This is a genomic window from Paenibacillus ilasis, from assembly GCF_043195395.1.
Taxonomy (GTDB): domain Bacteria; phylum Bacillota; class Bacilli; order Paenibacillales; family Paenibacillaceae; genus Paenibacillus_AQ; species Paenibacillus_AQ lautus.
The window spans coordinates 865,072-922,742 of record NZ_JBHDJG010000002.1; the positions used below are offsets into that span (position 1 = coordinate 865,072).

Sequence of the window (57,671 nt, forward strand, 5' to 3'; positions counted from 1 at the left end):
GATTGCCCTGCTGGGCAGTTCCGGGTCGGGCAAGTCCACGCTGCTCAACTTGATGGCAGGACTAATGAAGCCGACGGAAGGCCATATTTATATTGCCGATCAGGATATTGTCAAATACGGGGAAAACAAGCTTGCAGTCTTCCGGCGCAAGCATATCGGATTTATTTTTCAGGCCTATGAGCTGATCCCGACGCTCACGGTTCGGGAAAACGTGGAGCTTCCCCTGGTCTTTCAATCCGTTTCTCCGTCCAAGCGCCGCAAGAAAGCGATGGAGCTGCTGGAGATGACGGGGATCGGCGATAAGGCTTCATTGTACCCGTCCCAGCTGTCAGGCGGACAGCAGCAGCGCGTCAGTATTGCTCGCTCATTGATTACCGAGCCTTCCGTTATTTTTGCGGACGAGCCGACGGGCAACCTGGACACCAAGACGGAAGAGGAAATTATCCGAATCATGATGGCGCTGAACGAGTCCATGAAAACGACGTTTGTCATCGTTACCCATGAGATGGAAGTCGCTGCTCAAATGAAAAAAACGATTATGCTCCGTGACGGTTATTTGGTTCAGCCGGAGGACTATACAGCGCCAGCAGCAGGGCAACGGGGGCCAAACGCCCCCTCGTCCCTGCCTGGGGTCCCGGTTCATGCGGAGGAGGCAGGTGAGGTCAGCTGATAATTTTAGACAGCATACGGCTGGCATGGGGACAGATTAAACGCCGTAAAGTGGTGACAGCCCTGTGCATGACCGGTATTTCGATTGGATGCGCGGCTATTATCGTAGCGATCAGCATTGGCAACGGTGCCCAGAATTATTTGGAGACGGAAATTATAGGCGGCATGAAGCTTGACGAAATTACGGTGACTCCGCAGGGCTCAAGCGGGCAAGGTGAAGGCAGCGGCCCCACGGTCGGAGCTGACCGGGGATTGCTTACGGATGATAAGGTTCAGGTGATTCAGGGCTTTGATCATGTCAAATCCGTTATAGCCACCAAGCAACTCGGGTATTTTAAAGCCATTTCGTCCGACAACCTAATCAACGACGGCTTTAACGTTGTGGCCGTGGACCTGTCAAAGCTCAAAGAGCAGGGTAACAGGTTCAAGGAAGGCGGTCCGCTTGATCAGATCGGTGCTATGGTGCTCAATTACGGAGCAACAACCGGATGGAAGGATGCAGAGACGAGCGAAAGATTGATGAATATGATCAATACCGATCCCAACAATCCGAAGATATGGGAAGAATATCAGATGTATGAGAGCACCGTATCGGAAATGAACGGTAAAAATATTCAGCTGGAGCAGATGGACGCTGACAAGAAACAGCTTAGCCCGCAGCTTTATGTTGGAGGCGTGCTGGACGTGCCTACGGGGAGAGATGCCCAGTTTGCGATCTACGATCGTCAGGCCTATATTTCCTTTGATACGGCGGAATGGCTAACAAACAGTTTGAACTTGCAAAATGGGACAGCTTCGAAACAACGGGTATACGATAATCTAACCGTCAAAGTGGATGATCTGCAGAATATTAAACCGCTCGAGGATTTGATCTCAAAGCTTGCGCTTAATGCGAGCGACAATCTGGCCATGCGTGATCAGGTCGCTTCCCAATTGGATACCTTCAAAGCGATTGCTCTCGGCATCGGCGTATTTATCCTGTTATTGGCCTCGATATCGATCATCGTAGCGATGACGATGTCTACGCATCAGCGCCGTAGACAAATCGGCATCATGAAGGTCCTGGGGGCGAATATGCCGCAAATCCGCAACATGTTCATCGTAGAAGCCAGCCTGCTCGGTTTGCTTGGCGGATTGCTTGGCATCGTATTCGCATTTTTGATCATCAAGGGGCTAAATTCATTCATTATGGCTTCGGCGGGCATGTCAGGGCTGCAAATTGCGGTTACGCTGGAGACGCTGCCTATCGGCATTGCATTCGCTGTGATGACCGGAATCTTCTCAGGGATCTATCCGGCGATCAGTGCAGCTAGAACGAATGCACTTCTGGCCATCAAGCGGGATTAGGATAATGAGTTTCGGAAAGGAAGCTAAATCGGTATGATAAAAAAAATTATAAAATGGACGGTTATCGTTGCCGTGCTGGGCTTGGTGGGATATTGGGGATACGGACAGGTGAAACCGAAAGAACCCGAGATTCCCATGATGGAAGAGCCGCAGGTCATCTCATTTCCCGTAACCGAGGAAACCATCGTCTCGACCGTGCAGGTCAAGGGAACGTCCGAATATGGGCGGGAGACCAATGTCTACGCACCTTTTGAAGCGAAAGTGGAGTCATGGAACGTCGAGAACGGCCAGCAGATCAAGAAAGGCGATGCGCTTTTTAAATTGGAGCAAACGGCCATTCGCCAGCAGCTTCAGCAGAAGGAAGCCGAGCTGCAGAAGCGGAAGCTGGAGCAGGAGCTGAAGGAGTTCACGTTAAATCAGGACCTCGATAGCGCCCCGGCGTTAGCAACGGAGGCCGAGCGCCTTAAAATGCTGGCAGACCAGGAGAATGCTCGGCTGAGCAGTCAGCTGGACGAGGTTACCAACGATATTGAGCGCCAGACGCTGGCCGACTTGAATGACAGGCTGAAGAAAGCTACATACCTATCGCCTGCAACAGGCCTGTTTCTGTTCGATCCGACGCAGCAGCGGCCGCAATCCGTGACGGCGAACCAGTATATCGGCAAAATCGTCGACCTGGATTCTCTTCGATTAGTGGCATATGTCGGGGAAAACGATATATTCAGCATTAAGCCGGACATGGCGGTTGAAGTAAAGCTGCCGTCCATCAAGGATCTAAAGCTAAAGGGAAAGGTGCTGGAGGTGGCCAAATTTGCCGAGACGACGGCTCAGGAGAAGCAAACTTCCCAGACACCACAGTTTAAGGTGATCATCTCGCTGCCGAAGGAAGATCGTTTGATCGGCGGGCTGACGCTAAACGGAGATATTGTAACCAAACGGAAGGATAAGGCGGTTGTCGTTCCTAAACTTGCCGTCATGACGGACGGTGGCACCTCCTATGTCATGGTGGACAAGGGAGGCAGCCAGATTGAACGGCAGGATATTGAGACCGGCTTGCAGACGCTGGATAAAGTCGAGGTTTTGTCAGGGCTGAAAGCGGGTGACACCGTCGTTCTTCAATAAATATCATGATCGAAACACAGCGTTCCTCAAAGGCACATTGCCGAGAGGACGCTGTTGTTTTTTTGCTTGCTTTATTAACGGCGGGGCTGGGAAAGTCTGGCCGTTTTATTAAAATATAGATCTCCATCAGGAAGAAAGACCTTGGGAATTAATGGGTGTAATTTTAACAGTGAGCTAATGGTTTAGCAGCAGGAAACAAACCTATCATTTCACAAAAATATGGAATATTATCCAGCTAAAAAGATGAAAGCGCTTCATATAAAGCGCTTTCAGAAGAAAACTCGTGAATTTACGAGAAAGATGTGGTTTAATGGACAAGGAAAGAGGATTTTCGGGTTTTTTGTAGTAACCTAAATGTCAGGTTTGCGTTAACGGAATACTAGATTTTTGTAAACCGGGTAAACCGCATCATGCTAACGAAAAGGGAGATTTTGAAATGCATGTTCGTTCCTTTCAGTTGAGTGACTGTAACCCCGTAACCGAGCTGCTGCAGATTGCTTTATCGGAAGAATGCTACGAAAACACGATGGAGCCCTTCTCCAGGCAGCTTGCTTGGGACTCCGATCTGATTATGGTGGCTGAAGAAAACGGTGAAATCGTTGGTGCCTTAATCGGTACGATCGAGCGCAATCATGGTTGTTATTACCGCATTGCCATTCATCCCGACTATCGCAGAAAAGGGATTGGCAAAGCCTTGATTTCGGCAATGGAACAGCGTTTTCAATCACGAAAAGTCAGTCGGATCATGGTAGCCGGAGACGAGCACAACGCCGCAGCCATGCCATTTTATGAAGCCATGGGATACGGTGCCAGCCAAATCCTGCGGTCGTTCCAGAAGCTCAGTATCCTTGGTCAATCGTAGTCATGACATAAGCGGTACATACGAGCGACGCAAACGGCGGCTTTAAGCTTCGACAGAGATAAGAAACGACATTTTTTCGATATGAAGCATATCTTTCAGCCGTTGCAAATGGGTGGGAGATATGCTTTTCTATTAATGTACCTTTTTTGAAGGTGCCGCCTTTGGTACCCGAAGGCGAAATCGAAGTAAAGTAGGTGTAGCATGGGACAAGTGATTTCTCCGGATTCAACTGAGCATGGCGAGAACAACGGACCTCAGAATCAACCTGGCAAGAAGAACGGCTGGGCTGCCGAGCTTTGGGATTGGGTAAAGACGATTGCGATTGCATTTGTTATTATGGTGCTCCTAAATATGTTTGTGTTCAATCTTTCTATGGTTAAAGGTGAATCTATGCAGCCGACGCTGGTAGCATCGGAGCGGCTGTTTATTAATAAAGTGGTATATCGCTTTTCCGAACCGAGCCATGGCGATGTCATTGTGCTTAAGGACCCGAGTGATGGCCCGGATAAGAAGGAGTTTCTTGTAAAGCGTGTCGTGGGCGTACCTGGGGACACCATTGAGGTAAAGGACCAGAAGCTGTACGTGAACGGAGTTGCACAGCAGGAAGGGTATACCGATGTTCCGATCGAGGACCCGGGCTTTGAGCCCATAACCCTGGAAGAGGGCCGCTACTTCGTTATGGGAGATAACCGCCATCTTGGAAAGAGCAAGGACAGCCGCATGTTCGGCAGCGTGAAGGAAAGCGACATCGTCGGCAGGGCGGAATTTATATTCTGGCCGTTGTCCGAGATCAAAAAGCTGTAGCTGAAAAGACAGAACATCATCCCAGGAAAGGAGGCGCTGGAGAATGACCTACACACTCGGCTCGTACGCTCCTCCGCCTTCGGTATGGGAGGAGCTCAAGCAGGAGCTCAAGGCCGTTGCGCCGGAGCTTGGCATTGATGATATTGGCTTCGCTTCGGCGGAGCCGTTCGAATCCTTGAAGAGCATTTTGCAAAATCATCGGGATAAAGGGTATGAGTCGGGCTTTGAGGAGTCGGATCTGGATAAGCGGGTTACTCCGGCCCTTCCCGGTACGGAGCCGAAGTCCCTGATCGCCATTGCCATAACGTACCACTCCAAGATGGAGAACCCGCCCAAATCGGAGCCTGGCAAGTACAGGGGGATTATGGCGCGGTCCGCTTGGGGAAGGGATTATCATCAAGTGCTCCGGGAGGCCATGAGCCGTCTGGAGGAATACATTAAAGAACGCGTGCCGGATGCGAAGCTTGAAAGCATGGTGGACACGGGCGCGCTTGTCGACCGGGCGGTTTCGCAGCGAGCCGGAATTGGCTTTAGCGCCAAGAACTGCGCCATCATCTCTCCGAAGTTCGGTTCCTGGATATTCCTCGGCGAAATGGTAACCAATATTCCGTTTCCGCCGGATACGCCGGTAACCGAGGACTGCGGGGAGTGCACCAAGTGCATTGACGCTTGCCCAACCGGCGCGCTTGTCGGTCCCGGGCAGCTGAATGCCCAGCGCTGCGTTTCTTTTCTAACCCAGACCAAAGGGTTTCTGGACGAAGAAGCCATGCGCAAGATCGGTAACCGGCTGTACGGCTGTGATACCTGTCAAATTGTTTGTCCGAAGAACCGGGGCAAGAATTGGACTCATCAAGAGGACTTCAAGCCCGACCCTGAAAAAGCCAAGCCGCTGCTCCTGCCCATCCTGGATATGAGCAACCGCGAATTCAAGGAAACGTTTGGAGATACGTCCGCGGCTTGGCGCGGCCGAAAGCCGATTCAGCGCAATGCTGTCATCGCGCTTGGCAACTTTAAAGATAGTTCAGCTGTGCCGAAGCTAAGCGAGGTACTGCTGAAAGACCCGCGCCCGGAGCTGCGGGGAACCGCTGCATGGGCTCTGGGCCGTATTGGAGGCGAAGAAGCGTTGAACAACTTAGAGAAAAGCATGAAATCAGAAGGGGATTCCCAAGTACGAAATATGCTGCAGCAAGCCTTGAACAAACTGAAGTCTGAACCAAATGAGAATGAGTCATCTGCTGGAGCGCAAGCCGCCGCAGACGACAATAGCAACAAAGCGTCTGATTCTTCGAATGGGGGAACGAAAGCCCAGCCTGAAAGTCCTGTTATTCAGGGAGTTGAGCCGATGGCCATTCCTGAAGGAGGACCGGAAATTTTGTATTACGATGAAATTCAATCACCGATCGGACCTTTGACGGTCTGTGCAACGGAGAAGGGCCTTTGTCTGATTGAGTTTGGCAGCTTTTATGTGAAGGAAGCGGTCATCCAGCAGTGGTCGCGGACCTGGGCCGGTAATGGCGGTTATCAGCGCGATGAAGCAAGATTAGCTCCTATGACATCGCAGTTGAAACAGTACTTTTCCGGTGAGTTGAAGGAGTTTGACATAAAGCTGGATATGCGCGGAACGTCATTCCAATTGCAGGTATGGGAAGCTTTGAAATCCATTCCCTATGGAAATGTTTGTTCTTATAAGGATGTAGCGGAATCCATCGGTCGTCCGAAAGCCGTTCGGGCGGTAGGCGGTGCGAACAACAAAAACCCGGTGCCGATTGTGGTGCCGTGTCATCGGGTGATTGGTACTGACGGTACTTTGATCGGATATGCCGGCGGACCGGAGATCAAGCGCATCCTGCTGACCCTGGAAGGGGTTATGCCGGGACGGAATGGGCAATAAATGATCAAGGTGCATAATTGGGGCGGCTTGCTGCCATGTATCCGTTATTTTCATTTGCTGTGGCGAAAAGGACATGCTATGATAGGTTCGTGTATGCGCCATTAAATGGTAGATATTAGTATAGTAGAAGGTGGTCAAGTGATGGATATAGTCATTCCGATTATTACATTGATCGTGGGTCTGGTTGGCGGATTTTTCATCGGCGTATTTTATCTCCGCAAGCAATTGGAGAAGATGCAGAACGATCCGCAAATGCTGCAGAAGATGGCAAAACAAATGGGCTATAACATGAACAGCAAGCAAATGCAGCGCGCACAGCAAATGATGAAAAATCAGCCTATGCCGGGTAAAGGGCAAGGCCGTAAACGCAAATCATAATGAAAAAAGCCCGCTCCCGTCTAAATGAAATGACGGAGGGGCATTTCTATTTAAAAAGGCCGCTAACAGCGGCTATAAGTTAACCGTTTGCTTTTTCTATGGAACGAAAAGGGGGATGTACTGTGGCGGGTGTAAAGGATTATGTGAACAATAAAGTCGGCGCTAACCGAGAGCAGATCGAGTATCATGTAGAGCAAATATTGAAACTGATCGGTGAAGATCCCCAGCGTGAGGGGCTCCTTGAGACACCGGCCCGTGTGACACGGATGTATGAGGAGATCTTTGCGGGATACGAAGTGGATCCCAAGGATGTTCTCGGGGTTACCTTTGATGAGAATCATGAGGAATTGGTTATCGTGAAGGATATCGTATATTACAGCCAGTGCGAGCACCATATGGCGCCGTTTTTTGGGAAGGTCCATATCGGTTATGTTCCTAGCGGCAAAATCGCCGGCTTGAGCAAGCTGGCACGTCTGGTCGAGGCGGTTACCCGCCGTCTTCAGGTGCAGGAACGCATCACCTCGCAAATCGCGGATATTATGGTGGAGGCGCTGCAGCCAAACGGCGTGATGGTCGTTGTGGAAGGCGAGCATCTGTGCATGTGCGCGCGCGGTGTGAAGAAGCCGGGCAGCAAGACGGTCACGTCAGCTGTACGAGGTACCTTCCAAAGTGATTCGGCGCAGCGTTCGGAATTTCTGTCTTTGATTAAAGACTAAGCATGATCCAGAGGATCAAAAAAGGCTTCGCCCACGGAGGCGAAGCCTTTTTATGTGCTCAATAATGATTGTGAGCTCATATGATAATCGATAGGGGGAAGGGCTCCTCAAGAAGCGCCATCCACTTGTTTCATATATTGCACATACTGGATGAGTGCGTGTTTTTGCTCCTCAATATCCCGGATACGGCGGGACATCTCCATAAAGAAGGTTTCAATCTGATCGCGCAGCACATTGGCAGACTGTCCCTTCCAATCCTGCAGACGTGCGTACATGACCCGTGCTTCCTGTTCGTCGGCCCGAATGGCTGCCAGCAATCCTGTCAGCTCGCGTTCGGCTTGAAGCAAATCATCCAGCTCCAGCAGAATCTCTCGACTCATCTCCATCCCTCCCGGTAGCTTTTGTATTGATCTTTACCCGCTGTTGTCTGTCCGTTCAAATAAATCCGCCTTGAATTTAATGTATTGAACGATGTCGGTGGTATGCTGCAGATGCCATTGACTCATCGACATGATGGATGTATCCAGCTGCTGGACAATCGGCTGCAGACGTCTGCTGTGGCTGGAGAACATGTATTTGGAGAGACGCTGCCGGATTCCTTGGATTTCGGCATCACTTTGATGGGCGTGTGCTCTCCATTTCTCGGCTACGCTTCGCAGCTCGGCAGGGGTCACCTGAATGGTTCCGGATGAGCCTCCGACGGAGCCGCCCAGGGCTCCCAGCGAGCCGCCTAAACCTAAGCCTAAATGGCTCATCGGCCCACCCAGGCCGAACAAGAGACTGCCATGGGCAGGTATTCTGGGCGAATCAACGGCTTTGTCGGTAGCGCCGTCGTACAGAGGATTTGAGATGTAACCATCCTCGAATCGATAGCGGTCAAGCTGATGATAATTGGGGCCGCCCAGTGTATTATCAATTTTTTCCTTTATACTAAGCCCGTCATTGGCGTCTTTATAACTGGAGTCTATGTAATAGGTTGAACCGACGTGGCCATCGAAGCCGCCGAGCGCACCGCTGCCAATAATGTCGCCAGGATGGACGAAATTAGTGATTTGAGAGTCAAATTCCCCGTTCTCTGCCTTTCTTCTGGCTTCAGGGGAGAGGCTCCCGATGACCGAAGGAGCACTGAAGGTGACAGCCGACATGCCCGTATAGGCGGCAGCATATTGTGCATTGGCTCCCCCCAGGGAGTGCCCCGTGAGGGTGAAATCAACGCCCTTGTATTTCTCCTTCATTTCCAGCGCATAATCCTCGGCTTGATACAATTGGTTGGTTCCTAATATATCCGTTTTTTTATCGATTTTCCTCGATTGTTCACCGAACCAATCCGTGACATCGTTAATCCCCGTGGCTTCTTTGACTTTGTCTACATGGTCCGCCCAAGGTGGCCGAAATTCCGGAATCTTTCTTTTGATCTCTTCAATGCCAATATCCGCATCGGCTAAATAATCGGGGAGGGCATGGGATAAGTCTTCGCCTGCCTCGGTGCCCCGGTAAGCGATAACGGCCTGATTCGTTTCCTTGTTGTAGAAAGTTACCGCATCAAAACCTGATATGCTGTTGCTCTTATAGTCCTCAAGGACCTCCCATCCAGGCAAGTCCTCAACGGTATCTTCTTTTTTCAGATCGAGATAAGCCGCTTCTGACATCAATCGGTATGTCTCGTCATCCACTTGCGGTGAACTCAAATATACTCCCTCCTTAACATTCAGCAGGATCAGAACCTGTAGCTACAGCCAAAAGGCAGCACAACCCATCACTCACCCTTAATCGCTTTTCTGAGCTCCGGGTTCATCACGAAGTTGGATGTCTCGCCTGTGTTGAAATCAACGGATATTTTAAAGGTTTGTTCAGGATGATCTACGACAAACCCTTCGAGGTTGACTTTGTCCGCTACGATAGAAGGCATCATCTCTTCCTTGGTAATTTCTACATCCAAGTTGTATTTCTCTTTAAAATGCTGAACGGCTGTGGTTTTAGCCTTCGTTATGACCTCGTCCGAGCTGTCGTCTGTAGTGGCTTGGTTATTGTTCACTGGCTGGCATCCTCCAACTATTAAAATGATAAGCACAAAAGTAAAAATAAAAACACGTGATTGGAACTTACTCTTCACACTGACCCATCCCTTCAGTGGTGATGTTCTGCTCTTACAGGCGCGCTGAATCTTGCAGTCTTACATGGAGCCATCATTTCTCTTCGTTTCGCCTTAGGCAATGCAGAGACTGCTTATCAAGCTTACTGTCATATCATAATCCAGCATATGGGAGCGTTCAACCGAATAAATAACCAGATATGTGGTAAAAAAGACCTAACAATAGGCTCGGGTTACTCCTTAGCTTGAATAATCTTGTCCAATTCGGGGCTCATGACCAAGTGCCCGGTTCATTGATAAACCCTCCTTAAACTCCATAAGGGAAGTAAGGAGGGCTATAGACATCATACCCAATATTAACCAATATGAAGCAGCCCAGCAAGGCTTTGAATTAAAAAGGCTTCCATTTCAGCTTACTGGCATGCTTGAAGCGCTCTGCAACCTCCGGCCAGTAGACCACGTTCCACCAATCCTTGATGTAGTCCTTGCGTTTACTTTGATGTTTAAGGTAGTAGGCATGTTCCCATACGTCCAGAGCCAGGAGAGGGACGACATCCCACTGGGAGAGATTCTGATGTTTCTCAGCCTGCAAAATTTCAAGTCGATGGCTGCGTGGACTCCAGACAAGGATCGCCCAGCCGCCCCCTTCCACTTTGTCTGCCGCCTCGCTAAAGTGCTTTTTAAAGCGATCGAAGCTTCCGAAATCCTTCTTGATCTGTTGGGCCAGCTCACCGCCAGGCTCGCCACCGCCCCTCGGGTTCATAATGTTCCAGAAGATCGTGTGCAGATAGTGGCCGGCACCATGAAAAGCCAGCTCGCGTTCCCAATGCTTCACCAGCTCGAAATCGCCGCTTTTTCGGGCCTCCTCCAATTTCTTCTCCGCCTTGTTCAGACCATCGACATAGCTTTGGTGATGGACGTCGTGATGAATCCGCATGGTTTTCTCGTCAATATGAGGCTCCAGTGCATTATAAGCGTAAGGCAGTGGAGGAAGGCGGTGCCCGCCAATCGGTACGGCCTTGCCGCTGTCTCCCATACCTTGAATGGACAATTCAGCCTCAGGGGGAGATGGGGGAGGGGAGGCGGCCTCGTGAAGCGTCATCGATTGCATCGGCATCTCTACATCCATGAATCTTTCCAGTGCTCCGGCGGAGTTGAGGGTCTCGAGCGTATTCAGGAAGTATTCGGACTCTCGAATCACATGATGCACGACCGTGCCGGCGAGCGGCACTTTCCGAATGGCCTCGCTATTCTCCTTCAATCCGTGGAGCTGGCGGATGAACTCTCTGGACTGCTCGCAGGAAGCGCGCAGCAGCTGCTCGACTTGGGTCAGTACTTGAGGCGAAGGAGGTCCGTCATAACGGAGAATGTGGCGCAAAAGTTCGTCTGCTGCTTTTTCCGTATCAGCGAACACCACCGCCCACTGATCCAGCATTTTGACATAGACCGGCTCCAGATCCGGCGCAATGGCTTTGATGAGTTCAGTATGCTTCCTTTCCTGATGTTTCCAATAGCGAATCTCTTCGAGTAATCGTACCGGGAGCTTCGCTCCGTAAATAAATAACATGTCCGTTCCCTCCAGTATCAGGTTCACTAAACACACTATATTCATATGGCGGCCTGTATTATGAGGGGGAAATAAAAATAACCCCGCTGCATCAAAGCAGCGGGGGAGATGGATCGTATGATGAATGGCTATTTTAATAGTGAGTGCATTTGTTAAAAATATTAGGATTCATCCGGAGTTTCCAGTTTGCCTAGAAAGGTGGATACTCTGCGCAGATATTCTTTAGGGTGCTCACGGAAGATGAGCTCATGATGCGCCTCCTCTACAATCCAGGAATCCGAATCCGTATGGGTTTGATTGGAAGCAATCTTCTCGGCGATCGGGTAAGGTGCCTTATCGTCTTTCGTTCCGTGGATGAACAAGGTCGGGAACGGATAATCGTGCTTCTTCACCTCATTGTAAGGGATCTGATCCAGACTTGTGCCGTTAAGCACCGGGAAGAGCAGCTCCAGAATCTCCAGGGAAGGATGGCGCGGGAGATTAATCTGGTTGTGAATATTGTGATAAAGCGTGTCCGGCTCCAATAAAAAGGCGCTGTCCAGAATCATGGCATCCACATCCTTGGTCTCAAGCCCTGCCTGCAGTGCGGTGCCAGCCCCCATGGAGAAGCCCCAGACGACAATTTGCTTCGCGCCGCGCTGCTTCACATGTTCAATGGCTCCAAGAAGCTGGCGTTTCTCCTCTTTGCCACCGGTCGCCACTTCCTTGCTGGTCTGGGAGGCAAAGCCGTAATCAAACATGAGCACATTAAAATTCATGTTGTGCGCGTAGTGGGCGATATCGTACATCGGTACCCAGGTTTCCTCCCGGTTGGCGCCGTAACCATGGCTGAGCACGATGGTTTTCGAAGAATTTTCGGCCGGTATATACCATCCATTTATATTTCGTTTGCCGTCAATGGAGTGGAACGTGACATTCTCGTAATTCATATCTTTAGCAAGCTTGGGATTGGAATAGAGCGGAGCAACCGTCGGATTCGACAAAACCCAAGCAATATAGGCATGAAGCGCAATAAAACAGAAAACGAGAAAAAAAACGACAGATAATAACAACGCTAATATAATATGCTTTAAACGAACCAAGCCGGTCGACAGCTCGGCCGGCGTGTCATTTAATTGGGAGAGTGGGGCGTTACTACCAGTCGTTGTGCTCATAAGTGGCCCCTCCTTACCATATAGTCTGGATATGTTTCGTTAACATGAAAGAGTTGAAATTATAATAATCGTATGCCCGGAAGCCTATAAAGTCAATGCAAATCCATAGATTGTAAGACAACTGTAAAGTCCCTGTCTCCATGGTTTACTTTTGAGAAGAATTCTCATATAATTCTTGTAACCAGGTTTCATAGAATGAAACAGGAAGGAGCTGGTCGGGATGGAAGACCGTAAATTAACGGTGCGTGCTGTAGAGCGGGCACTTGATATATTGATGTGTTTTACGAAAGACAGTGAACTTGCCCTCACAGAGATTTCTACCCTTATCGGATTACATAAAAGCACCGTCCATCGACTGCTAACAACGCTGGAAGACAAAGGATTCGTTGTGCGTAACAAAGAGACGGAGAAATATCGGCTCGGCTTGAAAATATGGGAGCTGTCCATGCATCTGTCCCAAAGCGACGACCCGGCGATTCGCCTTCTGCCCGCGATGGAAGCCTTACGGGATCGCCTTGGGGAAACGGTGAGTTTGTATTTAAGAGACGGTTCGGATCGTCTTCGGATTCAAGCGGTTCAGAGCAATCAGGGCATTCGGCGGGTCGCCCAGGTCGGAGTACGACTGCCGCTGTCCGTGGGCGCCTCCAGCAAGGTTCTGGTGGCCTTTGCGCCACCGGCCGATCAGGAGGAGCTGCTGAATGCGCCGGATTGGCCGGAATCTGTCGACCGCATCGTTTACCGGCAGCAGCTGGCCGAAATATTGGAGAAGGGATACGCGATCAGCATCGAAGAGCGCGAGCCTGGGGCTGCTGCGGTATCGGTACCGATCTTCGACCGGAATGGTCAAGTGGCGGCAGCACTGTCGATGTCAGGGCCAGTCACCCGCCTGTCAGCGGAAACGCTCCGCGAACATGCGCCCATCCTGATGGAGGCGGCACGGGAAATGGGAATGATGATATAATATTCATTCTATTGCCGGAGTGCGGACAGCATCACTATAAGTTATTGAATGACCGGGCGACTCCATGTGATACAGCTTTTTAGAATCAAAAAGGACCGTTCCCTACAATCTTGGCGATTGGGGAAACGGTCCTTTTGTCGTAGCGGCTCATCTATATAATAGGTAAGCATCATTTAGGTCAGCTTCATATTCTTTTCCTCTATTTTCTGATTGAGGATCTCATGAAAGGTGAGGGGTTTATCCTTCGATTCCTCTCTTTTGGGCGCAGCCACCGGCTGCGGCCGCTGGTATTGATAATGGAACGAAGCCATCGTATGTATTTTGATCATAGGTACCTTCCTCCTAGATATAGATTTCCGTTAATGTTTTTTACCAATTAACCTCCGTGGCACCATTCGAAACGGAATATCCAATATTCAGGAGGGAAGTACCAGATCATAACAAAAATCCCCATCATCACTAGTGGATGATGGGGATTTGTTCCTAAGGCTAAAGCGCCTGTAAGGAAGACCTTATTGGTTCGATGCGATCATTTGACGCAGTACCGTTTGGAGGATACCTCCATTATGGTAGTAGTCCACGTCCACCATGCTGTCGAGACGGGCGATGGCTTGGAACTCGAATTGGGTTCCGTCTTCGCGCGTAGCGACAACCGTCAATTCCTGGCCTGGCTTCACGTCGTTGCTGAGGCCTAGAATATCGAATGTCTCGCGGCCGTTCAGACCAAGGCTCTTCCAGCCATGACCTTCCTGGAATTGGAGCGGAAGAACGCCCATGCCCACAAGGTTGGAGCGGTGAATACGCTCGAAGCTTTCAGCCAGTACAGCTTTGACGCCGAGGAGATACGTACCTTTTGCCGCCCAGTCACGGGAGCTTCCTGTGCCGTATTCTTTACCTGCGATAACGACGAGGTTCTGTCCGCCTGCTTGATAATTCATTGAAGCATCATAGATGGACATCACTTCTTCCGTTGGCAGGTAAGTGGTTACGCCGCCTTCCGTACCTGGAGCTACCTGGTTACGGATCCGGATGTTAGCGAAGGTACCGCGCATCATGACTTCGTGGTTACCACGGCGGGAGCCGTAGGAGTTGAAGTCTTTGCGTTCCACGTTGCGGTCGCTCAGATATTTGCCGGCTGGGCTGTTCGTTGCAATGTTACCCGCTGGGGAGATGTGGTCCGTTGTAACGGAATCGCCCAAGAGAGCAAGCACGCGCGCTTCCTTGATGTCCTGGATGTCGTTCAGGCCGTTGGCGAGGCTTTCAAAGAATGGCGGGTTCTGGATGTAAGTGGATTGATCGTCCCACTCGTACAGCTCGCCTTCAGGAACAGGAATCTTGTTCCAACGCTCATTGGCGGTAAACACATTCTCGTACTTCTCACGGAAAGCATCAGGGCTAACGGCTTGACCGATTGCTTCGCGGATTTCCGCGCTCGTTGGCCAGATGTCTTTCAAATATACAGGCTCATTGTTCGGATCGTAGCCGATCGGCTCGTTCTGCAGGTCGATGTTGACTGTGCCTGCCAGGGCGTAAGCTACAACCAGCGGCGGCGAAGCCAGGTAGTTGGCTTTGACTTGAGCATGCACGCGGCCTTCGAAGTTACGGTTACCCGACAATACGGCAGCGACCGTCATGTCGTTGTCGGCAATCGCTTCGCTCACTTCATCCGGCAATGGACCGGAGTTACCGATACAAGTTGCACAGCCATAGCCTGCAACATAGAAGCCGAGAGCTTCAAGGTAGTGCAAGAGACCGGACTTCTCGAGGTAGTCGGTTACGACAAGGGAACCTGGAGTCAAGCTGCTCTTCACATAGCCGGGCTTTGTCAGGCCGCGTTCAACGGCTTTCTTTGCCAGGAGACCTGCGCCGAGCATAACGCTTGGGTTTGACGTGTTCGTACAGCTGGTGATGGCTGCGATAACAACAGCACCCGTTCCCATCTCACTGGTAGAGCCGTCTTTATGATTAACTTTAACGGTTTCTGCAATTTTCTCATCGCTGAGGCCGTATCCACCTTTGTCGATTGGCGTGCGGATGATATCGTTAAAGTTTTGTTTCATGTTGGTAAGCTCGATACGGTCCTGCGGACGCTTCGGACCAGCCAAGCTCGGTACAACCGAAGCGAGATCCAATTCGATCACATCGGAGAACTCAGGGTCCGGCGTATCTGCCGTACGGAACATGTTTTGCGCTTTATAGTAGCTCTCCACGAGTTCAACCTGCTCATCGGTGCGGCCCGTGTTGCGGAGATAAGCCAGCGTTTCACTATCAACCGGGAAGAAGCCGATGGTAGCGCCGTATTCCGGAGCCATGTTGGCCACCGTGGCGCGGTCAGCCAGGCTGATGTTAGCCAGGCCAGGTCCGTAGAATTCTACGAATTTGCCTACAACGCCTTTCTTGCGGAGAAGCTCGGTTACCGTGAGGGCAAGGTCAGTCGCAGTAGCGCCTTCTGCCAGGCTGCCTGTCAGCTTGAAGCCGATAACTTCAGGCGTTACAAAATACAGCGGTTGGCCAAGCATGCCGGCTTCCGCCTCGATACCGCCTACGCCCCAGCCCACAACGCCAAGACCGTTGATCATGGTTGTATGGGAGTCCGTACCTACGAGGGAATCAGGGAAAACAAGCGTTTCGCCGTCAACCGTCTTCGTAGCTGCTACGGAAGCAAGGTATTCCAGGTTAACCTGGTGAACGATACCCGTTCCCGGAGGAACTGCGCGGAAGTTGTTGAATGCCGTTTGAGCCCAGCGGAGGAAGCGGTAACGTTCTTCGTTTCGCTCAAATTCAAGCTTCATATTTGTTTCCAGAGCTTGGTCGGTACCAAAAGCGTCAACCATGACGGAGTGGTCAATAACGAGGTCAACCGGAACGAGAGGGTTGATCTGTTTAGGATCGCCGCCGGATTTTTTAACGGTGTCACGCATAGCTGCAAGGTCTACGACAACCGGAACGCCGGTGAAGTCCTGCAATACGATACGGGCAGGAATGAACGGAATTTCCTTGTTGTTGTCGCGTCCTTCATTCCACTTGGACAAGAGTTTTACATGATCTTCGGTAATTGCGCGTCCGTCGAACTGACGCACAGCTGCTTCCAGCAGTACCCGAATGGAGAAAGGAAGCTTGGATACACTGCCGTATCCTTGCTCTTCGAGCGCCTGCAGGCTGAAATAACGGTAACTTTTACCGCCCACCTCTAGGTTGCGGGAGATGGAGAATTGATCCTTTGCTGGCATTGATGAACCTCCTTAAGTCATTTCATAAATCGAATAAAAACAGTTTGAGTTAAATCCTGTGGTTTCACTAGATGAAACCTAATTTCATAAATTAACTACCTTAAGTATACCGTTTTCAACTCGCTGCGTAAAGCATTTTTTATAGAAGAAAAGTATTTCAAAAAGGTGAAAACAAGCCCGTTTTTTATCCGAATGCAGTCGCTGTAATCCCGGTGTTTCTGTATTCTCTTGACCGAAGTTCATAGCCTGAACATTTTCTTCATATAGTTGTGATAGGGAACAGCGTGAAAGGCAAGGTTAGAGGAGGAGAGTAGATGAACAGTCTGAAGCAAGCAGAGAAGCCTTGGAAGCAAGCTCTATATATTTACGTCAATCAATATAACCAAAATCGCGTGGACTATTCTTCAGGCCTGAAAGAGCAGATTGTAGCGGATCTGAATTTCCTGGTAGAGAGAGGAGAAAGGCAGTTTCGGCTGCAGTCGTGGTATGCGCAGCGGGAGGTTACGCCGCTAAAGAGCGAGACTCGTGCCCGCCTCCTGCGTATTCTGAGGGAAACGGAGGATGATGTGATCGCGGACGTGCGGCTCCACAGCGTATTTTATTATGAAAAAAGAGGGATGACGCACCGGGAAGATACGGTTTTTAGGGAGCGACTGACGCTGATCCGGGACGGGGATGCGTGGTTGATCGTTGGCATCGAACGTCTGCAGGATGAACGCCATCCCCTGCAAAGAACCGATGTTCCGGCAGCAGGCTCGGATGGGGCCGGAAGAGAGCCGTCCATTCCCTTTATGAACGGCCGCGTATACGCCGCCGGCAGCAGCCCGCGGTCCGGCCGTTACGAGCGTGAAGCCGCAGCTGCTTATGCCGACCGTTGGTGGGATTCCGGGAATCCGGAGTTTGAGGAATTTGACGTGGATTGCACGAATTATATCTCCCAGTGCCTCTTTGCAGGCAAAGCTCCAATCCACTATACTGGTAAAAGAGAAACGGGATGGTGGTACAAGGGATACGTAAACAAACGGGAATGGTGGAGCTACAGCTGGGCGGTATCGAACAGCTTTGCGCATTATTTGAACGCCAGTACCTCGGGGCTGCGGGCCGAGCAGGTGGAGCGTCCCGAGCAGCTGATGCTGGGGGATGTCATCGTGTACGACTGGGACGGTGACGGCGCGTTTCAGCACAGCACCATCGTCACGGCGTTTGACGCGGGCGGCATGCCGCTGGTTAATGCGCATACGGTGTCCAGCCGTCATCGCTATTGGGACTACCGGGATTCCTACGCTTGGAACGATAACACCGAATATCGGTTTTATCATATCCCCGATTATTTTTAAGATGACAGCATGTCATGCTGCAATACGGACAAGAGAGAGGTTAACATGGGACAGGATAAATTAACGGTAGGTTTAGTATACGGGGGGAAATCCGGCGAGCATGAGGTGTCATTATCCACGGCATTCGCGGTCATGAACGCTTTTGATTTTGATAAATATGAGATTGTTCCGTTTTATATTTCCAAGCAGGGTACATGGAGAATCGGCAGCAAGCTGTCGGCTCCTTTTGCCCAGTTGGAAGAATTGAAGCTGGCTGAAGGGGATGGCACGCAAACAGCGCTGAACGCCGTGTTCAGCAGATTGTATGCCCAAGAGACGCAGACGGTGGATATTATGTTCCCGCTGCTTCACGGGACGTTCGGGGAGGACGGAACGATTCAGGGACTGTTCGAAATGGCGGACATTCCTTATGTGGGAACCGGTGTGCTTGCGTCGGCAGCGGGGATGGATAAAGTCGTGATGAAGAAGCTCTTCGCCCAGGCGGGATTACCGCAATGCGAGTACTGTTATTTCAATCGTACCCAGTGGGAGCGGAGCCAGCATGAAGTGCTGAAGGATATCGAGGACAAACTCGGATTCCCGAGCTTCGTCAAGCCGGCTAACCTGGGTTCAAGCGTTGGGATATCCAAGGCTAAGGATCGGGAGCAGCTTAAGGCGGCGATTGAATCCGCGCTTCGGTTCGATGACAAGATCATCGTTGAAGAGTTCGTGGATGCGCGCGAAGTGGAGGTCAGCGTGCTTGGCAATGATGAGCCGATGGCATCCGTTCCGGGTGAAATTGTCTCTTCCAGTGAATACTACGACTATGCGGCTAAATATACGGATGGACAGTCACAAATGCAAATTCCGGCCGAAATCGAACCGGATACGGCTGATCGTCTGCGCGACCTCGCCATTACCGCGTTCAAAGCGATTGAAGGCGGCGGCATCACGCGGGCCGACTTCTTTGTCCGCCGCTCGGACGGCGCGATTCTGATCAATGAAGTGAACACGATGCCGGGCTTTACGCCGTTCAGCATGTACCCGCTCTTGTGGCGGGAAACGGGCGTATCCTACCGCGAGCTGCTTGACCGGATGATCGAGCTGGGCCTTGAGCGGTACAACCGTAAGCAATCCCTAATTTATGAGAATCAGGCGTAAGCCGTCACAATAGGATATGAAACACCAGGGGGAGTCCGCGCTATTCAATACGGCTCCCCTTGAGTCTAATATTTTGGGATGAAAGGAAGATACGTGATATGGGATTTCAAACCGAGTTCAATTCCGTTTGTAAGTTTAAGAGTGAGCAGGAGCTCTATGAGCTGCTGGAATACGGCCGCGGCAAAATGCTGAAGGATGGCCTTCGGGTATTTCCGACAGGACAGAAGGTCATTGCTTATACGCCGGATAACCAGGCGGTGGCGATCGTCCTGATCACCGCATGCGTATCGGAGATTAACTTCCAGGGCCGCGAGGTCACTTCGGTCGAGCTGCAGCTGATTCGCAAATTGACCGATGAGGAAGCACGCGTACAGACAGCACTCGCTCACGAAATGTTTTTTGGAGACCATGCATGATTGTTCGTTTCGGTTATGTAGCCATGTCCACGGTTGTGCAGAATGCTTCTCCTTCCAAGACGATGACCATGAAGAGTTTTATGAAGCTGAATGACCGTGAGGCCGGCTTGCACAAACTGGAGCGGATCGCGAATGAGAATCTACATAATACCCTTCGGCTTCTGAAGCATAACGCGGCTCACGATATCAAGGTGTACCGCTTCTCGTCCAAGCTGATTCCGCTGGCCACGCATCAAGATATGCAGGATTGGGATCCGTTCCCGGCTTTGCGGGAAGGCTTTCAGGCCATTGGGGATTTTGTGAAAAAATACGGGATGCGGGTATCTTTTCATCCGGATCATTTCACGGTGCTGAGCACGCCGCGTCCTGAGGTGCTGGTCAACTCGATCCGTGATCTGGAGTCGCACGTCCATATGCTGCAGGCGATGGAGCTGCCTGCTTCCATGAAAAATAACATTCACATCGGCGGCGCCTATGGAGACAAGCCTTCGGCCTCGGCCCGATTCGTGGAACACTTCCATGAGCTTGAACCGCATATTAAGGAACGGCTGACTCTTGAAAATGACGACAAAACCTTTACAGCGCAGGAAACGCTGGCCGTATGCCAGCAAACGGGGCTGCCCATGGTGCTCGATATCCACCATCAGTGGGTCAACAACGATGGCGAGGCGCCTTGGGAATTGTGGCCGGATATTCTTCGCACCTGGGAGACGCCGCTTGCGCAGGCGGATTCGGACGAGGCGCAGCCGCTGCCGCCCAAAATTCACGTATCCAGTCCCAAAAGCCCTACCGATATCCGCAGCCATGCGGATGGGGTGGATGTCGTGCCATTGCTGGCGTTTTTACGGAATATTGCGGGGGCTACGCCGAAGGTGGACGTTATGATTGAAGCAAAGATGAAGGACGGCGCTTTGTTTGATCTGATGAAGGATTTGGGAGATTATACGGCAGAGGGCGTAACCATTCTTGACGGTGCCTCCATCCAAGTGAACCCTTAACCCGATAAGATGAGCTTGTTAACACTTGCAAGTTGATGGATTTTGGGTTACGTTGGAAGTATCCAAACAGAGATTCCCCTTAACACATGACATCGGATAAAAAAGTTCGTTCTCGCCAAGCATTCAGGTGCACAGCATAGGACGGACTTTTATTGAAATAGGCGGAAATTTCGCTTAGCTGCCCTTTCGATTACTACAATGACTGAATAGGATGTAGGGATTGTCAAAAATCACTAGATTTATATAGAAAGTAGAGTGAGTGCTTTGAACGAGAATGAAAAGATTCCTTATGTTGTCAGCAGTAAGAGTTACACCGCAGTAGCCATTAATTGCGCCGCCAAAGCGGGAGAGTGGATTAAGAGCAAGCTCGGTACCGTCAAGCAGTTGAGCACCAAGTCTTCGGCACAGGATATCGTAACCGAGGTGGACAAAGGTGCCGAACAGATGATCCGCAAGCTGATTTTGACGCACTTTCCGGATCATGCGATCCTTGGAGAAGAAGGGGTTGCCCCGGGTACCGATGCCTACGCGAAGGCACTCGAGGACGCCAAGGACGAAGAGTATCTCTGGATTATCGACCCTGTGGACGGAACGACGAACTATGTTCATGGATTTCCGTTTTACTCCGTGTCGATTGCACTGGCTCATCATGGAGAAGTCATTGTCGGCGTTATTTACGACCCTTCCCGGGACGAGTTGTTTGTTGCGGAAAAAGGAAAAGGGGCCTACGTTCACGGCAACCCTACCTATGTTTCCAAGGAAGATCAATTGTCGGACAGCTTGCTGGCCACGGGCTTCCCGCTGGACAGCACGGTCAACCTGCCGCTGAATATGGCGGAGCTGCAGGCGCTGCTGCCGATGGTCCGTAATGTAAGAGCCGGCGGATCCGCTGCGCTTCATCTTGCTTATGTGGCTGCCGGCCGGCTCAGCGGATACTGGGAGCACGGCTTGAGTGCTTGGGACGTTGCCGCAGGCGCGCTATTGGTTCAGGAGTCCGGCGGTAAAGTAACCGATACGGAAGGAAAGTCATACGACCTGTCGGTCCGTCATTTGGCGGCAACCAACGGGCTGATTCATCAGCGTTTTCTGGATACACTAAAGGACGCGGGCGAAGCTTTGGTTCGCTAAAGGCCCGGGACAACAGAGGATGCAGATCACTTACAACCGCTTGATAAAGGAGTGTGCTTACGATGAATGAGAAGTCGGATCAGGATTTGGAGCGCCAGCTTAGCGAGATGTTAACGGACGGTGAAATGCAGAAGAAGGATCGGGAGAAGGAGGAGCGCAGGCTTCTCTCTCCGAAATACGAGATCCGGATTCAGACGCAGCTCGATCCCATTGTGGAAGAGACGCAGAAATACCGCAGCATGGCGAAGGAAGTGGATGATCGCTATGACAAGTACATGGAGAAGGCAGTTAAGAAGGATAAGCCTGAGGATTCAGGTGAAGAAGCTTGATAACGCTTTAAGGGATGATTCCGAAGCGGGCGCATATCTATTCATTAAAGGCCGAATCAGGAATGGACAGCATAGAGTGAGCTGTCCATTTTTTTTATGATAACTAGCCAAGATAACAATGCTCAAGATGGCTCAAGTTGGAGTCACGAGGTTTGACCTTGTCCATAGGGGGAGAGCGCGGTGCGAGTTCGGCTTCAAATTTATCATGTTCTGGGAGGCGCATCAGGGGCAGCCTCCATGATGCTGTGGTGCATCCTGATCTTCTTCAACCCCTATTCCGATGAGATCAGCTGGAAACCGGCCTTAACTACGTTCGTCATGCTGTTTCTTCCAGCCACTTTGGCGATGCTCGCGGTGATGTACTCATACCGATTGCTGCTGCTGGTTGCCTTTGGATGGTCGATCCTGCCAAGCCTGTATTTTGCAGCCACGCCTGGAATATTTGCTTGGTTTGGAGTTACCTCCCTCGGCTATTTATTCACTTTTCTTATCATGAAACCTTATCCTCCTGGTTGATTCGGTACCATTCGCAGGTTGCCGGTGGTAAAATAAGGCTGTATCAAGATAATTGACGTTAAGGGAGTGAAGGCATGTTCAAACAATGGAAGAAGGGGCTGGCGGCAGTAACCGGCACCTTGACGCTCGCGGTGGCACTGGTTGGACCGGGCGTTGCGCCGGCTTATGCCGATGAGATTACAGCCAAGGATACATATCATATTGTAGCGTTGGGGGACTCGCTGACCGTTGGGTATGAGCCGGGAATGGATCTGAACAGCAAGCCCTACGGTTTTGTTGACCGGCTGTATGAGCAGGGTTTGTTCCACGGCCGGACCGAGGTAACGAATCTGGGGATCGGCGGCCTGAAAACCGATGGGCTGAATCATTACGTCAAGGCCGTCTTGGATGAACGCGCGATTACGGCGGAGGAACTGCAGCCGGGGCTCAGCGGCATCGATCCGCGCACCAAGCAGATTGGCGCTGACGCAGCGAAAGCCAAGCCGGTTATCGCCAATGCGGATCTGATTACCATTACCATCGGCGGCAATGACATGATGAGTCTGGTCAGTACCGTGGAAACATTAAGCGACGAACAGCTGAAAGCAAAGATGCAGGAACTGTTCAAGATCTATACCGATAATGTCTCATCCGTCATTACCAACTTGCAAGCCATCAATCCGGATGCCGCAATTGTGGTGGCGGACCAGTACAACCCGGTGCCCAAAGTCGCTGACGAGGTCGCATACGCTAAACTGCTTGCAGCATCTGGAGAGTTTACGAAGCTGGTGGAAGGCGTAGCTGACAGTTTTGCGTCTCAGGGCGTGGATATCAAGGTGGCCCATGTTGCGAAGGAATTCGTGGGCTCCGAGCTGACGATGACCCATATCCTAAAAGATGATATTCATCCGAACCAATATGGATACGAGACGATGGCCAGCGTGTTCGCAGAGACGATCTGGGGCAGCTACAAGAATCCCGCTGTTCAAGAACAGGGGCAGCCGATGCGTATCATCGTGAAGGGGCAGGAGCTGAACACGCCGTATAAGCCGATCCTTCGCGATAACCTGAATTACGTAGCGATACAGGATATCGTAAATGCTGTGGGGGCGACGACCAAGTGGGAAAATAAAACGTCCAGTGCAACGATTACGTTGGGAGATCAGACGGTGGTGGTGAAGATTGGCGCCAAAACCATTCAAGTTAACGGAACGGCTGTACCGATCGATACGCCGGCTTTCCTGCAAAAAGTAGGGAAAGAAGATAAAACCTACGTTCCGCTCGCCGTGATTGCATCCGGTCTAGGTTTTGATGTTCAATACAGCACCAAATTGCGTACCGCATTCATTAACCTGTAATTCCATAAGCAAGCTGCACCGGCTGGAAGGAGCCGATGCAGCTTTTTTTTGTGATTACCGGTTGCGGTGATGGCCTAGGAGAGATATCCATTTGATTTCCCCTGTTTGGTTGACGGCCCAATAGAGAACATGCTGGAGATATAGGTTTAGGGATGTACTTGCACAGCGGTGTGATGTTTCTAACATGAGTAACTCCAAGCAGGTGGTACAATACGACATCATTTCCTTTCATGAATGGTTTGACATCAGATCAGAAGTTGAACCTAAATCCTGACAGGATGGAGAGTGGAGATGCGTGATAGTGGCAGGGAAAGGGATGTTGAATGTCGAATCTTGGAAGAAACATAGATAGGGCAATATAGGGGGAACTAGGAATGAATGGACCGATGATCGTTACATTGTCTGTCTTGGCCGTGGCATCCGCATTGTTCATGTCGGGGAAAGTGCGGTCGGATTTGGTCGCGATCGGCGTGTTGATGGTACTGATGTTAACGGACATTTTAAGTCCGGCCGAAGCCCTTTCGGGCTTTTCCAATTCGGTTGTCATCATGATGATTGGTTTGTTTGTAGTGGGCGGCGGCATTTTTCAGACCGGATTAGCCAAGATGGCAAGCGGAAAGCTGCTGAAGCTTGGCGGCGGAAGCGAGACCCGGCTCTTGATTATGATCATGCTGGTGACGTCGCTCATTGGCGGATTCGTCAGTAATACCGGCACGGTAGCAGTGATGCTGCCCATTGTTGTCAGCCTGGCATTCAGCGCAGAGATCAATCCGGGGCGGCTGCTGATGCCGCTTGCCTTTGCGAGCAGCCTGGGCGGCATGCTTACGTTAATCGGTACGCCGCCGAATCTCGTGATTCAGGAGACGTTGATCAACGCAGGTTACGAACGGCTGTCGTTCTTTGCTTTTTTGCCGATCGGCCTGGTGTGTTTGGCAACGGGGATCATCGCGATATTGTTCCTTCGCCGTTTTCTTCCCAGCGATGAAGAAGGGGGAGCAGGTAAACAGGGCGGGCGCTCGCTTCGAGAACTTGCCAAACAGTATCAACTGACTCAGAACCTGTATCGGATTCAGGTTGGAGCCGATTCCTCCATTCGATCCAAGACATTGCGGGAGCTGGACATTCCGGCGAAGTTCGAGATTAACGTCATTGAAATCCGCCGTAAAATGTCGGCCAAGAATCAATTCTTCAAAACGATCAACCAGGAGATCGCAGGTCCCGAGACCGTGATTGAGGAAGACGATATTCTGTATGTGAACGGCCCGTTCGAGCGGGCCTCGGAGCTTGCGGAGACGTATGGGCTTGTCATGCTGGACCAGCGTGTACCCGAGCATCGGAAACGTGCCGAAGAGTCGCAGTACGCCACGAGTGACGTCGGCATTGCCGAGGTGATGCTGACGCCGTCCTCGCGCCTGATTGGCCGGCTCGTCAAGCATTCGGGCTTCCGCGAGAAGTATCGGGTGAACATATTGGGAATTCAACGAAAAGAACAGTATCTTCTGCATCATCTGAAGGAGGAGAAAATGCGCTTTGGTGATGCCCTGCTCGTTCAGGGCACCTGGAAGGATATAGCCCTCCTGGCTGCCGAGCAAACGGATGTCGTGGTGGTAGGGCAGCCCGTGGAGGAGTCGCGCAAATTGACGATGGACCACAAAGCGCCGATTGCGGCCGGGATCATGCTCTTGATGGTGATCCTGCTGGTGACCGAATGGATTCCGGCGGTTGCCTCCGTGATGGTTGCTGCGGTATTGATGGTGGTGTTCGGATGCGTGCGCAACATGGAGGAGGCCTATAAGACGGTCAACTGGGAGAGCATTGTGCTCATTGGCGGCATGATTCCGATGTCCATTGCCATCGAGAAGACGGGAGCCGCCACGCTAATCTCGGATATGCTGGTCCATTCGCTGGGCAGCTATGGCCCGCTTGCCCTGCTGGCAGGGGTGTACTTCACCACCTCGCTGTTGACGCTGTTCATCAGCAATACGGCCTGCGCCGTATTATTCGCGCCGATTGCACTCTCGGCTGCGATCCAGATGGGAGCCAGCCCGTATCCGTTTCTGTTCGCCGTCTCCATTGGGGCGAGCATGTGCTTTGCATCACCGTTCTCCACGCCGCCGAACGCGCTCGTCATGTCGGCAGGCCGTTATAAATTCAGCCACTACGTGAAGGTCGGATTGCCGCTTCAACTGGTGATTGGCATGGTCATGATGGCGGTACTGCCGCTGTTCTTTCCCTTCTAAAGGGAATTTGCATATGAACACCTCTATGTTGGGTCCGGTAGGGTCCGACATGGGGGTGTTATTCAATTTGGCTGAAATGCATACTGGATCTTACTTACCTATCAGGCGAATTTACTCATGGAAAGTCAGTTAACCATTGGCATGCCAGCCTTACAAGCAGGAAATCCCCCGACCCGAGGTTAATAAATAGTTGAATTTGTGACTTCCTGCCTCATCGTAAAAATACGCATCATTTGCGTAGAAATGACTACGCTGGTGCCGCTGGATTGTTGCTATGCTTGAGAAAGCCGGAGGTGCAAGGACCGATGAAGAACCGCTTTAAAAATCCGCTGGGACGCATGAATATCAAACAGCAGATGATTCTGCTGTTCCTGGTGCTGGTCATCCCGTTGTTTGCGCTAAATGCCTACGGGAATTCCATGGCCGGTCAAATCCTGAAGCGTCATGTGACCAATGCTTATATCGAACTGAACAAGCAGAACTTCAAGCTGATTAACCGTGATATTGAAACCGTTAACAAAGTAACCTCCACGGTCATCCAAAATTCGCAGATCCAGCAGTTGGATCCCTTTGCCGAGGGCACCGTTCTGGAGCGCGTCAAAAACTACGAGCGGCTTGAAAAGATGCTGTTGTCCTTCTCCCAAGAGACGGATGAACGCGAACCGGTCTATTACTCGCTCTATGTGTACGACCCGGACAACAGCTACTTCTTTGCTCCCTATTACCCTGACCGCAGAAAAGCGGGGGTGTATTTTTTCTCCGACGAGAAGGAGAAACCGGCATGGTTCGATGAAGCCGTGGCAATGAAAGGGAACGGGTATCTCAAGCGCATAGCGAATTTGTCACCGCCGGTACAAGGACGCCAGGATCAAGAGACCTTAAGCTATGTGCGGGCCGTTAACAATATTTATCGGGGCGGTACAATCGGCGTTTTGGTCGTAACCAATCTGGACGCGCGGATCGGCGAGTCGTTATCGACGGTATCGATACCGGATGGGGAACTGTATTTTACCGATTGGAACGACCATATCCTGACTTCGTCGGTACAAGGAATGGCAGGAAGGCTTGAATTGCCGCCTGAAGCGGATCCGGGCCATTCCACCATCGGTGTCATGGACGTGATTACGTCGGATTTTATCTATGTCATCGATTATAACTACGTGCTTCAGCAGAAGCTGGTCTACAAGGTGCCCGTCAAAACGCTGCTCGCCCAGCAAAGCGAGATGAAGCGCGTCATCCAGGTTATCTCCATCGCTTACTTTGCCGTGGGGCTCATTATCGTTTTTTACTTCTGGCAGTCGCTGATGACGCCGCTCCAGAAGCTGGCGCATTTCGTGAGAAGGTACGAACCGGGGAACGTCGTGCCGGAAACCCCCTATCGGCGCAGAAAAGATGAAGTTAGCGTCCTCATCTCTACGATCTATGACATGGCCCGCCGATTGAATGATCTGATCCACTACAAATACCGTATGGATCTGAAGCAGAAGGAAGCGCAGCTGCAGCTGCTTTATCAGCAGATTAACCCCCATTTGCTGTACAACACCCTGGAAAGCATTTATTGGAAGAGCACGATGGAAGGCAATACCGAGTCAGCCAAGATGATCAAGGATTTGTCCAAATTGATGAAGATCAGTCTCAGCCGGGGCCGGGATCTTATCACGCTCGGGGAAGAGCTCGAGCATGCGGGGGCTTATATCAATCTTCAGTTGAACCGTTACGACTATCAGTTTACCGTCCGCTGGGAAGTGCCCGAGTCCTTGCTGGTGAACCATGTGCCGAAGATTACGCTGCAGCCGCTGCTGGAGAACGCGATTATTCATGGCATTAAAAATATGGGCGAGGATGGAATCATTCGGATTTCAGGACATCTGGAGGATGGACACTGCCTACTCGTCATTGAAGATAACGGCTTCCGCCCCGTAAACTACGAGTCCATCCACAGGCTGCTCCATAGTGAAGCGCCGGACCCTTCGCTGGGCTACGGCATCCGCAATATCCAGGAGCGGATCCGGCTGCATTTTGGAAGCCGCTATGGGCTGGAATATGAACCAAGAGAAGAAGGGGGAACCCGTGTGACCATTACGATCCCCCGAACAGAAGTTGCAACCATTACCGCAACCGGACAGGAGGTTTCCTGATGTATAACGTTTTGGTGGTAGATGACGAACCTTTGATCTGCAAGGGCTTAGCCGGGCTGTTAACGTCCTCGGGCATAGCCATCGATGGGATTACTACGGCCTACAGCGGGCAGGAAGCGCTGGATTACATACGGATGGGGGATATCGATCTGCTGGTTACCGATATCCAGATGGGCGAGATGAACGGCATTGAGCTGATGCAGCAGGCAAAGATCGTAAAGCCGTGGGTTCAGACGATCATTATTTCAGCCCATGAAACATTTCAATATGCGCAGCGGGCGCTTCAGCTCGGAGCCAAGGATTATTTGATTAAACCGCTGAACAGCGAGCAGTTTCTGGATTCGGTCCGCAGCGTGCTGCTCAAGATGGAACGACCGGCACCTCAGGTGGAGCACTTTCTCATGGCCGATAACGAGCATTTTCGGATGGAGGAGCCTCCGTCCGAGCGAACAGAGCGGCTGAACCAGCGGCTCTCCACGGAGCTGGATCAGCCGGAGCTGGTCGGTCTAGACGAGTCGGAGCTGGGCTTGATCGGTCCTTATTTTGCGGTGATCAAGATGAAGCTGGGCCTAACGAAAGACAGCGGCGCTTCTTTTTCCAGGCAAGATCTAAACCTGATTCAATATGCCGCGCTGAATATTGCCAAGGAGCTGCTGGAGCAGGAGCCGCACACCTTCGTATTCTATTCGCCGGAGCGGGACATCAACATCATCCTCCAATGGAGCGAGCAGGAGATGGAGGAGCATGCGAGCGGCAAGATCCACCATCTGGAGATGATTGGCCGGAGCCTGCACCACCATGTGGAGCTGTACCTGAAACGAAGCTGTACCGTAGGGATCAGCCAAATATTGAGGGGGCCGGAATTTTTGAGCGTGCTTAGCCGTCAGGCGGACAAAGCGATGCTGTGGAGCGAGCAGCTGCATGATTTCCATGTGTTTTATTACGGGGATTTCAATTGGCATAACTATGCCCAGGAGACGTCGCAGGAGGTGCTCTCGAGCCAGAGCAACCGGATCGTGGAGAATACGAGACAATATATCGAGGAGCATTACCGCCAGAAGGGATTGACGATTCACGAGGTAGCCAAAAGCAATCATGTAAGCCCGAACTATTTGAGTTATCTGTTCAAAAAATATACCGGCAGCAGCCTGTGGGAGTATGTCGTGAAGCTGCGGATGGAGGAGAGCAGGTCTCTGATCCTGAGCACGGATCTCCGCCGATACGAAATCGCGGAGCGAGTCGGCTATGAATCCCCGGAGCATTTCAGCAAAATCTTCAAAAAATACTACGGCGTCAGTCCAAGCGAGCTAAAGAAGTAAGAACGGTTATACTTCACATAGTTTTAGACATGTTCGAAGACTCCCCGCCTTTTTACAATTAAAGCTGGACATTTAATAAAGGAATGAGGGAGTCAGATGGAAGAAACGGCCATGCCGCAAGGCCAGGCTCGGATCGAGCCCGGTCATCGCACCCGAAAGGAGCATAAGCGCAAGCCGCTGTGGAAGAAGAATTTATGGGGGTATTTGTTCCTCGTTCCGGCGATTGCGATCTTTATCGTCTTTTTGTGGGTGCCGATCTTTAAAGGGATCTTTTACAGCTTTTTTCATATCGATTTCGTAAAAGGAAACACCTTCGTCGGGTTTGATAATTATGCCAACGTTCTGAGCAATCCCGACCTGCTGCTTTCCGTTCGAAATACATTGTATTTCATGCTGTTAACGCTGGTCATCGGCTTCTGGGTGCCCATTGCGGCCTCCATCGCCATCTCGGAGCTGAAGCTGTTCCAGGGCTTCGCCCGGATTGCGGCGTATCTCCCGTTTGTCGTACCCGGCGTCGTGCTCTACGGCATGTGGAGGTGGATGTATGACCCGGTAGGTCCGATCAACGCCCTGTTCGGCTTCTTCGGGGCAGAACCGGTATCGTTTATTTCGGATAGCCGTTTCTCCATGGTGTCGCTTGTCGTGATGGAGACATGGCAGCAATTCGGCTCGGCGATGCTGATCTATCTGGCCGGCGTGCTCAGCATACCGAAGGATTGGTATGAAGCCGCCGAAATCGACGGTGCGGGTGTATGGGCCCGGATTAAATACATTACGCTCCCCTCGATGCGCAATTTGATTATGCTTATGCTGATTCTGCAGCTGATCGGCACTTCGCAGGCGTATCAGTCGCAGCTTGCGATGCTGGATGGCGGACCGAACAAGGCCACGCTCACCTATGCGCTTCTAACCGTAAAATACGCGTTTAACCAGCTGGATTACGGGGCAGGAACCGCTATGGGCATTTTGATGTTTCTGGTGCTGAGTTTGCTGGGCATCCTGCAATTCAAGATGAACAGGGAGGAGTACTAGGATGAAAGAGAGAGGCATACTGTCCGCTTCGGATTTGAGAAAACCGTGGAACAAGGCGGTATACGGGTTTATGGTGCTGTGCATCGCGGTGATGGTCTTTACGATGCTGTACCCGATCGGCATGACGATGTTTAACGGGCTGAAAAGCAATCAGGAGATCAACACGTTTCCGCCGCGCTTTTTTCCGTCGGAATGGCATTGGGGTAACTTCCCGAAGGGGTGGGAATACATCGATCTGCCGATGTTTCTGAAGAATACGCTGCTTATTTTTGGCGGCAATCTGCTGGTGACGATTCTGGTACTGGGCTTGGCGGCATTCAGCATATCCCGGATCCGGGTTCCCTATCACCGGGCCATCTATTTCTTTATTCTCATGACCTTGTTTATTCCGGCGTCGAGTTACATGATTCCGAACTTCGTCAATTTGAAGGAGCTTGGGCTGCTGAATTCCTATTGGGCCTTCTGGCTGCCGGCCGGAGCGAACGCATACTTCTTCCTGCTGATCAAAAACTTCTTCGATGGCATTCATCCGGAGATCTTCGAGGCAGCTCGCATTGACGGCGCTTCGGAGTTGAGCAGCTTCCTGCGGATTGCCGTTCCGCTGTCCGTTCCGATCTTCGCAACGCTGGCAATCTTTATTTTCTCCACGGCATGGAATGACTGGTTCTGGCCGTCGCTGGTCATGCAGACGCAGGACAAGTACACGCTGGCTACGGCCATCTACAAATATGTCATCAACGCAAGGAGCCTGGACAGCAGCATGAAATTCGCGATTCTGTTCATGGTCATGGTGCCGCCGATCTTCGTATTTCTGGTGTTCCAGAAATTCATTATGCGCAGCGTCAGTCTCTCGGCCGTTAAAGGATAGGGCAGCGTGTACAGCATCGTAGCCCTGCACATGATCGTCATATGAATGCACATCGTCCTTTCCGGGTTTCGATTCTATGATGGAGATAAGAAAGGACATTATTATTTCAATAAGGAAAAGGGGAGTATCCATGCGCAAGTTCTCAGCACTACTGATCTGCCTTATGCTGTTCAGCTCCTTGCTCGCCGCATGCGGCGGCGGCAAAGCAGCGCCGGAGGTCGGCAATAAAGACGGAGGGACCGCCAATTCGGGCGGAACGACTACAACGCAGACAGAGGAACCGAAAGAGGATATCGCGGATCAAAAGATAACGATTAAGATCCACTATCCGCTGCCGGATGACACAACGCTGCGTCAGCAGGAGGATGATAAAATCGCCCGTTTCCAGGCGAAATATCCGAACGTGACCATCGTGAAGGATGACTGGCAGTACAGCGTCAACGAAATTGGGGTCAAGATGGCTTCGAACGAAGCACCGACGTTTTATAACACTTGGGCTACGGAAGCACAGCTGCTCGTGGAGCGGGGTTGGGTGGCCGACATTACGGAGTTCTGGAACGACTGGGAGTACAAGGACGACATGAACCCCGTGCTGCAGGATCAATTCATCGTGGACGGCAAGGTGTACGGCGTTACGCAGAACGGGTACATCACGTCAACGATTGTGAACAAGAAGCTCCTGGATGCGAAGGGCGTGCCCGTTCCGCCAATGGATTGGACATGGGACGACATGTACAACACAGCGAAGGGCGCCGCAGATCCGAAGGCCGGCATTTCCGGAATCGCGCCGATGGGTAAAGGCAATGAAGCGGGTTGGAACTGGACCAATTTCCTGTTTGAAGCTGGCGGGGACATTGAAGTGAACGAAGACGGTAAAGTGAAAGCGGTGTTTAACTCGGAAGCCGGCGTGAAGGCGCTGGACTTCTACAAGAAGCTGAGATGGGAAGCGAATGCCATTCCGCAGGACTGGGCCCTTGGTTGGGGCGATGCCGTCAGCTCGTTCCAGCAGGGACGTACGGCGATGGTCATTGCGGGCGCATTTGACGTGATCCAGCCGGCATTGAATGAAGGGGGCATGAAGCCTGAGGATGTGCTTGCGTATCCGATGCCTGCGATGGAGAAAGGCGGAGCACATCACGGCATTTTGGGCGGCAATTACTTGGTCATCAACCCGAATGCCACGAAGGAAGAGCAGGAAATGGCATTCCGTTACATCACGTTTGATTATTTTACGGACGATGCGCTGAAATCGGTGGATGATACGATTAATGCCCGCAAAGCCGAAGGCAAATACTTTGTACCGACCCCGCTGGAATATTTCAGCGATGATTCCGAGTATGCCGCGAAGGTGAAGGCCATCTACGATAAGTACGACAACGTCTACAAATATGATCCGCAGCTCTTCAGCCTGTTGGAAGGCAAGCCTGAAGCGCAATTCGGCACCCAGGATTATTATGCCGCGATGTCCAATGTCGTGCAGGAATCGTTCTCGAAGGAAGGCACGGATTCCAAGAAACAGCTGGACGATACGGCCAAGTTGGTTCAGGAGAATTTCTTCGATAAGATCGAGCAGAAGTAAGGGTACTGCCCCGGATGGGATTGGGGAACATGGCAGCACAAAAGAGAGACGCCGGAGCGGCGTCTCTCTTTGCTTTTTCATATCCTTGGTTATAGTTGCAAAAGCCGGGCGAAAGGTCAGCCCTTCTCAAGCACGGCCGCTGATTCGTACCCGGATCCCGACACGAATCAGGCGGCTTTTTTGTATAATTTTTCATTTTTACAGTGTTCCTACGAAAAAGAGCCATATTGGTGATTACGATTGGCTATGATTATGACGGCCTTAAGCCAAGTGACACAACGCTGCTTATTTGGAATCCGCCTTTGGAATGATCGTCTTGGCGATGCGGATCAGCTCTTCGGCAGCGATGTCACCCGTGGTAGCGTTGAGCGAAAACATGTAGTGATGTCCGGTGGTTGGTTCTTCATAGACCCAGTCCAGCTGTGCCAGCTGCGCCGAGTTTCCGCCGTTCCACGTTTTTTGCAGCACATCCTGCCCGTTGATCTCGATTTTCCGGCTGGTCATGCCCGTGCTCTCATCCCAGTAGGAAGTCACGCTTCCGTGGTCCCCGTTATTCAGAATGGTAAGGGAGACTTTTTTATTGCCGCTGGCATAATATACCGTCGAAAGCCAGAATTGATCGGTGAACTTCACCGGCATCAGGGCGTAGTCCTTCCCGGAGGCTTTGGCTTTCTCAAGCAGCTTTTTGGCGATGTCGGCTTTTTCCTGCTCGGTCAGCGGGTTCACGTCAGTCTCGCGCTCCATGTGCACGCTGGCATTATTGAACGTGTATGTGCCCGAACCGGAAAGCTCCTTGGCCAGCGGCAAACCGGGCACGTTCACCATGCTTTGCAGCTTGGCGAAATCCTTGACGGCATGTGGAGTGGATTTGATGTCGATGGCATGCTTCGGATTATCCGGTACGACATAAATGATGGCGGCTTCGCCCGGCTTGATCTGTTCGTCCCAGATGGTGTTCATCAGATGTATACGGTTCAGTTCCTCTTTTGAATAGTCCTTACGCGAAGGCGACTCTGCGTTCGATTTCTCCTCATAGACTACCTCTCCCTTGCCGTTGGTTAAAGAGTGGTACTTTACTGCTGCGAAACCGGTCGATGCGGTAAGCAGCATGCCGGCAATTAAGAGAATGCTCACTTTGTTTTTCACGAAAAATCGCTCCCTTTTAAGATGTTTTTCCCGAATTTGGTTCATGACGCGTTCCTGGAGGGCCGCACCAAGCGGCTCAACCCTTTGAAAGAGTGGTTTCAGGTCCTGGTCGTTGTCCATGCTCATTCGTTTCTTCCCCCTCGGCCATGGCATAATGTTTGCGGAACTTGGCTGCGGCCCGCTGAAATTTTTTCCTAAGATAGGTCGTGCTTTGTTGCAAAATAAGGCTGATCTCGTGATAGCTCTTGTCCTCGACGCAGCGCAGGATGAGCAGGCTTCGTTCCTCGGCGGTCAGCCTGGCCAGCGCACTGAGCACGGACGGATTGTAGTATTTGTGCTCGATGACCTGATCGACATGCCTGTTATCCTGATCCTTCTGATACAGAAAGGGGAGGTATCGGGATAGCTTTCGCTTGCGGAGGTAGTCGATGCACTGGTTGGAGGCGATGCGGTACAGCCAGGCTTCGAAGGGCTTGTCCGGTTCGAATTTAGATAGATTGCGATAAGCTTTCAAAAAAGCTTCCTGGGTGCAATCTTCGGCTTCGGCATAGTCGCCAAGCATGTGATAGCAATAGTTGAAGATGGCTTTGTGGCAGCGGTTCATGATCAGCTCATATTTGTCGATCTCTCCCTTTAAAACATCAGCAACGATCTGATGGAATGCTGGTTCATCCAAGTGGTTTCACCCCTTTACAATTTGTATTACGCTTGGGCAAAGCACAAATGTGACAAATGGATTTAATAAATCTTGTTTGCAGGAGAGGGCATTCGGCAAAATCGAGTTGGAGTAAGCGGTGCCCTGTATGGGTTGGGGAGAATTCTGCAACAAAAAAAGAGAGACGCCGGAGCGGCGTCTCTCTTTGCTGATTCATTTTCTTAGCAATCGTGGCTTCATTGGACCAGTGGTTAATCCTCATCGAGCCCGGCTGCCTGGATTCGATATTTGGAATCAAGGGAACCGCAGCTTCCCGCAATCTTAATAGATCGCCTTAGCATCCGCCGGCAGCTGCCGGACATGCTGCAGGAAGGAGGCCACGCGCTGATCCTGCCCCATATCGTATTCGAAGCCTAGCTGTTCAGCGACATAAAGCGCGGTTCTGCGGAACAGCGCTCCCATCGTAAACAGCGCCTCCCACACCTCTTCGTAGGTTCCGCGAGGGTAGGTGGACATCAGCTCGTTCCAGCTGTCCGATGACAGGTAGTTTTTCAAGTACTTGCCGTTCTTGCCTATGCTGAGCGAGAAACCGGTCTGGGTACCTACCTGCCACCCCAGCATTTTCATCAGCATCGGACGCATGATGTTGTGAAAGTGGTCTTGGGCATACAGTATTTCTTCCCGCCACAAGCCCTTGGCTACATACGTGGATACCCACCAGAATTCATTGCAGCAATCCTCGAAAAAGGCTGCCGACGGGCGCTTTACCCAGAAATCCTCGTCGGACGGAGCAGAAACCTTAGGGAAGGTCTGGTCTTTATCCATTAAGATCTGGATCAGTTTGTCTTCTCTGCAGTATTTCTCCTTCTCCTCAATGGGAATCAGGGTCATGTCAATCCGGTTGCCGTCGGTAAATAACATCAGGTACGAGAACCAGCCTCCAAGATCCGGGGGAAACAAGGCCATGTCTTCCGGCGTCTGCAGAATCAACCGTTCCCCGAAAACGTCAATCCAGTTCGGATCCTGAATAAAGCTGTCCATGTCCGTTACGTGAAAGCTGATATCGTAATCCTGGAAAATATCCTTCGGCACGTTGGGATTCGTTCTGGAGCCCTCCAGGGTCACGGCCCGAACCCGTTCGTCGCGGGCTGCGTAGCCCAATACCAAATCCATCATTTCTTGTTCGCTTCTCATGTTATCCAGCCTCCGCATTCATATTTAGATGACTCAGGTTTCGAATCGGACAGGTCAGGAGGTCCACGAATCCGGACCGTAGAAGCATGGCATGGATATGGAGCATGTTATAACTTGTTCAAGCGCTTTTTCATGGGGGAAAACTCCTTTTCGTGATTTCTAATATATCTAAATTAATTCTTCATGGCCTTAAAAGATTCCTCCGCAGCTTCAAGCGTAGTCTCGATGTCGTCATCCGTATGGGCGGTGGTCATGAACCAGGCTTCGTATTTGGAAGGAGCCAGGTTCACGCCTCGGTCCAGCATATGGCGGAAGAATGCGGCAAAGGCTTCGCCGTCGGTGTCCTGCGCTTCATCATAGTTCGTGACCGGATGATCGCAGAAGTGAGTGGAGAAGGAACCCCGGATGCGGTTGATCGTGAGCGGAATGCCGTGGCGGTCAGCGGATGCCTGCAAACCTTCCGTCAGCTTGATGGTCAAGCGCTCCATTTCTTCATATACGCCTTCACCCTGCAGAACCTCCAAGCAAGCGATTCCGGCAGCGATGGAGGCGGGATTACCCGCCATAGTTCCTGCTTGATAAGCTGGGCCGAGCGGTGCGACCTGTTCCATCACGTGTTTACGGCCGCCATACGCGCCGATAGGCAGACCGCCGCCTATGATTTTGCCAAGAGCCGTAAGATCCGGCTGAATCGCTTCATGATTGGCCAGACCCGCATAGGTTTGGGTAGATCCGTAGTGGAAGCGGAAAGCGCTGATGACTTCGTCATAGATGACCAGCGAGCCGTTGTCGTGCGTCATCTGGCATAAGCCTTCGAGGAATCCCGGTTTCGGCATCACCATGCCGAAGTTGCCAACGATGGGCTCCACCATAACGGCAGCCACATCATCGCCCCATGCGTCGAGGGCAGCGCGCAGGCCTTCCAGATCGTTGAACGGAACGGTAATGACTTCCGTTGCAATGCTTGCCGGGATCCCGGCACTGTCCGGAATGCCGAGCGTGGAAGGGCCGGAGCCTGCAGCTACGAGGACAAGATCGGAATGGCCGTGGTAGCAGCCGGCGAACTTGATGATTTTGTTGCGCTTGGTGTAGGCGCGGGCCACCCGGATCGTGGTCATGACCGCCTCGGTGCCGGAATTGACGAAACGCACCTTATCCATGGACGGGATGGCGGCCTTCAGCATTTTGGCCAAGGTGATCTCAAGCTCGGTCGGCGTCCCGTAGAGGGTACCGTTTTGAGCTGCCGACGTGATTGCAGCTGTAATATGCGGATGGGCATGTCCGGTTATGATCGGGCCGTAGGCTGCTAAATAATCGATATAGCGGTTGCCGTCCTCGTCCCAGAAGTGGGATCCGCTTGCACGTTTCATGAAAACGGGGGCACCGCCGCCTACGGCCTTGAACGAACGGGAGGGGCTGTTTACGCCGCCTACGATATGCTGCAGCGCTTCTTGATATAGAGTTTCGGAACGGTTTCTGGATGTTGACATTATAGTTAAACTTCCTTTCTTCATGAAGCAGGACAGGAAGCTAAAATGACGTAGCGCCCTGTCCTGATTGCTGTATGTGTATTAGTTACGATCCGTTGTTGCAGATGGAACAGTGGAGCTTTCAGCGTCGCTCTTCTCGGTATCCCTGTTCTCGGAATCACCTTCCGTGCCTTCGCTGCCTTCGGTCTCAGGGTCAGGCGTTGGCGGGTTCATGATATCCTGGATATACTGTTTCAGCGTATCCGGATTGCCGACCGTTAGAACGGCAGCGCCGCCGATATGTTCTTCCTTCAGGAGTTTCATCGGCGGTACCTGTTCGCTGCCGCTCATTTTACTCTTGTAGGCAACGTTCGCAAGCTTCCACATATCCTCGACATCGAGATTGGTATCAATGTACGGGCTGACGGACTTCAGAATGTCCGGAAGCTTCATGATGGACGTGGTGGTCTGCATTTTCTTGGCTACGGCCTTCAAGAGCTCGCGCTGACGCTCGGTGCGGGTAAAGTCGCCCATCGCATCGTAGCGGAACCGGACATATTGCAGCGCCGCGTTGCCATCCAGATGCTGCATGCCTTGCTTCAATTCGATGTCGTATTCGTTTTTGTCTGCTTTACTGGCATAATTCATGTCCTTCTCAACATAGAAATCAACCCCGCCGACGGAATCAACCAGCTTCATGAAACCCTGGAAATCCGTATAGACGTAGTATTGAACCGGAATGCCCAGCAGATCGCCTACCGCCTTCATCGCCGTATTTGGGCCGTGCGTGATGGCCGTATTGATTCGGTTGCGGTCATATCCGGGTATTTCTACGTAAGTATCGCGCAAAATAGAGAATAAGTGCATTTTTTTCTTCACCGGATCAATCGAGGCAACAAGCATACTGTCGGAACGAGGAATTTCCCCTTCCTCAAAACCGCGTGCATCCACGCCCATCAGCAGAATGTTAACCGTCTCCGTTCCTTCCCACTCGGGCGGCGCCGGCACTTTGGCATCTACCTTTTCAATTTCACGAAAAGGGGAGGATTCACCTGATTTCTGAAGACTTTGTAAGCCGTCGTAGAACGATGCCGCATAATAAATGCCATAACCAATAATAGCGGCGAGGATGAGGCTGACACTCCATATAATCGTCTTCTTTGTTTTTTTGGTCATTGTGTTCTTCCTTTCGGATTACGCTGATGAATAAATTCGATAGAACATTTGAACATTCGACATTCATTCTATTATAATTTTTTTCGAAAAGACAATCAATTTTCGGGACTAAAGTCCGTAAAGTAGGAGTGGAGCCTTATCGCAGATCAAACACAGTTGACAGTCGGAAGCCAAGTGCCGGATTTTTCACTTCCGGCTTCGAACGGGGAGAAGATAGCTTTAAGCGATTTTCGTGGACGTAAAGTCGTGCTGTTCTTCTATCCGAAAAATATGACCCCAACCTGCACCGAGGAGGCTTGCAGCTTCCGGGACCATTACGGAGCCTTGGAGCAGGCGGGCGCAGTCGTGATCGGGATTAGCCCGGATCCGCTGAAATCCCATGCCAAATTCATCGATAAGCATAGCCTGCCCTACTTGCTCTTGTCTGATGAGGAGCATAAGGTTAGCGAAATGTTTGACGTCTGGCAGATGAAGAAGATGTTCGGCCGCGAGTATATGGGTATTGTACGCTCTACCTTCTTGATTGATGAGCAGGGAAAGCTGGCAGGCGAGTGGCGGAAAGTGAAAGTGAAAGGTCATGTCGAAGCGGTTCTCGCAGCCGTGCTGTCATAGCTATATGAAGAACGGTCCCTCAGCATGCCTGGAAAGGCATGATAAGGGACCGTTTTTTTAGAGAAATAAGACCAGAGGTATAAGCCGGCGAAGGGACCGCAGGAGGCCACCGGCTCCCTCAGCTGCTCGCCCGCGTTTGGCTATTTACCGAAAACGAGCTGTTTCGGGCCGGCAGACATAGGATCCCCTGTATGCTGTAAAAACGAGCTGTTTTTGAGCCCATTTGGACACTCGATCCGCTATTTACCGAAAACCGATCCATTTGGGAGGCCATCCGGACAGAGGATCCGTTAATGCACCCAAAATCACGAATTTAGCCCGCAATATCTTGCAATAGCGGATCTCATGTCCTCATACCTCCATTAAAGGGCAGAAAACAAAGGAATAGCGGAACCACAGTCCTCGAATATCATCAAATATCGCTAATCCAGGAGAATCGAGCTGTTTGGGAGTACCATGCGGATCCTGCTGCCCGTCATTCGCTTGGCTCTCCGTCGATTCCAGGGCCCAGCCACAACACCTGGCTTTTAGCCGCGTTCACGGCATTGCCCCAAAGGTTCCGCTCCTCTCAAGGGTGGCGGATACGACATTGCCAGAAGAACCGGTGAAGACTCGCACGACCGCACCATTTTCTTGTCTGACGGGATGTTCTATCATCCCTTCCGGTTGTAAAATATCAAATCCTAGTCTTTTTTTGAAACGCCCCCCATATAATCTATCAGGAAGCCGAACTCATAGAAATGATGGAGGTAGAGTTGATAATGAAAAATATGGTGCGGGTAACATCAATTGCGGTATTTTTCGGCGTATTGGCATTGCTGATTATGATCGGTATGGGGCTTGAGGTCCAGCGGCCGATAGACATATATGTGGAACAGGCTCCTCTGGCATCGCCGCCAATGACAGTAACTCGGCAGGATGTACAGGTGAAGCCGGAAGAGGCAAGCAAGCCAATCGTCACGACTGCATTCAAGAAACCATCGGCCGTGAACGCCGCACCTGTTCAATATAAGAAACCAAGTGACAAAACGGTATACCTGACATTTGATGACGGGCCATCGGATCTGACGCTTGATGTGTTGGATATTTTGAAGCGGGAAGGAATTAAAGGCACGTTTTTTGTACTGGGCAAGGAAGCAGAGACCCGTCCCGAGATTATTAACCGCATCTACGAGGAAGGCCATGTGATCGGGAATCATACATATGATCATCGTTATGACAAGCTCTACGGACATTTTCAGGATTTCTGGGGACAGATTAAGAGAACGGAGGAAATCATTCGTTTAATTACGGGTGAGCGGCCGCAGCTGGTCAGAGCTCCCGGGGGGACGGCCGGCCATTTTGACGAAGCCTATTTTCAATTCATGAAGCAGGGGGGCTATCATGTATTTGATTGGAACGTCGACAGCGGCGACTCCAGGTATCGAGGCGTCCCGGTTAAAGACATCGTCAAAGGGGCAACCACGAAAGTGAACGGCAACGAGGCCATTGTGCTTCTTCATGACGGTAAAGGGCATGCCGAAAGCGTAAAGGCTCTGCCGGACATTATTTCATATTATAAAAAGCAAGGCTATGCCTTTGATGTACTGTCTCCGGAAATCCAGCCCGTACAATTTCGTGCCCAGCAGAGTGCACGGAAGGCTTCGCAGCCTTCAAAGCAGTGGATTCGCGAGCATGTCGCAGCCAACGCCGCGCTATTTGAGACTGGGCGAACACTGGCCGTGGAATTCGGAGGAATGGAGACTGCGTTCGCGGCAGGGGAATACAAAATGGTGGACGGCCGGTTGATGGTACCGCTGCGTTCCCTGGTGGAGCGGCTCGGCGGAAGTGTGTCTTGGAAGTCTCACAACAAGACCGTGCAGGTGACACTGGCTGGGAATCGCTGGGAAGCAGATCCGCTTAACGGCTTGCTATTCCCCATGCAAACAGGGGGCAAACCGGTGTCTTCGGATGTTCATTTAATCGGCGGCACCGCTTGGATTCCGCTTCGGGAGGCGCTTGACTTTTCCGGCCGACCTGTTACAAGAGTGACATATGAGGAAAGCGAGTATCGCGTTCTAACTTTGTAGTCGAAAATTGCATTTTATGTTTGTAATTATGCTTCACAAGTTATAGACTAGTACTTAGAGATATTTATCACAATCCCTAAGATTGTTTCAGATTAAAGGAGGGGGAGGCTTCCCCCTGCTTTATTTTTGGCGATAGTGAGTCACCCATAAGTTCGCACTTTTGTACGTGATGCATAATAGATACCGGTTATCCCAAAATTAAAACTAGCCGGTTCGATCGTCGCCAAGTCCATCTTGGGAATTCACTTAAAGAAAAGGAGGCAATTCTTTATGACAGAAACATCTTCTCCACAGCCGTCCGAAACTCCGGAAAATGTTGTAGGAAACCAAGAAGCTGCGGCGTCCAGCCGTCCTGATGTGCTGCTCGAACAACTGCTCAAGCCCGAGGTTCAGGAATCCCTCACAACTCTCGTGGACAATCTTCCAAAACTTACGGAAATGCTGACCGTCATGACTAAGGCATATGACTTCGGTAAATCCGTAGCTACGGATCCCGTGCTTGCGGAAGACACCATGGCTTCCCTTAGCGGATTCGCGAAGCCAATCACGACAGCAGCAAAAGGCGTTGCATCTGCAGCCATCGAAGCCGGAGACCGTGTACACGCTCAAGGCGACCAAGCTCAGATCGGCGTATTTGGTCTGATGAAAATGCTGAAAGATCCTCAGGTTCAAAAGGGTCTTCGCTATGCTCAGGCTTTTTTGGACGTTCTTAACGAACGTGACCAACAAAACAAGCGTTAATCCATAAATCATACGAAGAACGGAGGATGGTCATGTCTAAACATATTTTAATTTTGGGCGGAGGCTACGGCGGCTTGCTTAGTGCGCTTTCTGCACGCGAGCATTTTGGTGCTGCTGCAAAAATCACGCTGATCAACCGTTTCCCAACCCATCAGATCATTACGGAATTGCACCGTCTGGCAGCAGGCAACATCGCAGAGAAAGCAGTAGCTTTGCCGCTCGACAAGCTTCTGCGCGGCGCGAACGTTGACCTGCGCATCGGCAACGTTAAGGAAATCAAGCCGGATGAGCGTTCGGTTTCCCTCGATGACGGCGGAAACTTCACATATGATGCCCTGGTTATCGCACTGGGCAGCGAAACGGCATTCTTCGGTATTCCGGGATTGCAAGAGAACAGCTTCATTCTGAAGTCCGTTAACGATGCGAATCGTCTGCGTGCTCATGTGGAGTCCCGCATTGCGGAATACAGCAAAACGAAAAACAAAGCGGACGCTACCATCGTGGTTGGCGGCGGCGGTTTGACAGGCGTTGAGCTTGTTGGTGAATATGCCGATATGAGAAGCGAGCTGGCTCGCAAATACGGTATCGACCCACAAGAAATCGCGCTTTATTGTGTTGAAGCAGCTCCTTCCATTCTGCCAGGCTTCCCTGCTGAATTGGTTGACCGCGCGACAACAAGCCTGCAGAAACGCGGCGTGAACTTCCTGACCGGATTGCCGATCACCAAAATGGACGGCACGACCGTAGAACTGAAAGACGGCAGTACGCTCGAAACCAGCACCTTGGTATGGACGGGCGGCGTACAGGGCAACTCCGTTGTGGCGAACTGCGGCATCGAAGTCAATCGTGGACGTGCGGTTGTTAACGAATTCCTGCAATCCGCATCTCACCCTGATGTTTACATTGCAGGCGACAGCGCGGTGGTCATGGGACCAGAAGGTCGTCCATACCCGCCAACTGCACAGCTGGCATGGCAAATGGGCGAGCTGATCGGCTACAACATCTTCGCTCAATTGAATGGCGGCGCACCAGCTTCGTTCACCCCGGTATTCTCCGGTACGCTCGGCAGCTTGGGACGTAAAGATGCCATCGGTACCATTGGTGCTAACAAGACTCAATTGAAAGGTCTGCCTGCAACCTTGATGAAAGAAGCAAGTAACATGCGTTACCTGTCCCACATCAACGGTTTGTTTACACTGGCTTACTAAGCCTAGAAGGCGGCATTATATCAACATATAAAGAGATGGACCCGGAGTTTTTCGGGTCCATCTTTTTTTTGCGCAGACAAACATAAGCAGATGGACTTAGGGACATCGACATGAAAACATAATACGATGATTACACCCGGGAGCGAGGAAGCAATATGATCTTCAAACGCGTGCTCCGGAGGGGATGTTAGAGAAGGAGGTAAGGGAAAGGCAGAAGGTGAGAGTCCAATTGGTAGAAGAAAGAAGGGCAAACAGTTATGTAAGCGCTATCGTAAAAGGTCCGCAATTTTCATTTTATGAACGGAGGGAGCATGTATGCGGGGATATCATCGTCTTCATTCCATTGTCATTCAACTGTTTTTGTTTTTTTTCATCGGCACAACACTCCCGGTTCTCATTATGGGGTTCCTGTCGTATAACAAATCGGCCTCAATCGTGGAGGAACAGGTCAGTAAAGTGGCTTCCCTCACCATCACCCAAGTCAGTGACAAGCTGAATATGTTCTTCAAGAAACTGGACGATTCCTCGATGATGGTGCTGAACAGCAAGGTGGTTCACGGCATTCTGGAGGATCAGGATATCAGTAAATATGACCTGACGTTGAAGGTAAAGGAGGGGAAGGACCTGCTGACCTCCATCATGATTAACTCGCCGGAGATATTGGACGTGTACGTGTTTGACGTGCAGCGGAACAATTCGGTCCTGAGCGCCGATTCCTTGATGTCCATCCCGGACCAGTGGGATTCTTCTTGGTATCGATCGATACTGGAGGCGAACGGGCAGGCAGTATGGTTCGGTTTGTCCGATACCTCCTACCTGAAGCAAACGGGAATGGGATTTCCCGTGTTCGGGCTGGGCCGGGCAATCCGAAGCTGGGATACGGGGGAGATTGTCGGGGTGATGTTCATCGAGATTATGGGAGACGTCCTGATCGATGAATTAAACCATGTCCAGTTCGGCGACACAGGGTATATGTACGTGGCCAATGACGAGAATCGTTACTTTTACCATCCCGATCCTTCAATGTACGGGAAGCAGTCCCCGATCAAGCTGCCCTCGGGTTTGACGGAATATAACCTGAACAACAAAAAAACGCTGATGATCCCTTCGCGCCTGAACAACGGCTGGCATGTGGTCGGCATGGTGCCGCTGAAGGAACTGACGGCAGATTCGGCGAGCATTCGGAGTTTCACGGTCTGGATTGTATTCGGATCGATCCTGGCGGCGATCGGCATCGGTTATTTCATGACGCGGAGGATTGGCAATCCGCTCGTTCATTTAAGCCGCTTGATGCGCAGAAGCGAAGCAGGCGATTTGTCGGTCCGCAGCAAGAATGTGGGGCCCAGTGAAATCGGCCAGTTGGGCCGAAGCTTCAACAAAATGATTGAGCAGATCGATTTGCTCATCAGGCGAATCGCTGCGGAGGAATCCGAGAAGAAGAAGGCGGAAATCCGTGCGCTGCGGTATCAGATCAATCCCCATTTTCTTTACAATACATTGAATTCGATTCGCTGGATGGCCAAGCTTAATCGGACGAATGACGTGGATCGATCGGTCACGGCCCTTGTTCATCTGCTGGAGGGGAGCCTGGAGCGAAACGGCGTGTTTATAAGGCTTGGAGATGAACTTGAGCTGCTTCGGAAATATATGATCATCCAGAATTACCGCTATGACCATCAAATTGAGCTGAGGATCGACTGCCCCGAGGAAATGGAGGACCTTTATGTTCCCCGGATGCTGCTGCAGCCGATTGTGGAGAATGCAATCTTTCACGGGATTGCCCCGCTTGATGAAGCCGGCGTCATTACGATTCGGGTAACTTCACACCAGCAGGATGTCATGGTTCGGATCGAGGATAATGGAATCGGCATCAAGCCTGAACGAATAGAGGGACTGCTGTCGTATGAACAGGATCACTCCAAGCACGGCATGACCCGCATCGGGCTGCGTCATGTTCACCAAACAGTCCAGCTGTATTACGGCAGCCGCTATGGGGTATGGGTGGAAAGCCCGGAAGGCGGAGGAACGCGGGTCACGATAACGTTTGCGAGGCAAAGGGGTGAAGATTATGTACAGAGTGCTGCTCGTGGATGACGAAGCGATCGCACGTACAGGACTGCGCTCGACCTTCGACTGGGAGAAATATGGTTACCGGCTTGTGGGAGAAGCCTCCAATGGACAACGGGCAATGAAATGGATTCTGAACGGGGATCTGGACATTCTGATCACGGATATCGCGATGCCGGTCATGGATGGCTTGGAACTGACCCGCCGAACAAGAGAGCTTTGTCCTTGGGTGAAGGTGCTGCTGCTCAGCTGTCATAGCGATTTCGCATTCGTGCGCGAAGGCATAAGGCTTGGCGCTTCGGATTATATTCTCAAGCCGACGCTGGATGCGGAATCTTTGGGTGCTGTGCTGGATCACATGCGTTCGAAGCTCGAAGAGGAGAAGCAAATGCAGCGGATTCTGACCGAGCATGAGCACCAGCAGCGTATGAATCAGAAGAAAGCCGCTGAGAAAATCCTCTTTCAGGCGCTGTCCGGAGAACCGGGGGCAATCGCCAATCTGGAAGCCCAAAATCTAAATGGCGCTTATATGCTGGCCGTGCTCCAGCTTGACTCTGATTCAGGGGCTGGTGCAGCCGGGGTGCAGCCCAAGGATTGGCATGACGAGATTGAGCGATTGATGGGGCTGTTATATGACCAGGTGCCGGAGGCGCTGGCAGTTCGGCTGGAGACGGACCGGATCGCTGCCTACGTGCCTCTACGGCATGCAGGAAGGGTGCCTGCTTCAGAGCATGAAGCAGCAGTCCATCTGCCGGCCCGATGCACCATGGGGCTCAGCAGGAGATATAACGGCATGGATAAGCTGCAGGAAGCGTTTCGAGAAGCTAGCGAGAGCCTGGAAGGCCTCTTTTTTCATAAAGATAAACAGATACTGCGGGCAGAGGAGCTCCCCCTGACCGATGCCGATTCGGCTCAGGAGAGGCCGGCTGCCGAGCTGCATGCCCTAAGAGCCGCGCTGACGGTTGGGAACATGGACATAAGCGGAGAGCGCCTGCAGTCCATCATGCTGCGCTGGCAGCCCGGAAGGATGAAGAAACCGTCGGTCATCCGAGAAGCAGAGGAGCTTCTGAGCTTGCTCGCTATGTTTCATCTTCCCGGCGGCCCGCCGCTTCCACAGATCGGGGAAGTGGGCAAGCTTCGCTCGGTGGGGGAAGTGAAGGAGCTGGTCCTTCAAGGCTTCCATACGCTGCGGGACGAGGCCATGCGTCACCCTGTACCGGAATCTACGCTGCATGAGCGAATCGTGCTGCAGGCCGTTCAATATATTAACGCACGCTTTACCGAGCCGATCTCCCTGCAGGAGGTGGCGGACGAAGTGGCCGTCAGCCGCAACTATTTTAGCGAATTGTTTAAGCGTGTCACGGGACACAACTTCATTGACTATGTGATTGATCTGAGGTTGAAACGGGCCAAGGAGCTGCTCTCCACGACATCGCTGCGAGTGTATGAAGTGGCGGACCACTCCGGATTTAATGACGTGAAATACTTCAGCAAGCTGTTCAAGAAGATGGTAGGCATGACGCCTGCGGAGTACCAGGGACAGCAGCGGAAATAATGGAAATTCATAGGATCGGAAAAGAATCCACTTTTTCGGAACATAATCCGTTCAAAAGCTTTTTGTCAAAATTTTATAATTAAAGCGTTTACAAGAGCTGTGCCAGCGAGTCCAAATCTGGTTTGAATGGAGGAAATGAAATGACAAGGAAACAGGTGAGAGGGTCATTGCTTGTAATCATTCTTCTACTATCATCCATACTCCAAGCGTGTGGAGGCGGCGGAACATCAGAGGGTGGGGAGTCCGGAAGCGGTGAGAAGGTCAAGATTAAATGGGCAACCTGGGGAAATCCCGGAGAGCTTAGCCGCTTTCAGGAGCTCACGAAGGACTTTAATAAGAAGCACTCGGACATTGAGGTCGAATTTATTCCGATTCCGGGCGAGTATGATCAGAAAATATTAACCCAATTAACAGGTGGGACCGCTCCGGATGTCTTCTACGCAGGGGACGCCCTGGTCGTGAAACTGATCGAGAATCAGAGCATTGAGAATTTGACGGCGTATATGGAAGCACCGGAAAGCGTGATCAAGAAAGAGGATTATTTTGAAGGCTTGTGGGGCGCAGCCGTGCGGGATGGTCAGACCTTCGGGGTACCGGTGGACTGTAATCCGATGGTGCTGTGGTACAACAAGAAGGTGCTGAAGGAAGCAGGGATTACCGAGATGCCGGCCGATCTTCAGGCGAACGGTCAGTGGACCTGGGACAAATTCAAGGAGATGTCGGACAAGATCCGGGACAGCAAAAAGTACGGCTACGTGCTGGATAACTCTTGGAACAGCTACCACAGCTGGGTTACTTCCAACGGCGGTCGGGTGTACGACGACGAAGGGAATTTCGTGGCAGCTTCGGATCCGAAAGCAATGGAGGCGTTCCGCTTCCTGTACGACAACGTGAAATCCAAAAACATCACCTTCTCCGGCACGCTTCCCAAAGGGCAAGGCGGAGATGCCATGTTTATGTCCAACCAGGTCGGATTCGTTGCTGCAGGCCGCTGGTACCTGCCGTTGTTCAAGAAGAATCAAGGACTTGAGTATGACGTGGTCACATGGCCAACCAATACCGGCAACAAAATGGAACCTGCCGGAATCCCGACCGCATACCTGGTGATGAACAAGGCATCGAAGAACAAGGAAGCGGCATACACCTTCTTCTCCGAGTACGTAAGCAAAGAGGGTCAACGTTTCCGCCTGCAGGGCGGCGGCAATGCGGTCCCGTCGGTACAGGGAACGGATGAAGTAGTGCTGGAAGGGAATCTGCCGGAGCATGCCCAGTTATTCCTGGACGCGCGTGAGATCGGGTATTCCCTGACTCCGTTCGAAGCCGGCATTCCCGGGCTTAGCCAGGATATTACGTCCAAGTTCGAGGCGTTGTGGCTGAAAGATCAGGATCTGGAAAGCTCCTTGAAGGATATTCAGGATATGGCCAACAAGAAAATTCAGGATTACAAGAGCGGCAAGAATTGATCCAGCTCTGGGGAGGAACGGTGAGATGAAATGAACACGCAGCCTGCAGGAAGCTCCGGAGCCGCTCCTTCTCCGGAGCGGATTCCGGAGAGGAGAACGACCTTAAAGAGCAAGACGTCCGACGGTTTATGGGGCTACTTTTTTATCTTTCCCCAGATGATCGGCTTGATCGCTTTTTCATTGGTCCCTCTCATCTCGGCTTTTGTCATCAGCATGATGAACTGGGACGGCATGGGAGCCAAGAAGTTTATCGGTCTCCAAAATTTCGTGTCCCAGCTTCAGGATGAGGAGTTCCACATCGCACTGGTGAACACGGTGTATTACACGATTCTGTCGGTACCGACAGGCATCGTTCTCGCCATGCTGGTAGCGGTAGGCTTGAACCGGGTCCGCGGGAAGATTCTGTACCGGCTGATCTACTTCATGCCGAACATTACGATGTCCGTTGCCGTCGCGGTTGTGTTTATGTGGCTGTTTAACGCCGATTTCGGCCTTATTAACATGTACCTGAAGCAGTGGTTCGGGATAACGGGTCCTTCCTGGCTGACGGATTCCAGGTACGTAATGCCTTCGATTGCCCTGCTGAGTGTCTGGATGGGGCTGGGAGGCAACATGGTGCTGTTCCTGGCTGGACTTCAGGGCATATCGAGAAGTTATTACGAGGCGGCCGAGATCGACGGCGCCGGCAAATGGCAGCAGCTGATCCATATTACGATTCCGCTGCTGTCGCCGACGACCTTTTTCGTAACGATCATGTCCATCATCGGTTCCTTCCAGGTGTTCGACCAGTCGTTTGTCATGACCTCCGGTGGACCGGCGAAGGCCAGCTATACGCTTGTCTATCACATCTACGAGACGGCTTTTGCGGACTTTACCTTTGGCAAGAGCACGGCGTCGGCGGTCATCCTGTTCGTGATGATTCTGTCGCTCACCTTGTTCCAGATGAAAATGTCCAAGCGGTGGGTGCATTACGAAGACTGACGGGCGAACCTTTAGGGAGGAGGGAAAATGAATGATACATCGGGGATTGAGGATGTCCACCGTGGTGCTGCATATCGTGCTGATCATAGGCGCCTGCATGATGGCGCTGCCGTTTGTATGGATGGTGCTCAGCTCGCTCAAGGATTTGTCGCAAGTATTCGTCGTGCCGCCCAAATGGATTCCGGACCCGTTCATCTGGTCCAATTATAAGGATTCGCTGACGGCGCTGCCGTTCGGGCGTGCGTATTTCAACAGCTTCTACATCAATATCATCGTCGTGGTTTCACAGCTGATTACCTGCTCCATGGCGGCTTATGCTTTTGCCAAAATCACGTTCCCGTTCCGGGAGCCGCTGTTCATTCTGTTTCTGGCAACGATGATGGTGCCGGGACAAGTGACCATTATTCCGCTTTATCTGATCATGAAAAATATTGGATGGCTGGATACGCATCTGGCGATTATCGTCCCTTCCGCGCTGCTGAACGCCTTCGGGGTATTTCTGCTCCGGCAATTCTTCAGAGGCATTCCGAAGGAAATGGAAGAGGCGGCCATCGTGGACGGCGCGAATCGCTGGACGATCTACGCCCGGATCATGATACCTCTAATCAAACCGGCTTTATCGGCACTCGGGATTTTTACCTTCCTCGGGATGTGGAACAACTTCTTTAACCCGCTGATCTTCCTCAGCAGTACGGATAAGTTTACCGTGCCGATGATGCTGAATTTGTACCGGGGCATGTATGCCACGGATTGGACGCTCATGATGGCCGGGGCATCCATTGCACTGATCCCGGTCCTCATCGTGTATATCATCGGACAGAAATACATTATCGAAGGCGTTACTTTATCCGGAATTAAGGGGTAGGCGAGCTTAAGCAGCCCGTAAGCGGAGTTCTTGTATAAGGACCCCCGCTTACGGGTTATTTGTGTTCTGACCAGGATACCAATATAAAGCAGAGGAGCTGCAGTATATTCTCACAGATATACTAGTATGGTAGTATAAGGTAAAATGAGTACGCTTACATCTAACATATCATGAAGGGGGACGAGGGTATTGTTCAATGTACTTCTGGTGGACGATGAACCATGGGTTCTGGAAGGACTTCGAACCATGATCGATTGGAACCGGTTTGGATTTCAAATATGCGGAGAAGCCCTGAGCGCTCCGGAAGCGCTAAAGTTAATGGAACAGTTGAAGCCCGAGCTGGTGATGACGGATATCCACATGCCAGTCCTGAACGGCCTGGAATTGATTGAGCACAGCAAACGGATACTGCCTCTTCCTCCGAAATTCGTTATTTTGAGCGGATATGATGATTTTGGATACGCGCATCAAGCCATGCGCCAACGGGTCGCCGAGTATTTGCTGAAACCGATTGATGACGAGGAGATCGAGGCAGTGCTTGCCAAGCTCAGCCATGAGATCCAGGACGAACGAGACGCTGAACGCAGCTACCGGAAGAAAGCCGGCCTTGCCGTCCATTATTTGTTGAACCGGCTCATTCGGGAAGAGTTGAGTCCTGATTTGGCCGAGCAAGCCAGCAATGCGATGCAAATCCAGGGCGAGCCGCTGCTGCAGTGCCTATTGATTGAAACAGGGATTACTGAAACGGGAGTGGATTGGATCGAATGGATGACCGATTACGGGCCCCCGAGCTTACTGGGATGCTTCCAGGACAATAGCGGGAGCATCGGAGTGGTGCTGCATGTCGAGCATTCGACTCCGGATGAGGTCATGGAGACTGCGCTGCAGTTGCAGTCTGCTCTGGCCCGGGAGCTTGAAGGGCCGGTTATCGTGGCGTTAAGCGGCACAGGGGAGGGAATCCAGGCGATCGGAAAGCTTTACAGGCAAAGCGCGGAGGTGCGCGACGATAAGCGAAGCCAAGGCCGAAGCGGCGTGTTTTGTTGCCAAGAACCGAGAGGAGCGGAGCGGCTCCGGGGACTTCCCTGCGGATGGATGGACGAATTGCTTTCCATGATTATGGCGGGGGAGCATGCGTCCATCGAGTCATGCTTGGCGCGGATTTTTACGGGCATGCCCGATCATCTCCTCCACCTGAGGGCTTTTCAAGCCGATGTGGCCGATCTGGAATTGAAGCTGTGTCGAAGAATCGCGGAAATGAATGGAGATCCGGATCTATTCATGAACCGGCTGCAAAGGAAGCTTGGTCATCTGAGTGATGCTTGCCATAAAGCGCCGTTGAAGAATTATATGCGGTTGCTCGCGTTTGAGGCCGCTTCGCAGCTGGAAGAGTTAAGCAAGCTTAACGAGCACAACACCATTTTTCAAGTGATTCAGTATGTCGACCGGGAGTACCGGAGCAGGCTTCAGCTTCAGGATTTGGCACGACATTTCCATATGAACGCCACCTATTTGGGGCAGCTGTTCAAGAAGCACGCTGGCAAGCCGTTCAAGGAATACCTGAATGACAAGCGGATCGAGGAGGCCAAGCTGCTGCTGAAACGGAGCGGAATGAAGGTTTCCGAGATTGCGCTCCATGTCGGGTTCCCGAACGCGGACTATTTTATCCATAAGTTTAAGTTGACAACCGGGATTCTGCCCTCGAATTACAAGAATCATGTTGAAAGCAAGCAGCGCTAAACCGGGAGGGTGCCTTCATGAAGAGAATGTTCAGGCTGGGGAATTTCGTCAACGATATTCCGTTGAAAACTAAATTTTTTCTTATTTTTGTCATTGGTGTACTGCTGCCTATTCTGGTGGTCAACCTCATCTTTATGGATCGGATGTCGGAGCTGATCCGGGAGAGAGAGGAGCAGAACCTCGATATCTCGATGGAGCGGGCTAGGAAGGATATTCATAATTTCATCGACGGCGGGGTGGCTGTCAGTCATGCGCTGAGTACGGATAAGACCCTTTACGAAATGCTCGATCGCGAGTATGAGTCCCAGCTGGACTTCTACGAAACCTTTGATGAGCAGCTCCGGAATCGGGTAACGAGCTACATACCGGTTAACAACCAGATTCAGCGGATTAGCATCTTCACCGAAAATTCCACCATTGTGTCCGGCGGCAATTATCATGTGATCAACGATAATGTGCTCGAGAGCGACTGGTATGCGTTGTGGAAGAGCTCGGCCCATCCGGTGCTGGTGGCGGCATACAGGGCTACGGAGGCAAGCAATTCGGCTTCGACGGTTCCGTATTTAAGCGTCATTGAGAAGATGGATTATTTTGATAGCTATTCCACTTATGAGAAGCTGCTTCGCATCGACATCGACCTGAGCAAGATCTATGACGTTATTGTACGGGAACGCGATTATCTGGATATGTATTTGGTGAACGAGAACAATGAGATTATTATGTCGGCCAGCAGCGGTTATGAAAGAGGGAAGTACAGCGCATATTCGAAGCTTGACCTGGAGCAATACGATGAAGAGGATCGGCATGTGTTCTCGATCGGAACGGCCAGGTACGTGAAGGGGTGGAAGCTGATCGGCATCAACCGGGGGAGCCGGATTACGAGCGCCATGCTGGATATGCAGCTGTTTACCGTTGTATTGGCAGCGGTTGTTACGCTGGTTGCGGCGGTCTTTATTACCGTTATGCTCCGGTCCTACAATTACCGGGTGAAGCGTTTGTCCCGTCATATGCAGAAGGTGAGCAACGAGAAGTTCGACTTGATTGAACTGGACGAAGGCCGGGACGAAATCGGCGGACTCATCCGGAATTTCAATCAGATGACAGCGAAGATGAACTCCCTGATCAACAATGTGTACAAGCTGGAGATTCAGAAGAAAAGCCTGGAGATGGAGCGGGTTCGGGCTGAATTGAACTTTTTGCAGAGCCAGATGAATCCCCATTTCCTGTTCAATACCCTGAATGCGATATTGGTGGTCTGCACGAAGAATCGATACACGGACGTGACGGATATTATCAAAAGCTTGTCCAAGCTGCTTCGCAGACTGCTGAGCTGGAGAGAGGATTTGGTCTCCGTGGAGGAGGAAATCAGATTTATCGAAATGTATCTCAAAATCGAAAAATTCCGCTTTCGGGATAAATTCGAATATCAATTCAACATCGATATGGAAGCGCTTCATTATAAAATTCCGAAAATGAGCATTCAACCGCTCGTTGAGAATGCATGCAAATATGGACTGCAGGCGATGGATGGAGCGGGTCTGGTGACCATAAGCGCTTCAGTTGCCCGTGATTATCTTCGCATCGTCATTACGGATAGCGGTAAGGGCATTGAGCAAGGCAAGCTACGGGACATTATTCTCTCGGTTCGCAACGAGCAGTTCTCGGGCAACAGCTTCGGCATTCGAAACGTATATCGGCGGCTGGAGCTGTACTACGACGATCATGTCATTTTCAACATTGCCAGCACCCCGAATCAAGGGACAACCGTTTCATTCGAGATTCCGATCCGGCTGTTGGAGTCTCGGGAGCATGAAGGCGGAGAGGGGGAGAACCATGCCTTTCAAAGTGCTGTTGATCGATGACGAACCGGGTGCGCTGGAAGGGCTGGCGCTGTGGATCGATTGGGAACGCTTGGGGTTTAGCGTCTGCGGAACCGCGGGCAACGGAGTGGAAGGCTTGAAGATGATTCATGGGCTTGCGCCGGATTTGGTCATTACCGATGTAAACATGCCGCTAATGGACGGGCTTCATATGATTGAAACCTGGCAGCAGCATCACCGGGATAGCGGTGTGAAATTTGCCATCATGAGCGGCTACAGTGAATTTGAATATGCAAGGAAGGCATTGCGGCACGGCATCCATCACTACATGCTGAAGCCTATTATTGCAGAGGAAGCCGAGGAGGAGCTCGGCAAGATTCATGCTGAGCTGATGCAGGAGCATCGCAGATTAAGCCTGAGCGCGATTGCTAAGAGGGAAGAGGATGTTTCGCTGATCATGCAAACGCTCTTGGAGATGCCGCTTAGGGCTAGCGGCCTGTCGAGGCTTCAGGTTTTATCCTCCGCCCATCAAGAGTGGAACGTATGTCTGATCCAAGCAGAGTCTGCCTTGTTTCCTGACGTCAAGGAAACCGTCGCCCGCTTGTCAGCCCACGCGAATTCGGAGTATGTCATCGATCTGGAATCGAACCGGCTTGGTTTGGTGAACGGTTATTCCCCTGACAACGGGAGCGTACCCTCAGGCACGATCCGCGAGCTGGTCCGCCATTATGCAGGACAGCGGCTGTTTATGGCTGTAGGAGAAGGCCAGCAGTCTCTGGTGCATATCCATCGCTGCTACGAAACCGCCAAGGAAGCCATCGAGCATCAATTTTACGATCCGGCGTACGGCGGGATGATTTCATATGAAGAGGTACGGGATCGGCCGTTTCATTATCGTTACCCCACGAACCTGATGGATGATGTCATCAGGTCCGTGGAACTCCTCGACAAGAAGGGATACCGCGAGGCTGCCGGATTGGCTGCGTCCAGGTTTGCGGAGCAGCGAATCGCGCCGGGGATCGTGAAGAAAATGGTGATCCATGTTTTGTATAAAATCATGGATTTGGTGAGGGAGGCGGAAGGTGCGGAAGCTCGAATCCTGGCAGCCAAATCCAATGCAGCTGGATTAACGGACGGAACCTTCCATTTGAACGACTTGATGGGAGAGCTGCTGCGCTTCGGGGAAGAGTGCATCGAGCTTCTTCTCAAGGAGCAGGCCCGGCATTCGCAAGGCATAATCCAGGAGATTAACGATTATATTCGGCAGCACTACCGGGAGAATCTGACCATTAAGCGATTGGCGGAGCTTTTTTATCTGCATCCCGTCTATCTCGGCCAGCTACTGATGCGTAAGAATGGGATTGGCTTCAACGAACTCATACATAATTTGCGGATTGAGGAAGCGGCCGCGCTGTTGAAGCAGAACAAGCTGAAGAACAGCGAAATCGCCGAAAGGGTCGGCTACACCCACTACAACCAATTCCTTAAGCATTTCGAAAAAAGATGGGGCATGGCACCGAATGAGTTCAAGAAGAGGATGTTCTAAAGTTTTTAAGGTTAATGCTTTAATTATAGTATAGTCCGCCTTTGAAAGCGCTTTTACAATAAAGGAAGGTTACATGAAGAGGCGTATCGACCAACGATGTAACCACATTATGACGGAGGTGCTTTTATGGGGGGTAAGACAAAATCATGGCTTCGGCTCAGCACGGTGTTGCTGTTGTCGCTTTGCATCGTCCTTACGGGCTGCGGGGGCGGAAACGGGAATAGCGGGGCCCAGCCGGAAGCAAAGGACTCCGCAGAACAAACAACACCCGGGACGGACGGGGATAAGATCGAACCATTTGAGGTGAGTGTTTTTATCGGTCAGCCCGACCAGCAACCAACACCTGACAACAAGATTTATAAATTAATCAGGGAAAAGACAGGAGCATCCTTCAAATTCGAGTTCCTGGCAGGCGATATTGACCAGAAGCTCGGCGTTATGATTGCAGGCGGCGATTATCCGGACATGATGACAGCGAATCAAAAGCTGACAGCTGCCGGTGCCTTTATCCCGCTCGAGGATTTGATTGAAGAACATGCGCCAAACTTGAAGAAGCATTATGAGAAGTACTGGAACATGATGAAAGACCCGAATGACGGTCATATTTACAATCTTCCAAACTACGGTGTAACGAATGCGGACGTTAGCTCGTCTTGGTATTCGGGCCCGGCTTTCTGGATTCAGAAGGACGTGTTGGCAGAGGCGGGATATCCAGAGGTTAAAACCTTGGATCAATATTTTGACTTGATTAAACAATACAAGGAAAAGCATCCGACCATCGACGGTACGCCGACGATCGGCTTTGAAATTCTGAACTATGACTGGAAAAACTGGGGGCTGTTCAATGCTCCTCAGCATTTGATCGGTCATCCGAACGATGGCGGTGTGGTCGTTAAAGACGGCAAGGCGGAAATTTTTGCCGATAAGGACTATGCCAAACGCTATTATAAAAAGCTGAACGAGATGAATACCCTGGGCATCATCGACAAAGAAACGTTTACTCAAAACTTCGACCAGTATATGGCGAAAATCTCCAGCGGCGCAGTTCTTGGTATGTTTGACCAGCACTGGAACTTCCAAAGCGCAGAAAACGCGCTGATTACCCAGAAGAAAGATGAAAGAACATATGTTGGTCTTCCGCTTGTATTTGATGAAGGCATCCGGGATCATTACAAAGATCGTCCGGCTCTGAACCTCAATAACGGGTTCGGGATTACGGTCAATGCATCCGAAGAGCAGGCTATCAGAATTATTAAACTATTGGATACGCTGATTCAAGAAGATTGGCAAAAAATCTTGGCCTGGGGGATCGAAGGGGAAGATTACATCGTCAAAGATGGCCGATTCATGAAAACGCAAGAGCAGCGCGATCAGTTTACCGATGCAACCTGGAAGCTCGCGAATAAAGCCGATTCCTTCTACGGCCAAGCCCCAAAAATGGAAGGTTTATTCTCGGACGGCAACGCTACAGATGCGGCTGCCCAGCCTGAAGAAATTCTGGCAGGCATGAAAGAGTATGACAAGAACTTCCTCGCCCAATATGGATTCAATAGCTATGTCGACTTCTTCAGTCCGGCTCCCGAGAACGACATCGCTTACCCGGCATGGTCTGTCGACCTGGTAGACGGATCTGAAGCGAAAATCGTGAATACGAAGCAAAATGAGTTGTCCACGAAGTACTTACCAAAAGCCATTCTTGCTAAACCAGAAGAATACGATAGCGTCTGGGATGAGTACGTCACTGAAATCCGCAAGCTCAACATCAAGGCTTATGAAGATCGGATTAATGAAGTGCTGCAATGGAGAAGAGACACTTGGTCTGTTAAGTAAGGCAACGGAAGGTACATGAATCGGAAACGGGAAGGCTTCATGCCTTCCTTGTTTACGAAATATGGGGTTTTGGGGAGAACAAACTTATGGAAGAGACCTTTGTCAAAGACTCTGCCGTCCGGAAGCCTAAGACAAACAAGAAAATCACCTGGGCCGTACTCAAAGAACAGAGACAGTTGATCTATATGTCGGTGCCTCTGATGGCTTACATCATCTTGTTTGCCTACGTTCCTATTTGGGGATGGACCATGGCTTTCCAGAACTACAAGCCGGCTAGAGACTTTAGTGAACAGACGTGGGTAGGATTTAAACATTTTGAATTTCTTTTTAAGGATGAAAGTTTCCTGCAAGTGCTTCGCAATACGCT

The 57,671-nt window shown here is 51.3% G+C and carries 49 protein-coding genes (2 of these 49 only partly in view); 37 read left to right on the plus strand and 12 right to left on the minus strand.

Going from position 1 to position 57,671, the window contains the following annotated elements; all coding sequences use genetic code 11:
- From ACETK5_RS23950 to folE, 8 genes are all read left to right on the plus strand, one after another.
- A protein-coding gene (locus ACETK5_RS23950) for an ABC transporter ATP-binding protein (RefSeq protein ID WP_394058258.1) crosses the window boundary here: on the plus strand, positions 1–670 show its 3' portion. The gene continues 98 nt to the left of window position 1, outside the view; 670 of the gene's 768 nt are visible here — the last part of the coding sequence; its start codon lies beyond the left edge, outside the window; its stop codon occupies positions 668–670.
- Between the two features lie 50 nt (positions 671–720).
- The gene (locus tag ACETK5_RS23955; protein WP_100540179.1) at positions 721–2,016 is read left to right on the plus strand and encodes an ABC transporter permease; all 1,296 of its coding nucleotides are present in this window, start codon (positions 721–723) and stop codon (positions 2,014–2,016) included.
- A gap of 33 nt (positions 2,017–2,049) precedes the next feature.
- Positions 2,050–3,138 (plus strand): efflux RND transporter periplasmic adaptor subunit, encoded by a 1,089-nt coding sequence (locus ACETK5_RS23960; protein ID WP_394058262.1) that lies wholly within the window; start codon positions 2,050–2,052, stop codon positions 3,136–3,138.
- A gap of 436 nt (positions 3,139–3,574) precedes the next feature.
- Positions 3,575–4,000, plus strand: a complete 426-nt coding sequence (locus ACETK5_RS23965) for a GNAT family N-acetyltransferase (RefSeq protein WP_100540181.1) — start codon at positions 3,575–3,577, stop codon at positions 3,998–4,000.
- Between the two features lie 201 nt (positions 4,001–4,201).
- A complete protein-coding gene (lepB, locus tag ACETK5_RS23970; RefSeq protein ID WP_100540182.1) occupies positions 4,202–4,804 on the plus strand; it encodes a signal peptidase I in 603 nt (200 codons plus the stop codon).
- 43 nt (positions 4,805–4,847) lie between these two features.
- Positions 4,848–6,695, plus strand: a complete 1,848-nt coding sequence (queG, locus tag ACETK5_RS23975; protein WP_394058265.1) for a tRNA epoxyqueuosine(34) reductase QueG — start codon at positions 4,848–4,850, stop codon at positions 6,693–6,695.
- A 141-nt stretch (positions 6,696–6,836) separates the two neighbouring features.
- Positions 6,837–7,073: a YneF family protein gene (locus ACETK5_RS23980; RefSeq protein WP_009594912.1), complete on the plus strand. Its 237-nt coding sequence runs from the start codon at positions 6,837–6,839 to the stop codon at positions 7,071–7,073.
- A gap of 122 nt (positions 7,074–7,195) precedes the next feature.
- Positions 7,196–7,789: a GTP cyclohydrolase I FolE gene (folE, locus tag ACETK5_RS23985; protein WP_100540184.1), complete on the plus strand. Its 594-nt coding sequence runs from the start codon at positions 7,196–7,198 to the stop codon at positions 7,787–7,789.
- A gap of 107 nt (positions 7,790–7,896) precedes the next feature.
- Here folE and ACETK5_RS23990 read toward each other — a convergent pair whose 3' ends face one another.
- The 5 genes from ACETK5_RS23990 to ACETK5_RS24010 all read right to left on the minus strand — a co-directional run bounded on the left by ACETK5_RS23990 (position 7,897) and on the right by ACETK5_RS24010 (position 12,602).
- Positions 7,897–8,169 carry a hypothetical protein gene (locus tag ACETK5_RS23990; RefSeq protein ID WP_100540185.1) on the minus strand — a complete coding sequence of 91 codons (273 nt, stop codon included), beginning with the start codon at positions 8,167–8,169 and terminating at the stop codon, positions 7,897–7,899.
- 33 nt (positions 8,170–8,202) lie between these two features.
- Complete coding sequence (locus ACETK5_RS23995; RefSeq protein WP_326119891.1) at positions 8,203–9,477, minus strand: lipase family protein; 1,275 nt, start codon at positions 9,475–9,477, stop codon at positions 8,203–8,205.
- Between the two features lie 68 nt (positions 9,478–9,545).
- Positions 9,546–9,824, minus strand: coding sequence for a hypothetical protein (locus tag ACETK5_RS24000; RefSeq protein WP_076325901.1), 279 nt, complete (start codon positions 9,822–9,824; stop codon positions 9,546–9,548).
- Between the two features lie 448 nt (positions 9,825–10,272).
- Complete coding sequence (locus tag ACETK5_RS24005) at positions 10,273–11,448, minus strand: Fe-Mn family superoxide dismutase (RefSeq protein ID WP_100540187.1); 1,176 nt, start codon at positions 11,446–11,448, stop codon at positions 10,273–10,275.
- Between the two features lie 161 nt (positions 11,449–11,609).
- Positions 11,610–12,602, minus strand: a complete 993-nt coding sequence (locus tag ACETK5_RS24010) for an alpha/beta fold hydrolase (RefSeq protein ID WP_100540188.1) — start codon at positions 12,600–12,602, stop codon at positions 11,610–11,612.
- A 220-nt stretch (positions 12,603–12,822) separates the two neighbouring features.
- On the opposite strand from ACETK5_RS24010, the gene ACETK5_RS24015 reads away from it, so the two are divergent.
- Entirely contained in the window at positions 12,823–13,563 is a 741-nt protein-coding gene (locus ACETK5_RS24015; RefSeq protein WP_071220874.1) for an IclR family transcriptional regulator, read from the plus strand.
- Positions 13,564–13,736: 173 nt separating this feature from the next.
- Here the strand turns inward: ACETK5_RS24015 and ACETK5_RS24020 are convergent, their stop codons facing one another.
- Both ACETK5_RS24020 and acnA read right to left on the minus strand, forming a co-directional pair.
- Entirely contained in the window at positions 13,737–13,892 is a 156-nt protein-coding gene (locus ACETK5_RS24020; protein WP_165789747.1) for a hypothetical protein, read from the minus strand.
- A gap of 183 nt (positions 13,893–14,075) precedes the next feature.
- On the minus strand, positions 14,076–16,793 hold the full coding sequence (gene acnA, locus ACETK5_RS24025) for an aconitate hydratase AcnA (protein WP_100540189.1): 2,718 nt from the start codon (positions 16,791–16,793) through the stop codon (positions 14,076–14,078).
- A 314-nt stretch (positions 16,794–17,107) separates the two neighbouring features.
- On the opposite strand from acnA, the gene ACETK5_RS24030 reads away from it, so the two are divergent.
- The 14 genes from ACETK5_RS24030 (at position 17,108) to ACETK5_RS24095 (ending at position 33,170) form a co-directional block, all read left to right on the plus strand.
- Complete coding sequence (locus ACETK5_RS24030; RefSeq protein ID WP_394058270.1) at positions 17,108–18,130, plus strand: amidase domain-containing protein; 1,023 nt, start codon at positions 17,108–17,110, stop codon at positions 18,128–18,130.
- Between the two features lie 45 nt (positions 18,131–18,175).
- Complete coding sequence (locus ACETK5_RS24035; protein WP_394058272.1) at positions 18,176–19,270, plus strand: D-alanine--D-alanine ligase; 1,095 nt, start codon at positions 18,176–18,178, stop codon at positions 19,268–19,270.
- Between the two features lie 98 nt (positions 19,271–19,368).
- Entirely contained in the window at positions 19,369–19,686 is a 318-nt protein-coding gene (locus tag ACETK5_RS24040) for a hypothetical protein (RefSeq protein WP_006208215.1), read from the plus strand.
- Entirely contained in the window at positions 19,683–20,684 is a 1,002-nt protein-coding gene (gene uvsE / locus ACETK5_RS24045) for a UV DNA damage repair endonuclease UvsE (protein ID WP_394058275.1), read from the plus strand. The genes ACETK5_RS24040 and uvsE overlap by 4 nt, the downstream gene beginning before the upstream one ends.
- Before the next feature lie 264 nt (positions 20,685–20,948).
- Positions 20,949–21,812 carry an inositol monophosphatase family protein gene (locus ACETK5_RS24050; protein ID WP_326097374.1) on the plus strand — a complete coding sequence of 288 codons (864 nt, stop codon included), beginning with the start codon at positions 20,949–20,951 and terminating at the stop codon, positions 21,810–21,812.
- 62 nt (positions 21,813–21,874) lie between these two features.
- Positions 21,875–22,141 (plus strand): hypothetical protein, encoded by a 267-nt coding sequence (locus ACETK5_RS24055; protein ID WP_100540194.1) that lies wholly within the window; start codon positions 21,875–21,877, stop codon positions 22,139–22,141.
- 180 nt (positions 22,142–22,321) lie between these two features.
- The gene (locus ACETK5_RS24060; RefSeq protein WP_394058278.1) at positions 22,322–22,657 is read left to right on the plus strand and encodes a hypothetical protein; all 336 of its coding nucleotides are present in this window, start codon (positions 22,322–22,324) and stop codon (positions 22,655–22,657) included.
- A gap of 74 nt (positions 22,658–22,731) precedes the next feature.
- Positions 22,732–23,994 (plus strand): stalk domain-containing protein, encoded by a 1,263-nt coding sequence (locus ACETK5_RS24065; RefSeq protein ID WP_394058280.1) that lies wholly within the window; start codon positions 22,732–22,734, stop codon positions 23,992–23,994.
- Between the two features lie 374 nt (positions 23,995–24,368).
- On the plus strand, positions 24,369–26,234 hold the full coding sequence (locus ACETK5_RS24070; protein WP_394058282.1) for an SLC13 family permease: 1,866 nt from the start codon (positions 24,369–24,371) through the stop codon (positions 26,232–26,234).
- Between the two features lie 305 nt (positions 26,235–26,539).
- Complete coding sequence (locus ACETK5_RS24075) at positions 26,540–28,372, plus strand: cache domain-containing sensor histidine kinase (protein ID WP_100540198.1); 1,833 nt, start codon at positions 26,540–26,542, stop codon at positions 28,370–28,372.
- On the plus strand, positions 28,372–29,691 hold the full coding sequence (locus tag ACETK5_RS24080) for a response regulator transcription factor (RefSeq protein ID WP_394058284.1): 1,320 nt from the start codon (positions 28,372–28,374) through the stop codon (positions 29,689–29,691). The genes ACETK5_RS24075 and ACETK5_RS24080 overlap by 1 nt, the downstream gene beginning before the upstream one ends.
- A 96-nt stretch (positions 29,692–29,787) precedes the next feature.
- A complete protein-coding gene (locus ACETK5_RS24085; protein WP_394058286.1) occupies positions 29,788–30,723 on the plus strand; it encodes a carbohydrate ABC transporter permease in 936 nt (311 codons plus the stop codon).
- Between the two features lies 1 nt (position 30,724).
- Complete coding sequence (locus tag ACETK5_RS24090; RefSeq protein ID WP_326111941.1) at positions 30,725–31,591, plus strand: carbohydrate ABC transporter permease; 867 nt, start codon at positions 30,725–30,727, stop codon at positions 31,589–31,591.
- A 130-nt stretch (positions 31,592–31,721) separates the two neighbouring features.
- Complete coding sequence (locus ACETK5_RS24095; RefSeq protein ID WP_326111940.1) at positions 31,722–33,170, plus strand: ABC transporter substrate-binding protein; 1,449 nt, start codon at positions 31,722–31,724, stop codon at positions 33,168–33,170.
- 285 nt (positions 33,171–33,455) lie between these two features.
- On the opposite strand, the gene ACETK5_RS24100 is transcribed toward ACETK5_RS24095, so the two are convergent.
- The 5 genes from ACETK5_RS24100 to ACETK5_RS24120 all read right to left on the minus strand — a co-directional run bounded on the left by ACETK5_RS24100 (position 33,456) and on the right by ACETK5_RS24120 (position 38,810).
- A complete protein-coding gene (locus ACETK5_RS24100; RefSeq protein WP_394058289.1) occupies positions 33,456–34,442 on the minus strand; it encodes a DUF4367 domain-containing protein in 987 nt (328 codons plus the stop codon).
- The gene (locus ACETK5_RS24105; protein WP_394058291.1) at positions 34,393–34,992 is read right to left on the minus strand and encodes an RNA polymerase sigma factor; all 600 of its coding nucleotides are present in this window, start codon (positions 34,990–34,992) and stop codon (positions 34,393–34,395) included. The genes ACETK5_RS24100 and ACETK5_RS24105 overlap by 50 nt, the downstream gene beginning before the upstream one ends.
- A 300-nt stretch (positions 34,993–35,292) precedes the next feature.
- The gene (locus ACETK5_RS24110) at positions 35,293–36,165 is read right to left on the minus strand and encodes an aminoglycoside 6-adenylyltransferase (protein WP_394058293.1); all 873 of its coding nucleotides are present in this window, start codon (positions 36,163–36,165) and stop codon (positions 35,293–35,295) included.
- Between the two features lie 173 nt (positions 36,166–36,338).
- Positions 36,339–37,655, minus strand: a complete 1,317-nt coding sequence (locus ACETK5_RS24115) for a glutamate-1-semialdehyde 2,1-aminomutase (protein ID WP_326111936.1) — start codon at positions 37,653–37,655, stop codon at positions 36,339–36,341.
- Positions 37,656–37,736: 81 nt separating this feature from the next.
- Complete coding sequence (locus tag ACETK5_RS24120) at positions 37,737–38,810, minus strand: LCP family protein (protein ID WP_394058295.1); 1,074 nt, start codon at positions 38,808–38,810, stop codon at positions 37,737–37,739.
- 156 nt (positions 38,811–38,966) lie between these two features.
- Here ACETK5_RS24120 and bcp point away from each other — a divergent pair, with 156 nt between their 5' ends.
- The 14 genes from bcp to ACETK5_RS24190 form a co-directional block, all read left to right on the plus strand.
- Positions 38,967–39,422: a thioredoxin-dependent thiol peroxidase gene (gene bcp / locus ACETK5_RS24125; RefSeq protein WP_326111935.1), complete on the plus strand. Its 456-nt coding sequence runs from the start codon at positions 38,967–38,969 to the stop codon at positions 39,420–39,422.
- Between the two features lie 761 nt (positions 39,423–40,183).
- On the plus strand, positions 40,184–41,491 hold the full coding sequence (locus ACETK5_RS24130; protein WP_326119875.1) for a polysaccharide deacetylase: 1,308 nt from the start codon (positions 40,184–40,186) through the stop codon (positions 41,489–41,491).
- A gap of 270 nt (positions 41,492–41,761) precedes the next feature.
- The gene (locus tag ACETK5_RS24135; protein ID WP_100540211.1) at positions 41,762–42,232 is read left to right on the plus strand and encodes a DUF1641 domain-containing protein; all 471 of its coding nucleotides are present in this window, start codon (positions 41,762–41,764) and stop codon (positions 42,230–42,232) included.
- A 32-nt stretch (positions 42,233–42,264) separates the two neighbouring features.
- Complete coding sequence (locus ACETK5_RS24140; RefSeq protein WP_394058298.1) at positions 42,265–43,440, plus strand: NAD(P)/FAD-dependent oxidoreductase; 1,176 nt, start codon at positions 42,265–42,267, stop codon at positions 43,438–43,440.
- A 315-nt stretch (positions 43,441–43,755) separates the two neighbouring features.
- Positions 43,756–45,534 (plus strand): sensor histidine kinase, encoded by a 1,779-nt coding sequence (locus tag ACETK5_RS24145; protein ID WP_326119874.1) that lies wholly within the window; start codon positions 43,756–43,758, stop codon positions 45,532–45,534.
- Positions 45,509–47,062, plus strand: coding sequence for a response regulator (locus ACETK5_RS24150; RefSeq protein WP_326111929.1), 1,554 nt, complete (start codon positions 45,509–45,511; stop codon positions 47,060–47,062). The genes ACETK5_RS24145 and ACETK5_RS24150 overlap by 26 nt, the downstream gene beginning before the upstream one ends.
- Before the next feature lie 140 nt (positions 47,063–47,202).
- Positions 47,203–48,525: an ABC transporter substrate-binding protein gene (locus ACETK5_RS24155; RefSeq protein ID WP_394058301.1), complete on the plus strand. Its 1,323-nt coding sequence runs from the start codon at positions 47,203–47,205 to the stop codon at positions 48,523–48,525.
- A gap of 30 nt (positions 48,526–48,555) precedes the next feature.
- Positions 48,556–49,506 (plus strand): carbohydrate ABC transporter permease, encoded by a 951-nt coding sequence (locus ACETK5_RS24160; RefSeq protein ID WP_394058303.1) that lies wholly within the window; start codon positions 48,556–48,558, stop codon positions 49,504–49,506.
- 31 nt (positions 49,507–49,537) lie between these two features.
- Positions 49,538–50,371 (plus strand): carbohydrate ABC transporter permease, encoded by an 834-nt coding sequence (locus ACETK5_RS24165; RefSeq protein ID WP_326111926.1) that lies wholly within the window; start codon positions 49,538–49,540, stop codon positions 50,369–50,371.
- Positions 50,372–50,560: 189 nt separating this feature from the next.
- Positions 50,561–52,108 (plus strand): helix-turn-helix domain-containing protein, encoded by a 1,548-nt coding sequence (locus ACETK5_RS24170; protein WP_100540218.1) that lies wholly within the window; start codon positions 50,561–50,563, stop codon positions 52,106–52,108.
- 17 nt (positions 52,109–52,125) lie between these two features.
- Positions 52,126–53,970 (plus strand): sensor histidine kinase, encoded by a 1,845-nt coding sequence (locus tag ACETK5_RS24175; protein WP_326119873.1) that lies wholly within the window; start codon positions 52,126–52,128, stop codon positions 53,968–53,970.
- Entirely contained in the window at positions 53,942–55,474 is a 1,533-nt protein-coding gene (locus ACETK5_RS24180) for a response regulator (protein ID WP_326111923.1), read from the plus strand. The genes ACETK5_RS24175 and ACETK5_RS24180 overlap by 29 nt, the downstream gene beginning before the upstream one ends.
- Positions 55,475–55,600: 126 nt before the next feature.
- Positions 55,601–57,304 carry a type 2 periplasmic-binding domain-containing protein gene (locus ACETK5_RS24185; protein ID WP_100540221.1) on the plus strand — a complete coding sequence of 568 codons (1,704 nt, stop codon included), beginning with the start codon at positions 55,601–55,603 and terminating at the stop codon, positions 57,302–57,304.
- A gap of 86 nt (positions 57,305–57,390) precedes the next feature.
- On the plus strand, positions 57,391–57,671 hold the start of the coding sequence (locus ACETK5_RS24190; RefSeq protein ID WP_100540222.1) for an ABC transporter permease. Its footprint extends 679 nt past the window's final position; 281 of the gene's 960 nt are visible here — the first part of the coding sequence; its start codon is at positions 57,391–57,393; its stop codon lies off the right edge, out of view.

Bases quoted from the DNA above. Each gene is read 5' to 3' on its own strand.
- ACETK5_RS23960 (WP_394058262.1), top strand. From the start codon at position 2,050: ATGATAAAAAAAATTATAAAATGGACGGTTATCGTTGCCGTGCTGGGC.
- ACETK5_RS23965 (WP_100540181.1), top strand. From the start codon at position 3,575: ATGCATGTTCGTTCCTTTCAGTTGAGTGACTGTAACCCCGTAACCGAG.
- lepB (WP_100540182.1), top strand. From the start codon at position 4,202: ATGGGACAAGTGATTTCTCCGGATTCAACTGAGCATGGCGAGAACAAC.
- queG (WP_394058265.1), top strand. From the start codon at position 4,848: ATGACCTACACACTCGGCTCGTACGCTCCTCCGCCTTCGGTATGGGAG.
- ACETK5_RS23980 (WP_009594912.1), top strand. From the start codon at position 6,837: ATGGATATAGTCATTCCGATTATTACATTGATCGTGGGTCTGGTTGGC.
- ACETK5_RS23990 (WP_100540185.1), bottom strand. From the start codon at position 8,169: ATGAGTCGAGAGATTCTGCTGGAGCTGGATGATTTGCTTCAAGCCGAA.
- ACETK5_RS24005 (WP_100540187.1), bottom strand. From the start codon at position 11,448: ATGTTATTTATTTACGGAGCGAAGCTCCCGGTACGATTACTCGAAGAG.
- ACETK5_RS24010 (WP_100540188.1), bottom strand. From the start codon at position 12,602: ATGAGCACAACGACTGGTAGTAACGCCCCACTCTCCCAATTAAATGAC.
- ACETK5_RS24015 (WP_071220874.1), top strand. From the start codon at position 12,823: ATGGAAGACCGTAAATTAACGGTGCGTGCTGTAGAGCGGGCACTTGAT.
- ACETK5_RS24020 (WP_165789747.1), bottom strand. From the start codon at position 13,892: ATGATCAAAATACATACGATGGCTTCGTTCCATTATCAATACCAGCGG.
- acnA (WP_100540189.1), bottom strand. From the start codon at position 16,793: ATGCCAGCAAAGGATCAATTCTCCATCTCCCGCAACCTAGAGGTGGGC.
- ACETK5_RS24030 (WP_394058270.1), top strand. From the start codon at position 17,108: ATGAACAGTCTGAAGCAAGCAGAGAAGCCTTGGAAGCAAGCTCTATAT.
- ACETK5_RS24035 (WP_394058272.1), top strand. From the start codon at position 18,176: ATGGGACAGGATAAATTAACGGTAGGTTTAGTATACGGGGGGAAATCC.
- ACETK5_RS24040 (WP_006208215.1), top strand. From the start codon at position 19,369: ATGGGATTTCAAACCGAGTTCAATTCCGTTTGTAAGTTTAAGAGTGAG.
- uvsE (WP_394058275.1), top strand. From the start codon at position 19,683: ATGATTGTTCGTTTCGGTTATGTAGCCATGTCCACGGTTGTGCAGAAT.
- ACETK5_RS24055 (WP_100540194.1), top strand. From the start codon at position 21,875: ATGAATGAGAAGTCGGATCAGGATTTGGAGCGCCAGCTTAGCGAGATG.
- ACETK5_RS24065 (WP_394058280.1), top strand. From the start codon at position 22,732: ATGTTCAAACAATGGAAGAAGGGGCTGGCGGCAGTAACCGGCACCTTG.
- ACETK5_RS24070 (WP_394058282.1), top strand. From the start codon at position 24,369: ATGAATGGACCGATGATCGTTACATTGTCTGTCTTGGCCGTGGCATCC.
- ACETK5_RS24075 (WP_100540198.1), top strand. From the start codon at position 26,540: ATGAAGAACCGCTTTAAAAATCCGCTGGGACGCATGAATATCAAACAG.
- ACETK5_RS24080 (WP_394058284.1), top strand. From the start codon at position 28,372: ATGTATAACGTTTTGGTGGTAGATGACGAACCTTTGATCTGCAAGGGC.
- ACETK5_RS24085 (WP_394058286.1), top strand. From the start codon at position 29,788: ATGGAAGAAACGGCCATGCCGCAAGGCCAGGCTCGGATCGAGCCCGGT.
- ACETK5_RS24090 (WP_326111941.1), top strand. From the start codon at position 30,725: ATGAAAGAGAGAGGCATACTGTCCGCTTCGGATTTGAGAAAACCGTGG.
- ACETK5_RS24095 (WP_326111940.1), top strand. From the start codon at position 31,722: ATGCGCAAGTTCTCAGCACTACTGATCTGCCTTATGCTGTTCAGCTCC.
- ACETK5_RS24100 (WP_394058289.1), bottom strand. From the start codon at position 34,442: ATGAGCATGGACAACGACCAGGACCTGAAACCACTCTTTCAAAGGGTT.
- ACETK5_RS24110 (WP_394058293.1), bottom strand. From the start codon at position 36,165: ATGAGAAGCGAACAAGAAATGATGGATTTGGTATTGGGCTACGCAGCC.
- ACETK5_RS24115 (WP_326111936.1), bottom strand. From the start codon at position 37,655: ATGTCAACATCCAGAAACCGTTCCGAAACTCTATATCAAGAAGCGCTG.
- ACETK5_RS24120 (WP_394058295.1), bottom strand. From the start codon at position 38,810: ATGACCAAAAAAACAAAGAAGACGATTATATGGAGTGTCAGCCTCATC.
- ACETK5_RS24130 (WP_326119875.1), top strand. From the start codon at position 40,184: ATGAAAAATATGGTGCGGGTAACATCAATTGCGGTATTTTTCGGCGTA.
- ACETK5_RS24135 (WP_100540211.1), top strand. From the start codon at position 41,762: ATGACAGAAACATCTTCTCCACAGCCGTCCGAAACTCCGGAAAATGTT.
- ACETK5_RS24140 (WP_394058298.1), top strand. From the start codon at position 42,265: ATGTCTAAACATATTTTAATTTTGGGCGGAGGCTACGGCGGCTTGCTT.
- ACETK5_RS24145 (WP_326119874.1), top strand. From the start codon at position 43,756: ATGCGGGGATATCATCGTCTTCATTCCATTGTCATTCAACTGTTTTTG.
- ACETK5_RS24150 (WP_326111929.1), top strand. From the start codon at position 45,509: ATGTACAGAGTGCTGCTCGTGGATGACGAAGCGATCGCACGTACAGGA.
- ACETK5_RS24155 (WP_394058301.1), top strand. From the start codon at position 47,203: ATGACAAGGAAACAGGTGAGAGGGTCATTGCTTGTAATCATTCTTCTA.
- ACETK5_RS24160 (WP_394058303.1), top strand. From the start codon at position 48,556: ATGAACACGCAGCCTGCAGGAAGCTCCGGAGCCGCTCCTTCTCCGGAG.
- ACETK5_RS24165 (WP_326111926.1), top strand. From the start codon at position 49,538: ATGATACATCGGGGATTGAGGATGTCCACCGTGGTGCTGCATATCGTG.
- ACETK5_RS24175 (WP_326119873.1), top strand. From the start codon at position 52,126: ATGAAGAGAATGTTCAGGCTGGGGAATTTCGTCAACGATATTCCGTTG.
- ACETK5_RS24180 (WP_326111923.1), top strand. From the start codon at position 53,942: ATGCCTTTCAAAGTGCTGTTGATCGATGACGAACCGGGTGCGCTGGAA.
- ACETK5_RS24185 (WP_100540221.1), top strand. From the start codon at position 55,601: ATGGGGGGTAAGACAAAATCATGGCTTCGGCTCAGCACGGTGTTGCTG.